Here is a 57,671-nt window from a genome sequence, read left to right on the forward strand (position 1 = left end):
ACTTTTAATCCACTAAATAGCAATTCTCAATATACCTAATATTAGCAAATGTGCCGGATAAAAAATGTAGAAGAACCACTTAGAAAAGGTTCGATGTTTTTCGGAGCGCTTTCCGTTGTAGAGATAGATGATGCAAAGTGCTGAGAGCGGAATTCCGGCGGTGGCGCCGAGGGACTGGATAACAGCCCTGGCAGGAGTGGTCTGCTCCATGTTTTCTACAAGGTTTAACAGACCAAAGAACAGCATTGCCTTTCTGAAAACCTTCCATAAAAGTTTTTTTCGTTCAGGATTCTGGCCGCCAGCCAGATGGCTTTTCTGATCAGCATTCCGGCCGCCGGCTGACAGCATTTTCCCCTGTGCATCCCGGAGGCCACAGCTTGCGAACCAATAGGTGAAGATAGGGGCAAGAAAGGCCCAGTCGCTGTAGGCGGAGGCAAATACCAGGCCCAAGATGCAGAGTGTCTGCCGGGTTCCTGAAGGGATTTTTTCCATTGCATAGAGAATCAGGAAGCACAGGAAAAGAGTGAATAGCATGTTCATGCTTACGAAACTGATGGTTCCTTCTTCTGTAAATGCAAGACAGAAGGGGATTTCGGAAATCAGGGCAAACAGCAGAAGCCGTTTGCCGTATTTCTCTTTGGAGCGGGTGTAGCCGTAGCCTTCTACCAGGAAGTAGCACATGGTAATAGCGGTAAAATACCCCACGTCCACCATCACCTCAAAAAGGAAGGTACCTGGTTCCAGGAAAACGTTTGCAATATGGTTTAATAGCATGGTAAACATGGCTACGTATTTGATCTGATCCCGGTTCATGCCTCAAAAATCCTCACCAACATATCTGCCATACCCACGGAGTATCCAGCTGCTGCAAAGATACCCTGGCATTGGCCCTCGGTAATGGTCATAAGCGGCAGCTTCCCGGAATCTACGTACATGCGGCGGGCGGTCATTTCCTTGTCCTTGCCGAAATCGTGGAAGTACACCTGAATTTCAGGGAGCAGTTCCAGACATTTCACCAGAGTAGCATTCTTTAAAGATTCTTCGCTGCGAAGGATAAATATAATCTGTTTTTGTATTTTTTCATATTTTTCTTTCAATTCCATTATTTCATTAAGAATGTGCACAGTAGGCTCACGGTCTTCTTCCAGCCAGAAGAGGATGCCTCGTTCAGCTATGCCATTCTCACATTTGGCAGCGTCTCCGCTTATTTTTCCCGTCAATTTGGACACCAGCACCTGATTTCCAGCCCGATCGGTCAGCTTGGAATCCGGAATGGAATGACGGTTGAACATTTCCTCCAGACAATACTCCCGAAGCTCCAGTTCCACCCGCTTCGTCTCATCTTTTTCAATATGAAAATCGTATCTTTTTCCCAGAATGTTTCCATTTGGCAGACGGTTTCCAGTCAGGATCCGGTAATCTCCCGGCATAATATCCAATTCCAGTTTTCCAGCTTCCCACTTGCGGTCGCTGAAATCCAGGGTAAGGTATCCTCTTCCGTCTGTCACCGCAATGGTCCAGTTCTGGAAATAATTCCAGTCCCCTTTTTCCCCGGCGAAGACTGTAAGATGGGATTCCTTCCGGCTCTCTTCCAATACTGCTACAAACCTCATTCCATCCCAATATTCAATAGCTCCATCAGCAGGATTCAGACGTGCCGGGATTCCCAGAGTTCTGGCGATTGCCACGAAAAGCACCTTGTGGGATTTCTCTCCGGCAATTCCAAGCTCCAGTGCTGCACCAGGAGTGGTGTATGCAGTCAGGCGCTCTTTGTCATTGCGGACTGAAATGTTCTCTTCGATCCAGGTCCAGATGCTCTTGGGATCTGCTTCAAAGGCATCCCTCTGCCCCTTGTCAAAATAGCCCAGGATCTTCTTTCTCCACCTGGTAAGAACCTCATTTTCCACGCGGGGATTCCATACATATGGAATGTAAATCTCATCTGGATTAAATTCGCGATAAACCGAGGCCTCCTGATAATGGCCCTCCAGCACTTCTGGAAAAGCATCCCTTCTGTCTTTCTCAGACAAAACAGCCATCATAGGCTCCACTTCCTTCATGGTATGTCCAAAAAGGCAGCGCTTCCACAGCGGCTGGAATTTCTCAATCTTACGTCGGCAGTGTTCTGCCTCAGCGGCAATCCGGCGATTATTCTCTTCTTCCTGTTCTTGGGTAATATTCCAGCTTATTCTGCCGGTATCCTCCGGTGCATTCATGTCAAAATCCACCCAAAGCTCATCTTCATATTCCTCACCAAGAGTACAGGTAAAATGGTCGTCCTCTCTTGTGTCGATTACCTTTTCCCCGTAAGCACCATCATAAACAGCACAGATCAGCAGGCTTCCAAAACCGGTTTCAAAGGAAATACAGCCATTTTTGTCTGCTTCCATTATTGCAATCGGGGAAAATTCCCCATAGTTCATTACCTCAGCCCGTACTTTTGCCCCAGCTGCCGGAGTTCCATCCAGATCTTCCACTGTAATAGTGATCCACCTGGTTTTGGCATATTTCCCAAGAAGATTGACGATCCGGTTCATTCCATCTTTTCCGATCACTTCTTCATCTGGCATAGCACGGTCATACCATCTGGAACCGATCATCATGGCCCTGGATGCTGCATTGGTAAACCAGCTCTTGTCCAGAACAGCTTCTGGCTCGCAAGCTCCCAGATAATGCCAGTCGCCATCGCACCAGACCTCTACCCAGGCGTGGTTGTCATCACAATGGGACCATCTTGGCACATACACCGGTCTTGCAGGGATTCCGGCGCTTCGCATTACATTTACCACAAAGACGGCTTCCTCACCACAGCGGCCTACACCGCTTCTGTAAATTTCCAGTGCGGAGCCGGTACGCATGTCCGTTCCCTGGTACATCACTTCTCCCGCACACCAGTGATTGATTTCCAGTGCAGCTTCCACCATGGTCTTCCCCTGGACCTTATCCTTTATTTTTTCCCAGAAATAGGTACGGCATGGTTTGATTTCTTCATCATTTGTCCGATGAAAAAGCACGTAATTCAGGAAATAAAGCTCTGGATAATTCTTTACATAAGGGGAATTTTCCCAGAGATAAATTCCCTGCTGCACATAATCCAGATAAGTGTCAAAGGTATAGTTTCCCACATCGCTGTAGGGCATATTGCTGTACAGATATTTCATTCCGATCACAATATCAGGACTTAGTGCTTCCATTCTCTTCTTTATTTCTTCCGCTTTTCCTGGCAGTTCCCTGGAAAAATCTTCAAAGTCTTTTTCTATCCGGTCTCTGTTTTTTTCAAGAAACATCTTATAATCTCCTCATCATTTTAAGCGTGATCACAATTTCACTCTAAACGGACATGCCGCCTGTCGGCGACATCTCCATATAGGAAAGCCAGCTGTTCCACGCCTATGGCGCTCCCACTTGGCAAAAATACTTTTGGGAGCAGACTTAATAAAATCGCAGTATTTCATATATCACAAGAGATTCTATTTTATATCAAGCATATTTATAATATTTCCATATCCTGCATCTTCTGCCAGCTGCTGGATCCCATCCCTTATTTCCTCCAGGGAATAGTTGTGCGCTTCCAGAAATTCATCCCCTTTGGATGCAGCATATTCGTAGAAAAACATAGCTTCTGCCAGAGCTTCTTTGTCAGCGTAATCGATCCGGTCAAGAAGTTCGTTCTCTGCCTCGTTGATCTCGCCTCTGTCCACCATGGTTTTCATATGGTAAAGCTTGTCTCCGGAAATCTGGTATTTGGATTCTACCGGCAATTCCACCTGGACATATTTTTTCCCAAGCATGACACTGGCAAGGACACGGGCAATCTCTTTGATCATACGCATAATGTAGTCTTTTTCGTCATCAGTGAACATAAATTTTCCTCCTGGATAAATGAGAGTTCGTGGCTTTAGGGTAGCACCTTCCCAACATCAGAACTATTTCTGACTACTCTTACTGACTACGGTCACAAAAACCACAAAGGTTCCGCCCTGACACCTGTATGCGTCCTGGCAGAACCTTTTGTCATTAAGCTTATTATTTCATTTTTGATATCCTTTTGTCAATATAGGATGAAAGAAATTCAACGCTTCCCTCCACGCCAAGAGTGCTGCTGTTCAGACTCAGATCATAGACGTGCGGCTCAGACCATTTGGTCTTGCAGTGGCTGTCATGATATTTCTTTCTCTTTCTGTCTTTCTCTTTGATGAAACGCTCAGCTTCTTTATCGGTTTTTCCGTAAAGACGGGCTACACGGGCAATTTTCTGATCCATATCTCCAATAATGAAGATGGAAATCAGGCCCTCATAATCCTTCAGGATTGTCTCAGAGCAACGTCCTACAACTACAAAGGATTCTCCTTTTTCAGCCTTTTCCCGAAGAAAATTGAACTGCATCATAGCTACATTGTCTGCCGGAGAACTGCTCATTCCTTTCACTGTACGGTAAAGAAATTTGTTGTGCTTCATCTCATCAAAGATTTCCAGTTCTTCTGGATTTACGTTATGGCTGTCTGCCACCTCGCGTAAAAGATTGTGATCGTATAAAGAAAGTCCATAGCGCTTGGCGATTCGCTCTGCAATTTCATGGCCTGCGCTTCCGAACTCTCGTCCGATGGAAATGATCACCTGTTTTTGTGTTTTCATGGTATCCTCCCTTCTAACCAGAGAAATCCGTCCTTGTTTCACGGATTTTTCCGGATAAAATGCCATTAAAAGCGGGCAAGACCAACTGTCATTTATTCATGGCATGCCAGATCCCTGGCACTGCCTTTTCTCCGATAATTGACAGTTCTGCATTCCCCCTTATGGCATTATAAATATCTTGCATAAATCATCAGCATGGAAACGAGGACAACCAGGATCGTGGCAGGTGCCATTGCCTTGCAGTATTTTCCCCATTTGATCATATGACCGCTCTTGGCTGCTGTTGCGATACCGACTACGTTTGCAGAAGCTCCAATTGGGGTTGCGCTTCCACCGATGTCAGTACCCATTGCAAGAGCCCATGCCAGAATGGAAATATCAATTCCCTGTGCGGCTGCCAGACTGTCAATAACCGGGATCATGGTAGCTGCAAACGGAATATTATCAATAAATGCACTTGCGACAGCAGATACCCAGATAATAATGGCGATCATTACCTTCAGGTTGCCACCGCTGACCTTGCCAATAAATCCGGCCAGGATGGTAAGGATTCCAGTCTGCTCCAGACCACCAACAACTACGAAAAGTCCTACGAAGAACAGCAGTGTCTTGTAATCAACCTTTTTCAGAAGATCCAAAGCATCTTTTCCGGAAGTGATCAGTGTCACTGCTGCGATAAATACACCGATACAGGATACGGTAAGTCCTGTCTGGGAATGTGTTACCAGAAGGACAACAGCGCAGAGGAAGATCACACAGCTGATGGTGAAGCCCTTCTTGCTTACAATTGCTTCTTCCGGATCCGGCAAGGTAGACGGATCAATTTTTCCCGCATTTTCAGTAAGCTCTTTGCGGAAAATAAAGTAGAAATAGATTACAACCAGTACCAGTGCGATCACCGCGATCAGACCTGTGTTTGTCACGAAATCTGCAAAGGAAAATCCAAGTGATGTTCCAATGATAATGTTCGGCGGATCTCCGCACATGGTTGCAGATCCACCAAGGTTGGCGCAGAAAATCTCTGCAAGGATCATTGGTACCGGATTAAATTTCAGCAGCTGTGACAGTTCTACGGTAACCGCTGCAAGGAACAGGATTACGGTGATACTATCGATAAACATAGCAAGTACAAAGGACAGGAGCATAAATGTGATAAAGATCGGGATGATCTGGTATTTAACCAATTTCGCGATCTTCATGCATAACCAGCGGAAAAATCCGGAGTTTGCCATGCCTTCTACCATGATCATCATACCAGCGATGAACACGATAGTTTCCCAGTTGATTCCAGCAGAAGCTTCGCTTGCTTCACCTGCTGTGTGCCAGAATCCCGGTGAAAAAATACTATGTATGTTCAGTGTTTCAATAATTGCTGAGGGGCTGTGCATACAGATTCCAAATACAAGAATCAATGTAAGGAGCGCACATCCCAGCGTAACAATATGTCTTTCCCATACTTCTGTGATGATCAGAATGAACATCGCCAGGAAAATTACTACTGCAAAAATCTGTGCTATCATTTCTTTCCTCCATGACTGTCAAACCATGCCATCCAGATACCGACAGCAATGGCTGCAACAATCATTACTCCTATAAAAATATTAAGTAACATATAGTGTCATACCTCCAATCATATACGTTTGTTTACATGGAAAATAATTGCTCTCCACTGCAATGCTTTGCTCATAATGAAAACAATTGCAGCAATCAGCAATATGAAACAATGGTATATGATCTTCAGTGTTTCTGTCCGTCCTGATGATGGATGTAACAGATGATAAATCGTCTGCCATCAGCATCATTTCTGGTCAGCAGACGTTTCTTTGCTTTATAAAATACGGTATTCGCCAGCAGAACTGCCAGCATGATGAGCACCTGGGTTTCCACGCCTGACCTGTGACGAAGACGCTGGTCCGCCTCCAGCCTTACAGACACCTGCCGAAGTCCTGTCAATTCTTCTGCACTTGTCTGGGTGCTTCTGGAAAGCTCTGGTGAAATCAAAGAAGCTGAGGCCGGTTTCAGATCGTAAACATGCATAATGCTCTTCGCTTCCATGCCTGCAAAAAGCACACACAAAACCGCAACTGCCACACTGAAAAACAGGCAGACAAACCGGTTCGCACATTCGTTTTTTTTCACTTGGCCTCACCTCGATACCTAAAAAATTCGTTTTTATAATAGCAGATTTTATAAGGTTTTTCAACTGTTTTTGCAGAGGGCTGCAGGTCACCCTTTTCCATAATTATGTGCTGTTCTATATATTGGACACTTCTTTTTTTTACAGGCAAAAATCGGACTGAAATGTATCTTTTCCAATGCATTTCAATCCGATTTATAATCACTCTCTTAATAAAATCCTGTTTAATTTTTACAGATTATTCAGCGTCTGTCTCCTCAGCTGCCTCGTCTGCTGTGTCAGCTTCTGCATCTGCGCTCTCGTCAGCATCTGCTGCTTCTGTGTCCTCAGCCTCTGCGTCATCGCTATCCTCGAATGGGATAACGGCTCCGTCATATTTCTCGTTGATGAAGTCTTTGATCTCGTCAGATTTTAATACATCTACAAGAGCTTTGATCTTGTCGCTGTTCTCGTTTCCTTCTTTTACTGCGATTACGTTTACATATGTTTTGGCAGCTTCGGAATCAGAGGTCTCATATGCAAGTGCATCTTTGGATACAGAATAACCAGCCTGAAGTGCATAGTTTCCGTTAAGGACAATGTAAGAAGTCTCTTCTGCAACACGTGCTACCTGCTCAGCTGCAAGCTCAACGATTTCTACGTTGTATGGGTTCTCCTCAATATCGTTTACAGTTGCCTCAAGGCCAGCACCGTCTTTCAGTTTGATAATTCCGTTGTCCTGGAGAAGAAGAAGTGCTCTTGCCTCGTTTGTGGTATCGTTCGGTACTGCGATTGTGTCGCCATCTGCGATATCATCAAGGCTGGACTTTGTTCCAGGATAAATTCCAAAGGGCTCGTAGTGGATTCCGCCTGCATTTACAAGGTGAGTTCCTTTTTCCTCGTTGAAGCTGTTCAGATATGGAATGTGCTGGAAGTAGTTTGCATCGAAATCGCCGCTCTCTACAACTTCGTTTGGCTGTACATAATCATCAAATACCGTTACCTCAAGGTCGTATCCCTCTTCCTCAAGGATCGGTTTTGCTGCTTCAAGGATCTCGGAATGTGGTGTCTCGGATGCTGCTACTGTAATGGTTTTGTCATCATCTGCTGCGAAAACAACGGATGTTCCAACGGTTCCAAGTACTAATGCTCCTGTGAGTGCTGCTGCGATTAATTTTTTCATAATAAAGTTCCTCCTCTTTTTTTAAAAATATATTTAGTTTCTACATTACAATCATTTTTTGATTTATTTTCTTTTATCCAGCTTGTTGGCGATCAACATACCAATAGTCTGGAAAATCTGTACCAGTACTACCAGAAGGATAACTGTCACCAGCATAATGTCTGTCTGCCAGCGGTTGTATCCGTAACGGACTGCAATGTCTCCAAGTCCGCCTCCTCCTACAGTTCCTGCCATTGCGGAGTAACCAAGGATAGTTCCTGTTACAATGGTAGCTCCTGAGATCAGGGATGTTCTTGCTTCTACCAGCATTACCCTAAATACGATCTGAAGGTTGCTTGCTCCCATGGATCTTGCAGCCTCGATAACTCCCGGGTCTACCTCATTTAAGGAAGACTCTACCATTCGTCCGATAAAAGGGATTGCCGCAATGGTAAGGGGTACGATGGTGGCTGTGGTTCCATAGCTTTTTCCTACCAGAAATCTGGTGAATGGAATGAGCAGGATCAACAGGATCAGGAATGGGATGCTTCGGAAAATATTTGCGATCACATCCAGGATCTTATATAGTACTGCATTTGGCCGCAAGCCTTCTTTGTCGGATACTTTCAGCAGGATTCCAAGGGGCATTCCAAATACATATCCGAAGAAGGTGGAAAACAGGGTCATGTATAATGTTTCCCCTACACCTGCGATTATCATATCGGTTACTTGTTTCGTCCACATAATCAGTTCGCCTCCCCTATCTCAAGTCCACGTTCTGTAAGGAATTTCTTCATCTCCGGTACATTGGTGCTGTCGCTCATGAACTGGAGGATCATTTCTCCTTTGGCTACACCGCCTACGTTTTTGGTGTTTGCCTTCAGAATGTTTACAGGTTCGTGGAAGGTTAATATAAGGTTTGCGATTACTGGTTCGAATGCGGAGTTCTCAGAGAATACGATTCGAACGATTTCGCCGTCCTGAATTTCGGACTGGGTAAGCTTTTTGCTTTCTACGTCGTTTCCAGAGTCCTTGCTGATCAGTTCTTTGGCAACCTGTGATTTCGGGTGGCTGAAGATTTCTTCTACAAGGCCTTGTTCTTTTACTTCACCGTCTTTCATAATTGCCACATGAGTACAAATCTCACGGACAACTGACATCTGGTGGGTAATGATCACGATGGTGATTCCAAATTTCTGGTTGATGTCCTGCAAAAGTTCAAGTATGGAGGATGTGGTCTGGGGATCCAGGGCGCTTGTGGCTTCGTCGCAAAGTAAGATCTGCGGATCGGAGGCCAGGGCTCTGGCGATTGCCACTCTTTGTTTCTGTCCACCGGAGAGCTGTGCGGGATAGGCTTTCGCTCTGTCTGCCAGTCCTACGATTTCCAGAAGCTCCAGGGCTTTTGCTCTTGCTTCGGCTTTTTTCTTCCCCTGAATGTACAGTGGGAAGCAGACGTTTTCCAGTACGTTTTTCTGCATGAGCAGGTTGAAATGCTGGAAAATCATTCCTATTTTCTCTCGCTCTTTGCGGAGTTCTTTGGGGGAAAATTCGCTGAGGGATTTTCCGTCTATCAAAACTTTTCCTTCGGATGGTACTTCAAGAAAGTTCATACATCGTACCAGGGTACTTTTTCCTGCACCGGACATTCCGATGATTCCGTAGATATCTCCGGTTTCAATGGAGAGACTTACGTGGTTCAGGGCTTGTACGGAACCGTCTTTGGTTTCGAAGGTTTTGCTCACATCTTGGATTAATATTGAAGACATGTCTTTCCTCTTTCCTTTAAGTGGTGTTTCATCGTCGATATGGTTACTATAACACAATTGGAGTAAAAGTGTTAATTCATAAAAGTTAGGGCTAGTTATAGGGTAAAGCTATAGCTAAAGTGGACGCCAGCGGGGGAGGGATAAATCACGCTCGCCGTCGCAACGTTCTGGTGAGCTAATGACTAACTGCGACTAATGCGCTCGGGAGAGCCCTCTCGCATAAGTCTCCGTAAGTCATGGATCTCACCGCCACTAAGGGCGCTCCTTAAATGGCTCGCTTAGATTTATCCCTCCCCCACTGGCTGTGTACTGGATGTTGGGCAGTTGAGCGCAGCGGACGTTTGGGCGGGAAGGCGCTGCGCTGTTTCCGCCCAAACTGAAAGTGGGGGGGGTGTAGTGGGTGGTTAGGTTCAGCTTTAGTTCCAAATGGAAGTTTATGTAAGTATGTGGATTATCGTAATGCTTTGTCTTTGTATTTGGCAATTTCTTCCAGGTACTTCTGTCCTAACTTACTGATCGTGGTGCCTTTTCTTGCAAGGTAGCCGATGGTCATGACCTCGTCGGAGTCAAGCTTCACGGCGCAGTAGTCGGAGCCGTTTAGTTCTTCGCAGATGATTCCGGAGCAGAGGGTGTAGCCATTGAGGCCTACCATCAGGTTCAGGAGGGTGGCGCGGTCGTTGGCTTTGATAAGGCGTTTGTATTCGTAGGTGCTCAGGACTTCTTCGGCGAAGTAGAAGGAGTTGTAGGTGCCTTGCTCGAAGGAGAGGCAGGGGTACTCGCGAAGGTCTTCCAGGGTGATCAGGTCGCGGTCGGCAAGGGGATGGCCTTTCCACATGTAGACATAGATGCTGCATTCCAGAATTGGGTGGAATTCCAAATTGAACTCGTGGAAAAGTTTCTCAAGGACTTTGTGGTTAAAGTCGTTCAGGTAAAGGATACCGATCTCGCTTTTGAAGTCTTTTACGTCGGTGATGATGTCGTAGGTGCGGGTTTCGTGGACGGCGAATTCGTATTCGTCCATTCCGAACTGCTTCACCATTTCCACGAAAGCATTTACTGCGAAGGTGTAGTGCTGCATGGAAACACTGAATTTCTTCTTGGTATGTTCCTTGGAAACGTATTTGGATTCGATCAGCTCGTACTGCTCTACCACCTGGCGGGCGTAGCCTAAGAATTCCTCGCCTTCAGGGGTTACGGAAATTCCACGGTTGGTCCTGCGAAAAAGCTCCACTCCGATTTCCTCCTCCAGTTCACGGATTGCTGAGGACAAACTGGGCTGTGATATAAAAAGATTCCGGGCAGCTTCATTCATAGAATTGGAATTCGCCACCGTAATCGCGTAACGAAGTTGTGCCAGAGTCATATGGATTCCTCTTTTCTGTATTGTTCTATTTTACAGGTATGCACCTGTGTTTTCTTATCATAATTAATTCCGACTAACAGCAAGTTTCCCTTGTATTCTTCCAGACTGCGACAGTATTCTTTCTCCTTAATTTGCTGGATTGCACCTTCTGCGTTTTTATCCCATTTTAATTCAACTACCAATGCTGGTTTATCTAAGAAGCGCTTTCTTGGAACATAAACAATATCTGCAAAGCCTTTTCCCCCTGAGAGTTCCTGGTGTACTGTGTAAAAATTACGTGCTGCATAAAGTGCAAGCGAAATGGTATAGCTAAGCGCATTTTCGTCATTATATTGGAGATGAGATGTTTCAAAGTGCGCCTGCCTAATGCCCTCTGCGACCTGCTCTTCTCTTCCCTGCCATATGGCTTGCAATGTATCTGCTGAATTTTTTAATGCTTTAGAAACTTCACCCCAATCAGACACAGCAATAGCGCTTACATATTCGGAACGAATCTCCTCATTTGGAATAAAAACTGTTTTATCTGCATAACGATACCCCAGATAGCCCAAGTGAATCAACAGTGTAAGTACATCATCCTCTGTTCTGAAAGTTGTCATATCATTTGTAAAGCTTCTGGTGTTCACTGGTACTGTTTCTCCGGCAATCATACTTAATATATCATCCCGGAGTCCTTCAAAATTCATATCAATATAAATCTGCAATGCCTCAAAAGTCTCTGTCTGATTCCAATAATTTCCCAGTTTTCCAAGGCGCATGCAGCTCACAACCGACTTCGGGCTGTATACAGATTCTACTTCTTCAAAAGAATAACCATCATACCAGTTTTTGATCTCATTAATATCCATCTGATACTTCTGGCAAAGTGCTTCTACTTCTTTTTCTGTAAAACCTACATATTCAGCCAAGGGGCCCGGATCAATCATTGAAAATTCATCGAACATATTCAGTGCACTGTGGGTTCCGTATTTCTTTATTGGCAAAATTCCCGTCATATAGGCAAGATAAATGTATTCTTTATCCTTAAGCAGATCACGCAGAAAATCAAGGTAAATCTCCTGCGCAGCCTTATCATGTTTGAACTCCCGGAAAATACAATCCCACTCGTCAATAATAACTATAAAAGGGCACTCACTTTCTGCAAAAATATCCTGCATAGTTTCCGCCAGATCATTTTCGTCATATAATTCCACATCAGGGTACTGTTTCTTCAATTCGCGGATTACTTTGCCTTCTACTCTCTCCAACAATTCCTTCACATTTGAACTTCTGCTCAAAAATTCCTGCATGTTCAGAAAAATGGTATCGTATTTATTCAAATGTTCCTCAAAGCTTTCATCCTTGGCAATTTCCAAACCGGAAAAGAGTTCTCTGGAATCACAGCCCTTACTGTAATAAGCCGTAAGCATATCTGCTGCCATAGACTTTCCAAAACGCCTTGGTCTGCTGACACATACACAGGACTGCAGCGTATCGACAATACTATTTGTATATTTTATTAATCCTGTTTTATCCACGTAAATATCCGAATTCACCGCTCTTTTGAATTTATTATTCCCCGGATTCAGGTAGATTCCCATAAGACAGCCGTCCTTTCTGCGATTTTGCGTTACCAATAAACAATAACAATTTTCTTCTATATTAACACAGCACTGCGATTTATTCCACTGAGGATTTTTGCCAGTCTTTAATACGAAAAAAGGGTGTATGACTAAAAAAGCCAAACACCACATTTCTATAGCCCGAGAATGGTACACAGCCTGACACCTTTTTGAAAAAAACTTTCAGCCGCATCCCTCCTCTTATTCTGTATAACTATTCCCATTCTCATCCGTCCAGGTTCCGTCGCCGTTGTCAATATAACCAGTACCATTATCATCCATATAGTAATAATCTCCATTAGTTGTTTCTGTAACTGTCACACCGTTTCCATTGGCATCTTGTAATACATGCTGTACTGGCTATGGTATTCCCTGCCGCGCCACCTGTAGTATTACCTGCTGTGCTATTTGCGGTATTACCTGCTGCACCACTTGCAGTATTACCTGCCGTACCAATGGAACTTACAGTATTTGATCCCTTCGTGGATGAAGAAGCCTTTTTATTTGAAGATACTATATTTGCAGCAGAATCAGAGGCAGAATTTCCGGTATTTTCTAAAGTTCCAGCTGAACAACCACTTAATGTCACCGCCGCCATAAGTGCTATCATTTTAACCAGTTTCATTTTCATAGTAAAATCCCCTTTCATTTTCTACTTTTGTAGAAGTTGGTTATATACTACATCTGTAGAAATTAAATGTCAATCACTTTTTCTACAATCGTAGAATTATTTAGGTTTTACTTCTGATATTCTTAATTCCAGATTACGCCCCAAAATCATTCCCACAATTTGCATGCCCCCATTATGAAACCCTCATCCAGGCAAAAACAGGAAGGATGCAACTCGCCAAGAATTGCATCCTTCCTGTTTTAAAACTATTTGTTTTACAACTATTTCTTTTACAACAAGCCTTTTATATTTCATATTCGGCAAAAAAATTTTATCACAACCAAGAATATTACTCAAACTCTTCCTCGGATTCCTCACTGCTCTCCCCGCCCATCCGCACACGGATTCCGTTGATCTCTACGTCTTCCATAGGAATCACCAGACACTTGCGGCCGTCAATGATCCTGGTCTCCACCAGTTCCACTTTATCTGGTTCAACATGGATCACTACATCCGGAGTTTTGATCTCGAATTTACGGGTATTGGTAATATTAGAGGCTACCATGGTGGCTTTTTCACCGGCTACAGCCTCATACTGGTTATCAAAAGTTTCCAGTTTCTCGTCTTCTACACCGCAGTCCTCAAAGAGACGTTTCACCTCAGACTGAGTGAGCACAACCGGGTCTGGGGAATCTTTCTGTGCTTCAATGATCTCGTTCAATTTCTCATGGATTCCAATAACGGTGTCATACTGGCAGTCGTCACCAAGGGTTTCCTCCACCAGCATGTTGAAAGAATCACGCTGTCCGCCTGCGGAAAGCGGTGCTGTACATCCAAACACTTCGTCCACGAAAATGTCATGAAGCTGCTCTGCATTCTTAGAATAGTAGAGCATGCCGTGGATGTCTGTGCTTCTGTCATTAAATAACGGGAAAAGGAAGCCGTTCTCTGGCATTTCCACGATCCAGTCACGGATACGGTCCTGGATCAAATTTGCCTCCGCATTGTAGCAAAGACCTGCTTTAGACAGCTTCACTGGACAGATACTGCAAAGAAGGTGCTCATAAATCTCTTCAGAAGCATCATCCATATCGATTCCATCTGAAGTTCTTCCCGGGATATCGTACACAGCGTGTACCAGGATTATGTAGTAATTTTCCGGATAATCGTAATTTTCAATAATTTTGTCATAAAAGCTCTCGATTAAAGCGTCATCCTTCAGTTTACTGGCGCGGAGCTTCATGAGAAATTCGTGTTTGCCGCCCTCTTTTTCCTCTGCCAGTGGGAATTCCATATTCATCAGGTTCTTTCCAAGAGTACCAGAAAGGGTTTTCTTGAATATTTCAAAATATTTGAACATTTCTTCCTCCGAAAGGGAAAGGAATGCTTCTTTCAGTTCTGTTTTTTTATTCTTTTCAGCATCCACATAGCATCCACAAATTCTGGTAATGTTGCAGTTGGCTGGTGTCAGCTGTTTCTTGATTTCAGAAATTTCTTTTTTGTTCATTTATATATGTCCTCCAGTATTCCAGAAAATATGTTTTCAAAACCGATATCCCATCTCTGATATGAATTTGAGTCTGTTGCCTTGCTCTCCATTCATAAAGATTCTCTGAAAGTATTATCAGCTCTATGATTTCAGCTTTTTTATTTTAGCTTAACACTCCAGAAAATTTCAAGACTTACTTACAGAAACAATAAATCATGATTAATGGTCGTATAAAATAACTCCTTAAACTTCTCCATATCCCGTGTCTGTCCCAGCGCCCACATCATTTTCGTCACAGACGCCTCCAGCGTCATATCATAAGACTCCAGCACCGGGAACCGTTCCTTGATGACTTTTCCAACCTGGTAAACTTCCATGTCACTTCCCTCATGGGTAACCTGGGTCGCCATACACACAGGCTTGCCAGCTTCAATCCAATGCGCGATCGCATCTATAAAATTATCATTTTCGTAATGAGGCAGACCGCCTACACCGAAGGATTCAATGATCAGTCCGGAATAAGATGGAAAAAGAGCATCCAATACTTTCCCGTCAATCCCTGGAATCAGTTTGAGCAGAAAAATCTTCTGATTCATCTCATGATAAAACACCAGTGGCTTGGTGGACTGGTCTTTGTCATCAATATAAAAAATGATCTTCTGATCGTGAATGGATGCAATATCCGGATAATTAATGCTGGAAAAGGCATTGTAGCTTTTGGAAAATTCCTTCTTTGCTCTGGTTCCTGCGATCACTTTTCCCCCAAACACAATGGAAATTCCATGAGCGCGGTCGTGAGAGGCAAAGCGGAGACTGTCCAGAAGATTGGAACGTGCATCTGTAATTGCCAGATCAATAGGTTTCTGTGCACCGGTAATCACGATAGGTCTGCGGTTATTTTGGATCAGATAAGACAAAGCAGCAGCCGTATATGCCATAGTGTCCGTTCCATGGCAAAGCACAAAGCCATCATAAAATTCATATTTGGATTCGATCAGTCTGGCCAGCTTCAGCCAATGGTCTGCGCACACATTGGTACTGTCCAGGGCAAAAGGCTGAACGGTATCAATGGTGCAGAATTCCCGGGCTTCAGGAATATATTCCAACAGCTCATCTGCAGAAATCTGCGGTGCCAGCCCCTCTGCTGTATATTTGGAAGCAATGGTCCCCCCGGTTGCAATAAGAAGTATCTTTTTCATGTTGTCCCCCTGTGTAATTGTTATCCACATGTTCAATCTGCTGTACCTGCATTTTCTCAAACCTTACTTTGTAGCGAAAAGCTTTTTTTCATAAGTATTTTACTTTGTATAGACAAAGGGCCCGCCCGAATCACCCCAGGCAGGCTCTTTTATCATTTTCTCCACTTTATATAATCTCAATTCTTTCAGAAAACATTTTGCAATACATACGATATAACAAGTTTCGGTCTTTATCTCACTTTTAGTTCTCCTCAGTTGTCTCTTCTGCAGTATCCTCTGCGTTCTCCTCAGAATCAGCGCTCTCGCTGCTGTCCTCGGCCTTGCTGTCTGCACTGTTCGCTTCTGCAGTCTCGTCTGTACTGTCAGCGCTGTCTGTAGTATCAGCTTCCTCTGCGCTGTCGCTCTTTGCAGCATCTGTCTCAGCAGTATCAGCATCATCGCTTTCATCTGCTGCCTCGGCATCCTCAGAAGCAGTATCCTCAGTAGCATCTGTTGTATCTGCTGCTGCATCTTCACTTGTATCCGCTGTAGTCTCTTTAATTGTGAAACTGTGCTCATCTGTAATTGTCAAAGTAGAAAGCACCTTATCATTTACAGTAATATCAGCATCATCCAGCCATTTCTGAGTTGTCTCGGAGTAGTATTCGCTGCGCTTGGTGTTCTCAAGGGACTCTTTCTTGGAAGCGGTTGCATCCTCGTCATTTACTTTGTCCATCCGAAGCACGTATACGCTGCTATCAGTCTCAACCAGCTCGCCGTAAACTTCGCCGTCCTTCAGAGTTCTCAGCGCTTCTACAACAGCGTCATCATAAGAATTGGAAATATCCTCATCATCACTGTCATTTGTGAAAATAGTTCCGGTCAGTCCGCTGTAAGTATCATCAACAGCCTTGGCTGTCTCGCCCATGTCTGCTGTCGGATCCTCTTTCATCTTATCCAGGATCTCCTGTGCCTGCTCCTTGCGGGTAGCAATATCATCATCGGTAAGGTCATCTCCACTGATGGAAATACTTACATAGCTGAAAGAAGACTGCTGTGCCTCCTCATCCGTTATGTTAACCTCAGCCTCATTGCGGATCGGATCGTAAATTCTCTGACGGTAAGTCTCAAGCTCCAGAAGAGTCTTAACCTGGTCTTCGGAAACAGCAAGCTCCTTCAGAGTGTCCTCGTCATTGTCCTGCATAAACTGTGCTGCTGCATCTGCAATAGCAGTCTCATCATCAGAAGTAACCTCAACACCGTAATCAGCTGCCTTCTCCTTCATGATGTACATCAGCTCAACCTGCTCCAGGAACTGTCCTACAGCCTGCTCACCGTATGTAGTACCAGCATCCTCATCTACTACCTGGCTCCAGATATTTCCTGCACTTCCCATAAAGCTCTTATACATAGCAACCGTCTGTGCCTGTGACTCACGTGCATACAGACTTACAACACCCATAGGAATGTCTGTGCCATCTACAGTTGCAACGGTCTTCTCTCCATCTATAGACTTACTTCCACATCCGGAAAGCATTCCAATTGCCATTACGCCACTTAATGCCACTACGGTTGTGTTCTTCACGATTTTCTTCATATTGATCACCAATTACCCTTTCACTGATGTGCCGCTTAGTCACCACGCACAGCCAGCATGATTTCCCAATGCGGACACGCTAATAAGAGTATAAAACTTTTTTCCCATGAGGGCAAGTAGAAAGGGGAAAATCTGATAGAATTCACACAATTTTCGCGAATTTCCATCGGATCTTCCCCACCCAGAGACTACTTTAAATCAAAATATCCGAAAGCATTCAACAGCCCAGCCGTCTACTACTTTTCGCTCTTTCCTTCCTCTTCCACCAATTCCATCAGTTCCTTTGCAAACACCGTCAGCGCCTGCACAATATCCCCCACTGGTGCAAACAGGAACTTCGGCTCTTTATCCGGTTTAAACTGCAGCTGTCTGCGGTACTTGGCAACCAGCGGCGGAATTCCTTCCGGGTTCAGATGTGCATTTTTGTAAAGGGTGATCCTGATCTCACGCTGCATCTGCTTGATTTCCGTAATGTAGCCCTGATGTGCCAGTGCTTTCAGTCTTGCAATAGCTAGCAGATTCAGCACTGCTTTCGGCGGCTCCCCAAACCGGTCGATCAGTTCTTCCAGCATATCATCATACTCCTGCTGGGACTCAATCCCTGCAATGCGCTTATAAATATCCAGCTTCTGGAATTCATTGCTGATGTAGGTATCCGGAATAAAAGCATCCATATTCAGATCAATGGTAGTCTCGAAGTCCTCCATAGTATGGATTCCCTTTGCTTCCTTGACCGCCTCACTGAGCATTTTGCAATAAAGGTCATAGCCCACTGCGTTCATATGACCATGCTGCTGTGCTCCCAGCAGATTTCCCGCGCCACGAAGCTCCAGGTCACGCATGGCGATCTTGAATCCACTTCCCAAATCTGTAAACTCACGGATAGCAGAAAGTCGTTTTTCCGCCACCTCCCGAAGCATGGTGTTCCTTCGGTACATCAGAAACGCATACGCCGTCCTGTTGGAACGTCCGATCCTGCCTCGCAGCTGATAAAGCTGGGAAAGTCCGTACTTGTCAGAATCATGGATGATCATGGTATTTACATTGGAAATATCCAGTCCTGTCTCGATAATAGTAGTGGAAACCAGCACATCAATGTCCCCATTGATAAAATCGTACATAACCCGTTCCAGTTCTCTCTCGCTCATCTGTCCATGGGCAAAATCCACCCTTGCGTCCGGCACCAGTTTGGAAATCCGCAGGGCAACCTCATCAATATCTGTAACCCGGTTATAAACATAATAAACCTGGCCGCCTCTTCGCAGCTCTCTTCCGATAGCTTCCCTGACAGTCTCCTCATCATACTCCATTACATAAGTCTGGATCGGCATACGATCCATAGGCGGCTCCTCCAGCACACTCATGTCACGGATTCCGATCATACTCATATGAAGGGTTCGTGGAATGGGAGTCGCAGTCAGAGTCAGAACATCAATATCCTTTTTCAGCTGCTTGATTTTCTCCTTATGGGTAACACCGAAACGCTGTTCCTCGTCAACGATCAGAAGCCCCAGATTCTTATACTCCACATCCTTAGAAAGAACTCTGTGAGTACCGATCACAACGTCTACCTGTCCTTTTTTCAGATCCTGCAAAGTCTTTTTCTGCTGGGCAGGTGTACGGAATCGGCAAAGCAGATCCACGCGCACCGGAAACTCCTTCATTCTCTGGACAAAGGTGTTGTACACCTGCTGCGCCAGAATGGTAGTTGGGGCAAGGTAAACAACCTGCCGGCTCTCCTGCACCTCTTTAAACGCTGCGCGAAGAGCAACCTCCGTCTTACCATATCCAACATCTCCGCACACCAGACGATCCATGATCTTGGTGCTCTCCATATCCCGCTTGGTATCCTCAATGGCGTTCAGCTGATCCTCTGTCTCCTCATATGGGAACATTTCCTCAAATTCCTTTTGCCACACTGTATCCGGGCCACACACATACCCCTCTTTTTCCTGACGCACAGCGTAAAGCTCCACCAGCTCTTTGGCGATATTTTTGACAGCGCCCTTTACCTTGGACTTCGTGCGATTCCACTCCTGGGTTCCCAGCTTGTTCAGCTTCGGTGCCCTGGCTGTATCTGCGCCGGAATATTTCTGCAGCGCATCCAGCTGCGTCGCCAGAATATACAGATTGCTTCCGTCACGGTATTCAATCTTGATATAGTCTTTTAAGACCTTATCTACTTCAACTTTTTCAATTCCACGGTAAATTCCCAGTCCATGCTTTTCATGGACCACATAATCCCCGATAGACAGCTCTGCAAAATCCTGGATCCGCTTGCCGTTGTAGACTTTTTTCTTTTTCTTTTTTTTCTGCTCCTGACCGAAAATATCGGACTCTGTGATCACCGCAAATTTGATCAGTGGATACTCAAAGCCTTTCCGGGCGTGTCCATAGAGGACCATAATTTCCCCTGGATTGATCACACGGTCATAATCTGAACCGTAAAAAGCATTCAGCTCATGCTCCTGCAAATCCTTCGCCAGACGCTCCGCCCTTGTCCTGGAACCGGAAAGCAAGGCAATCTGGTAGCCTTTTTTCTTATACTTTTTCAGATCCTCCACCAGAAGCTCAAAGCTGCTGTTATAAGAAGTTACACTCTGCACCGTCAGATTGTATTTCTCCGAGGCAAAATTCCACTCCACGCCTCTTGGCTCCAATGCCGACAACGACACTGCACGAAGTTTATTCAGTTCTTTCTGAACCTTGGAAAATTCACAAAGCCACTGAACCGGAAGGTTCTTTTCCCCTTTTTCTTCGCGATGTGTGCGGCTGGCGGCATACTCTTCCTCCACGCCCAGTCCGTTTTCCAGAATACGGTTGGGTTCATCCAGAAACAGAAGCATTTTTTCTTTGGGAAAATAATCCACAAAAGATACCATCTTTTTGCCATCATTCCACTCCACAGCCGGATAAATGGCAATCTCATCCAGATTTTCCAGAGAGCGCTGACTCTCTGCGTCAAAGCTTCGGATAGAATCCACTTCATCTCCCCACAGCTCAATTCTCCATGGATTATCTTCTGTAAGGGAATAAATATCTACTATACCACCGCGCACAGAAAACTGTCCCGGCATTTCCACCTGTCCTACGCGTTCATATCCAAGCTGCACAAGGGTATTTTTCAGTACATCCATGTTGATCACGCTGTCAGAATAGAAATGAAGCACCTTTTTCCCGATTTCTTCCAGGGGCATCAGATAGTCCATACAGCCGTCAATGCTGGTAACCACAGTCAGTTCCTTCTGCTCCAGAAGTGCCTTTACCACACACATTCTCTGGCGGATCAACAGATTTCCCTGAATATCTGCCTGGAAAAAGAGAAGATCCTTCGCCGGGTAAAACATGGTATTTTTGTCATAAAAGCGCAAGTCCTCGAAGATTTCCTTAGCCTGGCGCTCATCTCCTGCGATCACAAGGCGCATAGGTGTTTTGCCGGAAAGCCCATGGATCAGATGTGCCTTCTGGGATTCCAGGCAGCCTGTGATCTGCACAATGCCCTGATTTTTCTCAAGGCTTTTCTCTATTTCTTCAAATTCTGCCATCCCCTTCAGGGGCTGGGTAAATGAAAGCATGGCTTTCCTCCTTTTCTCAAAAGCCGCACCTCAGAGCCCACCCAAAACATGAAACCATTCCTGCAAGCTATCTGCACGTCATAATTTTCACAAAGCTTTTGGGGGACGCTCCAGGGGCAAAAGAAGCCCAGCTTGTTGCTGGACTTCCTTTGTTACTCAGTAACCCTCTTTCGGTTGTATTCATTCATCGCCGCATCCGGACCATCTGTTATGATTTTTTCTACAGCGTCTGCTGCAAACTCAATTGCTTCATCCACGAGCTTGCGGTCCCCGGATGAAAAACGGCCAAGCACATGGTCTGCCAGATCCCATCCTTTTGGTTTGGCTCCTACACCAATTTTTACACGCATGAATTTCTGTGTGCCAAGTCTGCCAATAATGTCCTTCAGACCATTATGGCCGCCTGCACTGCCCTGCTTCCGGATACGAAGCTGTCCCGGCTCCAGATCAATATCGTCCTGAATAATGATCAGCTCACTCTCCGGATCGATTTTGAAATAAGCAGCCATCTCCTGTACCGGACCACCGCTTAAATTCATAAAGGACAAAGGTTTCATAAAGATTACCTTCTCTCCTCCGATGAATCCGGAACCGTACATAGCATTAAATTTTACGCCGCCCTGCGGAATCTTATGACGTTCCACAAGCACGTCGATCGTATCAAAACCCATATTGTGGCGGGTCGCCTCATACTGCTTCCCGGGGTTTCCCAGTCCAACAACTAAATACATAATCTTATTTTCCTTATTCTACTACGAAAGTCCTCCACAGCAATTCCAAAGCTCTGGTCAGCCACAGCCCCGTAATCACTGCCGCAACCTGCTTAGCCAATAGCATAAAACAGATGACTTTCATTTATTATCGAATGATATGAGTGTCAAAAGGTCTTTTGACACTCATTTGATACCCGGATTGCTACGCAGCTACGCTGCTCCCGCAATCCTCCAAATATTCGAAATCCGCTGATTTACTGCGTAAATCGCTACTTTCTCATATTTGGCGTGTCCCAAGTTCAAAAGCCTTATCGTGCAAGCACGAACAGCTTTTTGACCTTTTGACACTGGTATCATCAAATTAGTTGAAATAAACCATCTCATCAGCCAGAGGTTCGCACGGGGTCACATTCTCTGCATAAAGAACAATTCCCTCGCCCTGGTACTCAGAACGGTTTTCAAAGGCAACCTTGGCAGTCACCTCAACCCACTCGCCGGGCTTCAGCTTCGGTGCATATGCACTCTTACAGATATATCCCAGGAATGAAGTATCATCTGCACAGCAGGTCATGGCAGTACGTCCCGGAATGAAGAACTTGCTGCCCATACCTCTCGGACGTCTTGCACGAGCCTTAAAGCGAAGAGTTTTTCCCACATAGCGATCCGGATGATCCATAGCATCTACAAACCAGATTCCGTAATCTTCAGGCGGAATATCTACAATCTCTGCATCCAGGTCAAATGGCATCTGATCTGCGAAAATATCCGTCATCTCGCCTTCTTCGTCCTCAAAAATAACCTCTGCACTTGGGTTTACAACCTTAATGCTTCTGCGGAAGTTTGCAAGAGGATATTCTTTCTTGCTGCGGTTAAACACAACCATATCCGCATTACGAACCATATCCATAAAAATGGATTTCATATTCTGCATATATACCTGGAATGTGCTTGCATCTACACAGGTAATGTGCTGTTCAATTCCCCAGCCTGCCGGGAGCTTCATCTCCTCAAATTTGCTTACCAGCCACATTCCATTATATTCCATAACCACACGCTCCGGCTGATGGATAATATCCAGTGCCTGAAGGCGCTCCGGTGTAAAATCTTCTTCTTTCTCAATAACCTCAACTACAACATTATCTTTTGCAAGAGCCTCTTCATCGTACTCTTCCTCTCCCTCTTCGCAGAGAATGAGAAGTGTCTTTCCCTCTGTACGGAAGTAATCCTGCTGGAGGGTAAAGCTAAGGAAAGAGGTCTTGCCGCTTTCCAGGAAGCCGGTTATGAGATAAATCGGTACTGTAATTTCATCCATTTACAGAAACCTCCCTGTATTTTTCTTAATTAAAAGCAGTACGTTCGCATATATCGCTTATAAACAGCAACAAATAAGCTTACCAAAAGTCTTTTATCCCGTTTATATGTCAATCATTAAGCTACGCCGAACAGCTTGACCAGTTTCTCTTCATTTAACTTGGAACCAATTACGCAAAGACGTCCGGTGTACTCCGGTGAACCTTCACGGATCTCAGTTTCTTCCGGAACCATATCGAAGTAGATCCATGTTCCGTCCTCTGCCGGAAGCATTCCCTTAGCACGAAGGATCACGCCATACTCTTCAGAAGCGGAAAGGCTCTCCAGCATTTTCTCAAGCCCTTCTCTTGTAAACTTCTTAATAGTCTCACGTCCCCAGCTGGTAAATACTTCGTCTGCGTGATGATGGTGATGATCATGATGATGTCCGCAGCCACATTCGTCATCATGGTCGTGATGATGATGCTCGTGATCGTGGTCATGTCCGCAACCGCACTCATCATCATGGGCATGATGATGATGCTCATGCTCCTCTTTCAGCAGCTCATCCGCCAGAGATACCGGATGCTCCATAACCTCCAGGATTTTCTTTCCATCCAGCTTCTCAATCGGAGTGGTAATAATAGCTGCCTTCTCATTGATAGAACGAAGAAGCTCCATAGACTCCATTGCTTTCTTCTCGTCTACAATATCGGTACGGCTCATGATAATCGCGCCTGCATACTGAACCTGATTGTCAAAGAACTCGCCGAAGTTTCTCATATACATTTTGCATTTCTTGGCATCAACAACTGTAGTGTAGCTGTTCAGCTGAATATCAACATCCTCTTCCACACCCTGTACAGCCTTGATAACGTCGGAAAGCTTACCAACACCTGATGGCTCGATCAGGATACGGTCCGGATGATACTTCTCTACAACTTCCTTCAGGGAAGCACCAAAATCTCCAACCAGAGAACAGCAGATACATCCGGAGTTCATCTCACGGATCTCGATTCCGGCATCTTTCAGGAATCCCCCGTCAATACCAATCTCACCGAACTCATTCTCGATCAAAACTACCTGCTCACCTTCAAATGCTTCTTTCAGCAGTTTCTTAATAAGAGTTGTCTTACCAGCTCCAAGGAAACCGGAGATAATGTCAATCTTTACCATTTTGTATTCCCCTTTCTATTATGCCAGAAAAAGGGGACATGACCAAGTCACATCCCCTAATATATTTATCCCAATTTCACAGTTTTATGCAAATCAGCCGTTGATCATGAAGTGCATAAGCTTATCAATGTCTTCTTTCTCATATGCAACGATCTCAAGCTCCGGAATCTCACCGTTAGAGAAGATGTTTGCAAGAGATACATACTGTGATAATTTAGATTTCAGGTTCAGTCTGTCACCTTCGCCAGTTACAAGCTCTACTTTACCAGCGCAGCTGTCTACTACATCAAAAAATTTCTGAATGTCTTTAATATTAGATACCTTCATGTCAATATTCTCCTTTCAACATGTACAACTTTTTCCATTTCTTTTTGTTCGGGCTCATTATATCTCAACTTTTTCCAAATAGCAACAGGTTTTTCACCTTCTGGGAAAAAATCCCCAACAGTCACAAACAAAACCCGAATTTGCCCCATTCTTTGGGTATTTTTAATACTAAATTATCACAGCAATCTGAAAATTGTCTGTGAGAATTGTTCCTTGCGGAATTTGGCAGCTTCTAATACTGGAACACAGCAACCCCGTAAGCTGGCAGCGGATAAGCAAAGGAGAACGGACGATTGTCACAATCCTGCTTTTCTGCCTTAAATACCTTCTTCGCAGTCTGTCCGTTTTCATCCAGAACCAGTGTGTATTGTTTCTTCTTCGGCACACCAACACGGTAATCCGGACGTTCTACAGGAGTGAAATTGCATACTACCAGAAGGTTATTTCTTTTTGTAGGGGATTTCCTTACGAAGCTGTAAATACTTCTGTCCCCGTCATCTGCATTGATCCACTCAAAGCCAGACGGATCCGTATCCGTTCCATAGAGCGCAGGATATTTGCGATACATCTTCAGCAATGTCTGCACAAAATCCTTCAAATCCCGATGCTTCTCTTCCCCAAGAAGGAACCAGTCGAGTTCTCTCTCCTCGCTCCACTCTCGAAGTTGACCGAATTCCTGCCCCATAAATAAAAGCTTCTTGCCCGGATGGCAGAACATAAATGTATAAGCAGCCTTCAGATTCTTAAACTTATCATCTAGCTCACCTGGCATTTTCTCCAGCATAGACTTCTTCAGATGAACCACCTCATCATGGGAGATTACTAACACATATTTCTCACTGTAAGCATATGTCATGGAGAAAGTCATCTTATTATGGTTAAACTTACGGAAATAGGGGTCCAGCTTCATATATTCCAGGAAGTCATTCATCCAGCCCATGTTCCATTTCAGGGAAAATCCAAGGCCGTCATCCTCTGCCTTACCTGTAACCTTCGGCCATGCGGTAGACTCCTCTGCAATCATCACAGTACCATGGTTTCTTCCAAGAACCACTGTATTCAGATGCTTAAAAAACTCAATTGCTTCCAGATTCTGATTTCCGCCATATTTATTGGCTACCCACTGACCATCATTCTTTCCATAATCCAGATACAGCATGGATGCAACGGCATCCACACGAAGACCGTCCACATGACACTCCTCGATCCAGAACAGAGCATTTGCGATCAGGAAGTTCTTTACCTCCGGTCTGCCATAATTGTAGATCTTGGTTCCCCAGTCCGGATGCTCTCCCTGTCTGGGATCTGCATGCTCATAAACTGCAGTTCCGTCAAAATTCGCCAGTCCATGGGCATCCTTGGGAAAATGTGCCGGCACCCAGTCCAGAATAACCCCGATTTTCTGTCTGTGAAGATAATCTACCAGATATTTGAAATCCTGGGGTGTTCCATAGCGGGAAGTAGGCGCATAATAACCGGTGACCTGATATCCCCAGGAACCGTCAAAGGGATGCTCTGCAATCCCCATCAGCTCCACATGTGTATAGCCCATATCCTTCACATACTGGGCAAGCTTCACCGCCAGTTCCCTGTAATTGAAAAAGCCTTTCTCATTCTCCTCTGTAGACGGATGCTTCATCCAGGAGCCAGGATGTACCTCATAGATCGCCATGGCATCCTTAGTCTCGTCAAATTTCTGACGATTCTTCATCCAGGTGGTATCTTTCCATTTGTAATCCCCGATATCCGTGATTCTGGATGCCGTTCCCGGTCTTAATTCTGCCTCATTTGCATAAGGGTCAGCTTTATAAATATGCTCCCCGTTCATTCCTACAATAAAAAACTTATACAGCTGTCCAATCTTCGCTCCAGGGACAAATGTCTCAAATACACCGATCGGACCTGCCTTTTTCATTGGAGCAGCCTGTTCATTCCAGTCATTAAACTCTCCAATTACAGAAACAGCTTGCGCATTAGGTGCCCATACTGCAAAATAAACACCTTCTTTTTTCCCTTGTTTCACAGGATGTGCGCCAAGCTTTCTGTAAACATCATAATGGGTTCCCTGACCAAAGAGATACTGGTCAAGCTCTGTAAACTGTAATTTCTCTCCCATCAGAAAGTTACCTCCCTAAACTTTCAAATTCTTATGCACATTATAGCATACTCTTTTCCTCCATGCCACCAAAACCTTGTCTATTATTCATAAAAAATCTACATCAAAATTCATTTTTACTGTAAAAAAATACGCCTGTACTTTGACATTTTTCTCATAAGTACAAGCGTATACTATCATTCACACTATACAGCATCTGCGATTTCCGGAAGTCCCGAAGCTTAACACATATGCCAGACAGGCTCTAGAACCTCTTATTTTCTCCGTTATTCGCCTGAGTCGCTGCTAAAATCCCCTTCGCTATCCTCACTGCCGTCTGTGTATCCGTCACTTTCACTGCCGTCGCTTCCATCACCGGAACCATCACTGAAGTCGCTCTCATCTCCATTACTGCTGTCATCTGAACTGCCATCAGAAGTTCCATCTGTGGAAGAGTCCTCAGAAGAGCCATTTCCATTATATCCAGGCACATAACCTGCATCAAGGGCGCTCTGCCAGAACTCTGCATATTTTGCCGTCTGAAGGGTAACATTCTTCGCCGCTGCCATCTCACTTACCGTTACCAGTTTATATCCCTGTGCAATAAGATCTGGAATCAGTCTGAGTGCCGCATCAACAGAAGGACCATGAATATCATGCATCAGAATAACGGCTCCGTCTCCCAGATTGCTGTCATTCATAATGCCATTGTAATCCAGATCTGCATCCAGATATTTCCAGTCCAGACTGTCAATAGACCACAAAATAAAAGGTTTCCCAACTGCCGAAATAATTTCGTCATTGCAGTCTCCATAAGGCGGACGAATCACCGTGGACTCCTGTCCACAGGCATCAATCAATGCCTGATCGGTATCGCCGAATTCCTTTATAACATCATCAATACTCAGATTCAGCATATCCTGATGATCCCAGGAATGGTTTCCGATCTCACAGCCAAGTTCCACCATTCTCTTCACTTCGTCCGGATACTGTCCAACCAGCTGTCCCAACATAAAGAAGGTAGCATGTGCATTGTTCTCCTCCAGACAGTCCAGAAGCTTGTCTGTATACTGTCCCGGACCATCATCAAAGGTAAGTGCGATCAAAGGGCGTTTCTTCTCAGCATTGTAAGAACCATCCTCATTAAAATAATAATCGTTTACCCCCTTGGTCACCCAGCCGGTCTGCATGTATCCATTGGAATCAAATGCATATTTCACTCCGTCAATCTCTGCAAAACCATTGGTATAATATGTACCATCTGCATTCTGATACCAGCGTCCGCTGGAATCCTCATGCCAGCCTGGAGTCAGTGAAGAAACCTTGGTCACATCGCTCTGTCCTTTCAGGGGCTGTCTCAGAGCATCTGTAGAATTGGAATCCGCATTCGAAGCAGCTCCGTCACCTGCATCCGCCTGCACGCTCTGTGATTTTCCAGTACTCTTTCCTCCCACACGACTTACGATTGGAAAAATCACTCCTCTTATTACAAAAATCACAGCCAGCACCATTGCCACAACATAGGTAACCAGCTTAATGATCTTCCTTCGTCTTATCTGGCGCTGTTTCCTGCGCATTCTTTCGCGCAAAACCCTTCTATCCATTCATATTCCCTCTTTATCTCTCGTTACATAGTGGAAAAAATTTTCCGCAAAAAAGTTCTGTCATAGCACTTCTCTCAGCTCCAGATCATCTGTTACAAGAAGAATATCCGCTTTCTTTCCAACAGAAAGGGAACCAACTTCATCATAAATACCAATACTCTTTGCCGGATTTCGTGTTGCTGCAAAAATCGCTTCTTCAAGGGGAACACCAAAAGAAACAGCCTTGCGCATACAATCATACAGGTTCGTAGCAGAACCGGCAATCGTACCGTCCTTCAAAGTTGCCTTACAGTCCTTCATCGTTACTTCCTGTCCACCCAGCTGGTAGGTTCCGTTCTCCATTCCAGTAGCCATCATAGAGTCACTGATCAGTACAATCCTCTCTGGTCCAAACATCTTAAATGTAGCGCGGATCACAGCGGGATGAATGTGAATGCCATCACAGATCATCTCTGCCATACACTGCCCATCATCACAGGCAGCTCCGATCAGTCCTGGTTCTCTGTGCGCCAGTGGCTGCATGGCATTATAAAGATGTGTCACATGGTGTGCACCTCTTCTCATGGCCTCCGCTGCTGTATCGTAATCAGCTGCTGTATGACCAAGGGAAATGCACACCTCATTATGTACCTCATCAATGAATTCCATAGCACCATCCACATTCGGTGCCAGAGTTACCAGCTTCACCATATTTCCGGAATATTCATTCAGTTCACGGAAAAATCCGGCATCCGGTTTGCGGATATAGCCCTCCACATGGGCGCCTTTTTTCTTCGCATCCAGAAACGGTCCTTCCATATTGATTCCCCGGACAGCAGCTCCGTCTTTCATTTCTCCCACGGTCTTAATAGTAGCAAAAATTTCCTTCAGTTCTTCTGCCGGCAATGTCATGGAAGTAGGACAATAGGAAGTAATTCCGTGGCTCTTTTCGTATTTCAGAATAATCTTAAGTCCCTCCGGATCAGCATCAGAAAAATCATGTCCAAATGCACCGTGACTGTGAATATCCACCAGTCCCGGGATTACCCTGAGCCCAGCCGCGTCTACAGTCGTCTTGTCCGTAACCTCATCCTCAGAAGCCACGATTCTATGATTCTCCACATACAGATCCTGTAATCTGAAGCTTCCATCCTCCTGAAAAACTTCTCCGTTTTTAATAATCATAACTCCATTCCCTCCTGAGATTCATTGGCTGCTGTTTCTATTATAAACAGCAACCGTCAATTCTCTGTACTGTCATCCTGTGTATCTGTTGAAGCATCCGCTGCTGTGCCTGTATCTGCGGTTGCACCAGTTTCCTGATCTTCTGCTGTATCCCCGCCATCCGTGCTCTGTCCGTCAGTTGTACTGCCATCTGCATGTTCTGCTGCTTCTGTTCCCTCAGCAGCCTGTGCGGCCTCACCTTCAGCAGATGTATCCGCTGCTGTCTGATCATAATTTGCATTTGCAATAATGAAATCCTGAACTCTCATAAGTCCGATACTCTCATCCACTGCAACCTGACCGTAAGTATCGATAAGAACTGCAAGATCGCCAGAAGCATACTGCTCTACCAGCTGATTCTGGATTGCAAGGCTTTCCTCATCCTCCAAAGTCATTCCCTCTGCGTCCATGATTCCCTGAATAAGCAGATTCTGTTTTACCTTGGCCTGGGCATACTGCTGGCACTGGGCTTCGAAATCATCCATGGAAACGCCCTGAGACTCTACGAAGTCTTCAAGCTCCATATTTCCCTGCTTCGCGTATGCTTCTGCCTGTTTCTTAAATGTCTTCACTGCCTCTTCTACGTCTTTCTCCGGATATTCCACAACCTCAGAATTGGTGTAAACAGTATTCCATGCAGTGCTGCGCAGACTGCTGTCGGCCTGATCCTGTGCCTCCTGCTCCAGCTGTGCGCGAACAGAAGCCTTATATTCATCAATTGTCTTGTAATCGGTATTCGCTGCAACCCAGTCATCGGTCAGTTCCGGTGGTCTCTTAAAGCTCTGCACGGTAATCTGGAATACTGCATCCTGTCCAGCCAGTTCACTGTTGCGGTAGCTCTCCGGGAAGGTTACCGGTACGTCTTTTGTCTCCCCCTTCTTCATTCCCACGATTCCTTCTTCAAATCCGGGAATCATTGTGCCGCTTCCGATCACAAGGTCATAATTATTACCAGTTCCACCTTCAAAAGCTTCCCCGTCTTTTGTACCTACGAAATTAATAGTAGCGGTATCACCATTCTGGATGACAGCGTTCTCATCTGTCACTTCCACTGAATTGTCTTTCAAATTCTCTGCGATACGATTCTCAATATCCTCATCTGTCACTTCTGGTACAGAATTATCAAGAGTTATCCCCTTATAGTCTGCAATTGTAACATATTTCTCCACATTATCCACTGAAACCAGGCGTGTCGCACCGGTAGAATCTGTATAAGGTTCCTGTACCTCTTCTTCCTCTGCCGAATCCTCTGCCTGCTGCTCTGTGGCAGTGCTCTCACTCTCTGTACTGGTAGTTTCTTTATCACTTCCGCAGCCATTTACAGCAAGTGCCATACACATTACTAACGCTGCCAAATATAGTTTTCTTTTCATTTCATACTCCCTTCAGTTACTCTTTTATAAAATTATCACATTTTCTATTAAAAAGGAAGCCCACTGAGGCAATCATTTTTATTTTATCTCCGCCGCGTTACTGTTCACTGGTAACGTTCCGCGAGGTGTTTTATGTGAACAAAGTTCACATAAAACCCGAGAATCTCAGCGCAAAATCATGCGAATCCATGCCCTCTTTGCAGCTGGTCTTATCAGCCCCCATTCATAGGCGGTACAGGAGTGGGTCTGGATGAGTCAAATACCTGGCTTACGTCAAACAGATCTGCCAGCATGTCCGGATTGTAATACATTCGGTATCCATCCACGTTTCTTCTTCCCATCCGGAAATATTCATCCGTCATCTGTACAAAATATTTGTTAGAGTCCACATTGCAATAATAATCATAGCCCTGGGATTTCAGATATTCAAATTTCTCATTGCCAGTGTACTCTCCGCCGTTATTAATATCTGCTCCGAAAGCAAAGATAATAATATCTGTTCCGCCAATAAGCGGGTCAATGTTCTCTTTGAAATTCTGTGTATCTGTTTCAAGGCGTTCCATGGAAACTGTGGACATGTTTTTATGTCCCCATGTATGGCTGGCAAAAGTCCAGCCCTCCGCCTTCATGGCATCTGCGACCTTTTTCGCTTCTGCCCGCTCTGTATCCAGATCAAAATCAGGATGCGCGTCAAGCCACGCCTTTTTATCATCATTCAGATCATCTGGTCTTGTCTGATAGCTGATATCTGTGCGGTAACCCAGGATTCCATTGTAGCCTGTAAGCGCTACAATTCCCTTATGTCCATGATATGCAAAATCAGGATGTTCCTCCACAAACCGGTCGATCAGCGGTACAACATCATAGTCACCTACAACTGTGCTTCCATCATCCTGTACATATTCGTTGCGAACCTTCCCCTCTTCGTCTATAACAAGCTTGGTGGCAATTCCATCTCCATCCTGGGAGTGATAATAACATACATCGTCCTGCGAAAGAACAAACGGTGTTTTTCCCTTAGGAAGATAAATCTGCTTTGCCTGCATTTTCCCATTTTCATCAACGTCTGCCAGATCATAAAGGTTTACCATTACATATCCCTCGTCATACATGATCTGGGTTATCTTATTAAACTCATCCATAGTGGTCATAACCTGATTATAACCATCTGTCTTGTAATCTCCATCAAACGCCTTGGAAGTATCCACGATCAGGGAATGGTAAAAAATGTGAGTTACCTGTTCTGGAGACCAGGCTACACATTTATCCTTTTTCTTCTGGAATTTCTCTGCAGCATTCTGAAAATGGACATTTCTCACATATGCATTGTCCTTCTGCAAAAGGCTGATTGCACCGTCATAATCATACTGGGCAGCTTTCTCCTTGGCTGTGGTCAGTACCTTCTTCTCGTGACGGATCTGCCTCCTGATGATACCTGTGCCGGCAGCTGCTGCCTGTGGCATAACCCCATTTAAATCTATGGCTGCTGCCTGGGCTGCATCCTGCTCTGGCTGATTTGCAGAATCTGAAGAATTATCTTCTGTTTTCTCTTCATCGGACATATTCCCGGATTCATCCTGTGCAGTATCCTCTGAATTGTCACCTGTATTTCCAGTTGTCTCATCACTGTCATCTGCCGTGCCTTCACCAGATTCCGGTTGTATATCTGTACTGTCTGAGCTGTCAGCAGCTTCCTCTGTATTAATATCGGAGTTTTCGATGCTTTCGGTGCTTTGGTCAGCCTTTGCCAGTTCTTCTGCTGCCTTGCTCTCTTTACCGGAATTCTTATCAGGAACCAAATCCCTTACCTTGGCTACCAGCGTTTCCATGCCGTCTTTTAACCCTGTCTGCTCTCTATAAAAGTATCCCACACCGCCCAACACTGCCAGAGCAGTAATAATAAGAGCCAGATTACGATTCCGTATCTGCCTCTTCTTTCTCTTCAGATTGCGCTCATGTCTCTCGCGCCGTCGTTCTTCGTAATATATCTCTTCCTGGTGTTCCTTCTCTGCCAGTTCCTGTAATTCTCTGTCAAGCTCCCGCTTGGACTGGCTGTCGGGAACTTTATTCTCTTCCAGACCAGGCTGTTCCTGTTCTGTATCCGATTTCTTCATAATGTATAACTCCTAACTATACTGTAAGCCCCCCTCAAAACACCTTCTTCCCGCAAGACCAGTTAATAAAGAAAACCTACAAAGCTTCCTATTAATCCTGAACGGAATCTGTAATCTGGCATTTATTATAACCATACCAGATAAATCTATCCATTCTGTAACCAGTAGATTTCTATTATACATGATATTCAAAATAATTACCACCTCTTCTCAGTAAATATCCTTGCATTCTATTGCCATATATTGTTAAAATAAAAAACACATGATAAAATATGTTTTAACCTCAAATATCAAAAATATTAAGCTCTATATCATTCACTCTAAAGGAGGAAAATATGAACAGATCAGATATTATGCGCATAAGCGCACTATTTGAAATAGCCCTGGGTTCTGCTTCTTTGATCGCAGCCCGCTTCTGGATCGGAACCACTAATATTGTGGGCAGACATGTAAGCCATGGTGATACTACAGAGGCTTTTGCACTTACTTATGCATTTACACTTCTTCAGATTGCAATTGGAATTATAGGCGTGATGAATGCAGAAAAAGGAAGAATGAGCACCGTTATCTTTGGAATTTTGGCCTTTATTCCCCAGATTGCCCACTTCTTTCATATTAAGGGAAGTATTATACTGGTTCTTATGAATCTTGCAGCATTTGCGGTACCGGTTTTATATACTTTCACGGCGTATAAGCTTTTTAAAGGAGATAACAAAACAATTGCCTTTTCCCAAAAATGATGCTAAAATGTAGTTTATGTGAAACAAGAATATAACTGTTCAGTTTCTTCACAGGTTACTGTTCACTGGTAACGTTCCGCGAGGTGTTTTTTGAACAAAGTTCACAGAAAACCTGAGAATTAAGTTTGCGCAGCAAACGCTACTTCCTGTGCTTGTCACAAGAAGGTTCGTCTTTCTGTGCATCGCGAAGCGTGTTACTGGTCACGGAGTGAACAGTAACACGCTTTGCAGAACAGTGCAGGCTGAATAGTTATTAAGAAACTTTATAATATAGTAGGAGGATAAGTATGCATCCAGTAACAATCGTCCTTCTGGTGATTCTCGTAATCCTCATCGGATTACTGGTTGGTTTATATTTCTTTGGCAAGAAGACCCAGAAGAAGCAGGAAGAACAGCAGGCACAGATCGAGGCAAGTAAACAGACCGTTTCCATGCTCGTTATTGATAAGAAGAGAATGCCACTTAAGGAATCAGGTCTCCCACAGATGGTCATCGACCAGACTCCGAAGCTTCTCCGCCGCTCCAAGATGCCGATCGTTAAGGCTAAAGTCGGACCGAAGATTTCCATTCTTATCGCAGACGAGAAAGTATTCGACCTTATCCCTGTGAAGAAAGAGATCAAAGCTGAAGTAAGTGGACTTTACATAGTAGGTGTAAAAGGCATCCGCGGTAACCTGGACGCTCCGGTTAAGAAGAAAAAAGGATTTTTCGCACGTTTTAAGAAATCTGCTGAGGAAGCTCAGGCAGCCCAGAATGAGACTAAGAAATCCAAAAAGAATAAAAAGAAATGATTATTTTAGCCCTGCCATTATGATGGCAGGGCTATTTTAATGCTCCTTTCCCCATATTGTAATGCCAGACATTATTTCCTGCGTGTTGCATTTTATCAAGAATCTTTCTCTCATTTCAAAAAGGATCCTGCATTTCTGCAAGATCCTCATTCTCAATCTTATTTCTCATTATCCATATAAAATTTTCTAAGAAAATACGTCGGCGTACAGCTCCATGCGTGACAGTAGCTGTTAACCATGCTGGAGCCATAAGGGGATTCCTCCCGGTTGTATGGATTGTACAGTTCCCAGAAGGTGTCGGCGCCGTCGCGGATCATCTCACCCCAGTAACGCTTCATTTCTTCCAGTGCAAGCTCTTTCTCATCACAGCGGATAAGCGCATCAATATAGTGATGATACATATATGGAGTTACCATGCGGATTCTTGGATTCACTTCCATTACATGATGGATCAATTTACAGTTTGTCTCTTTGTCAAAGACACGGGCCAGAATCATCCAGATCTGGGTTGCCCAGGAAGCCTGACGGTCCGGACCGCTTACGAACATTCCAAGCTCTTCATCCCAGAACTCTTTCACCGCTGCCTCTTTCAGCATGGCCTGCTTCTCTTCCAGCCAGCTGATATCCTCCTGTTTATCCAGAATCTTTGCAAGGCGGATTCCGTAACGGATACAGTAAATAAGAACTGCTGTAGCTCCGGCCTGCTTATTCAGACCATCTCCCCAGTCCAGGAAGCACCAGAATGCATCACCTAAATCCTCCACAACATTTTTCTCATTTAACTGTGTCATGGCAATGCGGATCTGATCAATTGCCACATCATAGAGATCCCTTAAGGTTTCCAGATCATCGGTTGCCTCATAATAATCCAGAAGCACAGATGAGAAAAACAATGCATAGTCCAGAAGGTAAGTATCATCTGGCTCCATCTCCGGTTCTGTGAATACACAGGCGCTTAGCTTTCCCTCATTAAAAAGCAGTCCTGCAAAAATATACATACAGCGTTTGGCAAGATCATAATTCTTAAAGGTGTAATAATTGGCTCTCGCCTGAAGTCTCAGATCTCCCAGCCACATTCTGCAGTCACGCTTTGGTCCATCCTCAAAAACATCCTGCATACATTCTTTCAGGGTTTTTCGGCTTACCAGATCAATCTGATTCAGAAGCGGATCTCCGAAATCCACAGGCTTTACAGACTCCATATCTACAGCAGAAACCGTATCACAGGAAATACCATCGATTTTCAGCTGGAACTTGGCAGAAGTATCAATTACACGAAGCTCCATATAACGGAAAGAATATCTTCTTGGCAGCTTCACCTTCGCCGGAAGTACATCCACATGAATATACTCCTCCTGAATCCAGCCACGGCTGAGCCAGCCGTCATAATCAGCAGTTTTGTCCGTCATTTCCTCCAGACGCTCACCGAATTTCAGGTAAAAATAAACCGGTGCATCCTGATGGCTTCCTGTTTTACTAAGCTCCAGAGTCACATAACCTACAGCATGATCTCCGAAATCTACAAATACTGTATCATCTCTTTTTAAAGATTTTGCATACAGATTTTCAATTGGGTGCTCTTCTGTAATAACTGTTCTCATCTGGCGGTCTTTTCCCACCATAATTTCCTTTTCAGCCTTAATTTCTTTATGCAAAAGCTCCGGCTTCAGGGCCTCTGCAATTTCCAGAAAACGATTATTTTTATGTACTTCGAAATTCTCAATTATACTATATGATGGCATTATTTTTCCTCCTAAAAATCGTCTAATGTTTCATCGGAATCAGTATCTTCAGCTCAAACCAGTTATTCGCCTTGCCCGCCATAACTGAACCGCCATACTTCTCTACAATTTTTTTCATACTCTTCATTCCATATCCATGGAACCGTTTGTCTTTCTTGGTGGTGATCGGGATTCCATCCTGGAACTGAACGTTCTCCTCGCAGTAATTCTCTGTGCGAATACGAATAAACTGTTTATCCTGAATCACATGCAGGGAAATCAGACGTTTCTGACGGTCTTTGATCTTCACCACACTTTCAATAGCATTATCCAGCATATTTCCGAAAAGAGCACTGATATCCATATCCTCCATAAAATTCAGCAGCTGCCCCTCACCCATAAATTTCAGCTCAATACCATGTCTCTGACAATGCATGCTTTTACTGGTAAGAATGGTATCAAGGACCTTATTTCCCGTTTTATTCTGTGTCTCATAAATCTTGATCTCACGCTCCATCTGTTCCAGGTATTCCCCTGCTTTTTCAGAATCTGCGCCGCTTTTTAAAAGATTGATCTGATGCTTCAGATCATGGTATTTCTGATTTACAATGTCGATACTCTCCTTGGAAAGCTTGTAATTTTTGTACTGCATATCCATAATATTCCGAAGCGTATCCTTCTCAAAACGCATCTGGATCTCTTTTACCTGAATGTGATAAGCATAAAGCACCGCCATACCGCTGAGATCCGCCAGTGTGCGGATAATAAACACATCCATAGCTGTTCCTGCACTGAAAATACTTTTTACATCCACATAGCTTACATTGCTGATACAATACACCATAATCAGCACAAAATATACAACCAGTAATTCTCTGCGGGTGATCTGCAATTCTTCAATATCCTTTTTCAGATAACGTTCGATCAGATAAATCAGAATGTATAATACTGCATAAATAACTACCATATGCAGCACTCTCCATAACATCAGCTCTGGTTTCCCCTTCTCCTGACCGCTGAAATCACCTGTATAAAAATAATGAATCTGCCAGCACAAAGAGGCTGCAAATTCTGCGTTGATAAATGCCTTCGCACAGAAAAATCCGGTTTCACGCCATGGAAGCTCTCCTGCCATCCTGATGTACAAAAGCATCAGCAAAAACACACAAACCATAAGAGGCATGAAAAACATCTGCTTTATTCCATCTGTAAAAAACATAACGGTAAAAATACTGATAAAGCTCAACACCCCATACACATATTTCCACACATCTTTTTTCCCGCATCCATGCACAAGAATCATTACCAGTGCAGAAAGCCAGTAGGAAATGGCATAATAATATCCGGGAGTGTTGACTACTGTGCCTCTCATTTTTCCACCTCATTCATATATTCATTCAGGGCATCCAGGAAGGGCTTCCGCCTGCTTCTGCTCACCTGGATCGTATCGCCGTTTACCATAATATCACTGCCCTGATAAGTCTCTACAAATTCCAGATTTACCAGATAACAGCGGTTACACCGAAAATATTTCTTCGGATCAAACTGATTATCTGTATCCCTCATAGTGCCCTTTGTCTCAAAATCCCCATCCAGAGTGTGGTAGATCAGCACATGGTCCTGAACCTCCACGTAACAAATCCGCGCCACATCCAGCTTCTTTTTACCTCCCTTCAGAACAATGGTAATGTACTCCTTCTCCGGTGTCTTCACCTTTGCCAGAGCCCTTACCATACTCTCTGAAAATGAAAAATAGGAAATTGGCTTCAAAATATAATCCAGCGCATTTACTTTATATCCCTGAATGGCATACTGAGGCATATTTGTAATAAAAATAATAATTACATTTGTATCAAGCTCGCGGATTTTTTCTGCTGCTTTCATTCCATTGAGAAACGCCATCTCAATATCCAGAATAATAAGGTCATAGCTGGCAGTGTAATCGGTCACAATATCCTCTCCGTCCTGAAATTCTGTTACGGAAAATTTCATCTGGTTCTCTTTTTCATAACGATTCAGGCATTTCTTCAACGCCTCCCGGTCATGCCTGTCATCCTCTACAATTGCAATTCTTATCATAATTATTTCTCACCTATCCTATTCAATCAAACGGATACTCCAATCCGCTTTGCTGCCTTCTCATAATCGAATAGCTTCTTCGCAGCTTATTCGGCTAAAACGGCTCCCTGGCACAGTGACACTGCACCAGGGAGCCGGAATCACTTGCGTTAACTAAGAATAGTATAACAGGAAACAGGTTCTGAAACAATTAATTATTAGCTGCTTTCTTCTGATTTTCTTTTATCTTTTTCTGATCCTCTTCAATGTGTTTTTCCACATCCAGACGGCTCATGAGAATGATAACAACTGCATAGGTGATCACATCTGCCGCCAGAAATGCAAATGCAAGCACCTGCTCCACGCCGCCCATCTGACGGTAAACGATCTGCCCTGTATAGTTTGCCACATTTTCAATGATTTCCAGAGTCTGCGGATTGCAGGCAATGCCGGTATTGCTGTAGCCTGCAAAGGTAAGAAGACTGTTCAGCACACCGATACAGAGTCCGCTAAGACCTACCATAATGGAGCTATAAACAGACATTGTAAATCCATCGCTTCGGAAACCATTTTTCGCTTCCAGGTGATCCAGCACATCAGAAAGAAGCGCCATCGTCACATACATTGCCGGAATACTTCCGATTCCTTTCAGTACCATACTTGCAGCAACCATTCCGAAGCTGTGTACATTCAGGAAACAGACAAGGCCGCCTACAACGGAGAAGCAAAGTCCTGTAACAACAGCTCTCTTTTTGCCCAGCTTACGGGCAATTGGCCATGCCACTACCATACCAACGGCAGTAGGAATTCCACCAACCAAACCAAGTGTTGACATTAATGCACCGGAAGTCTGCTCCGGATTTGCAGAATTAATTACACTGTCAAACATCCATCTTACATAGAAGCTCATGGAACTGTTTTTGATCAGCTGGCCAAACTGGAAAATCAGGAAATAGAGAATGATGATCCACCAGTATTTGTTGTGGATACAGCCTTCCAGCTGTTTTTTCAGAGGAAGCTTCTCTTCCTTCACATTCAGATTGATGGTTTCCTCTGTAATACGCTCTCTGGTAAAATAATATTCCAGCATACAGCCAAATGCACTTACAAGGCAAAGAACTATGGAAATAATCCTCCAGTGTGAATAGCTTGCGTCCACATCGATTCCGCCGTCCTTTGTCACAAACAGAAAGCTCTGAAGAAGAATCGGCACTACAATGCTGGCTCCAACTCCTGCGGAAGCAACCATTGCTGCATTTGACAGTGTTGCAAGAAGCCCGCGGCTCTCAGAATTTCTGGTAGAAAGAGAAACCATGGAGCTATGCGCACAGTAAAAACATGGATATGCAAGTGCATAGTACAGGTTATAGGACACTGCGATCCAGATCATCTGCACTGCATTATTGCCCTTAGTTGGTGTCATAAACATAAGAATAATGGCTATGATCAGCATTGGTGCTGCAATGATCAGGTAAGGTCTTGCTTTTCCCTGTGTACTTCTGGTGTTGTCGATCCACTGCCCGATCATCAGATTTCCGAGAACTACGAAAATCACAGATACGATTGGCAGAAGTGTGGCAAATGCTCCGAATTTCGTCCAGCCAAGTACATCCACATAATAACGGTTCAGATAGGCACCGAAAATGGCATTGGCAAACATGGCGCAAAAGGGCGCCAGAAAATATCCAATGGCAATTTCCGGAAGCTTCACCTGATCGGATTTGATTCTTGTTTTAAAAACCGGCTTTTCTGCAAGTTTTTTTGCAAAATTAGTAATGTTCAAATATTTCGCCTCCTAGGTTTATTTGACTCTTAAGATAAACTCTTTTTCCCTTTATTTAAGCTCTGTCTTCCATTTGCAGGCAGAATATTTCCTGCACATTTAATGGAATCTTACTTCAGATCAAAAGACATAAAATTAAATGCGCCAGTTCCCTTGTAACTGAAGTACAGTGCCTCTTTCTCACCGAGTCCGTTTACATCAGCTGCAAAACCGTGCTGTTCCTTGCAAGGTTTTACCTGAATCTTTGCCACTGGCTTGCCGCCTTCCTCTGTGGATACATAAACAATTCCAGTTGCTTTTCCCTTAATATTAATACGAACCTTAGAGGTCTCACGCAGGTCAAAATATTTGAAGCCTGCAACTGCTCCGTCACACATATTGGCAATATACTGATCTGACCCCTGCTCACGATCCTTTCCTTCCTGAGTCAGATATGGATGACCGGACTTTGGATGTTTGATCATACTTAAGAAACGGGTTCCTTTTTTGCCATATACGTTGCAGGCAATGTAGGAAGGATAGTTTCCTTTTCCCTTAAGCGGTCCGTCATTCAGACCACAGGAGGTCATCTCTGCCTGATAGAATTTGCCATTCTCGAAGCGGATGCGCTCTGCACAGGCCTGACGGGAAGACTGCTTACGGTTACTGTGTCTGTGATAGAAAACATAATAGCTTCCATTAATCTCGATCAGGCTTCCGTGAGTGTTTCCGGTGCAGTTTCTTGCATTTTTTACATCTGTGATTCCAGGAAGGCCGATGTCCCCGTTGCTGACCAGAACACCGCCAAACTCAAAGCCCTCTGTAGGGTTATCGCTTGTTGCATAGCAAAGCTCATGGCTGTTCAGGGAACTGTAGATGAAGTAATAGGTTCCATTGAATTTACGCATGGAGCTTGCCTCCAGGAAGGGATGTCCCTCATAAGAACTTCCCGGTGCTTCTTTCTCACTGGCAATTCCAATGTATTTCGGTCCCATTTTTACAGTAAGCATATCTGCCGGGTCCAGCTCGAAGCACATTGCACCGTGCTCAGTCGGCTTGGATCCATCAAGCAGAAGGGGATTTCCCTGAAGGGCAAAGCCTGTATAAAGATACAGCTTTCCATCATCATCCATAAAAACGCCCGGGTCAAACTGCAGCGGCTCCTCTTTCTTTCCAATAGGAGTGCCGTCTGCATATTTTACATAACCATAGAATTCATATTTGCCTGCCGGCTTGTCACAGACAGCCACAGAGATCATCTTGGTGCCGCCCATGAAATAATAAAGATAAAATCTTCCGTCCGGTCCCTGGATCATATCCGGTGCTGCCAGACCATTTGTAAGACGGATCTTCGGTGCTGCCGGATCCTGCTCTCTTTTGAAAATAACACCCTCATAACGCCAGTTGCCCAGATCGTCTACCGGCGCTGACCAGCATACATAATCTCCCAGACAGAAATTCAAGCCGTTAAAAAGATCATGAGAACCATATATGTATACACGTCCATCCACAATATGCGGCTCCGCATCCGGCACGTATTCCCAGCTTGGCAGGTACGGATTTACAGCCTGCTTTGTTTTCATACCTTCATCCTCCATCGATTATTTTACATAATTCATAATATGGATTTATTATAACACCCTGCAATTTCTGTACCTGTTTTTTACGTAAAGTGTAAGAAATCCATCGCAAATAGCACATCTTCAAAATCCAGAAGTTGAATCTCAATGAAAAAAAGCCGTCTAGTCACAGACAGCTTTCTTCCTTTGCACCATTTCCTTACCTGATTCACTTTATTCCAAGACATCTGCCATTGGAAGCACTCCTAGGGAGATTCGAACTCTCGACACCGCGCTTCGTAGACGCGTGCTCTATCCAGCTGAGCTACAGGAGTATACTCGGCCATGAGGGAATCGAACCCACTCGTGTTATGATAACAGCGGATTTACAGTCCGCTCCGCCTCCTTAACGGGATAATGACCGATATGATTTCTTACATGTTTTATATTACCAGAAGAACTATATATTCTGCAATAAACCACTAGTTTAATATAACCAAGGAACTTAAGTAAAACTGCATTCTGACTTATAAAAAATCCCCATTATCATTTCTTAGTCCATCTTATATATCGTTTTTTTTATTGCATTTTCCCATTTATCTGGTATAATAATCATTCGGTAAACAATTCAATAACAAATTAGCTCTGGTATAAAATTGGAAACGACACAAGTGTACACTTGATAACGAACAACACATGTGTCTTTTTTGTACCCATTTTTAGAAAAAGGAGAACAATTTTATGCCAAAAACTAAGTTTCAAAATGTTATTTTCACTCTGATGATGGCTTTCCTTATGGTCTACGCCATGATCTGCTACAACATTTCCCTGAACATCGGTGGAATGAGCAACCAGGTATTTCTCATGGCTTTCGGCGAAATGAAGATTATGTGGCCGGTTGCATTTGTACTGGAGTTCTTTATTGTTGATAACCTTGCCCATAAGCTTGCTTTTCGTATTGTCACACCTAAAGACAGACCTTTCGCCATCACAGTTGCAATTTCTGTTATGATCATCTGCATTATGTGCCCGATCATGAGCTTAATTGCCACAATCTTGTTTAAAAATGCGGGTTCCCAGTTCGTTGCCGTATGGCTCCAGACCACTTTCATGAACTTCCCGGTAGCCTTCTTCTGGCAGCTTATGTACTGTGGACCGCTGATCCGTTTTCTCTTCGGGAAAATGTTTCCGGAGAAACAAGATGCATAAGCGTACCTGTTAGCAGTTTTCATATAAATTTGAAGGATTTTAAAAGGCATTGCAGGATATAGCCTCTCCCTAACGTTTGACTCCAAAATCAAATCGTTTACAGACGCCATATAATTCCTTGCAATGCCTTTTCTCGTTAAACTTTCTCAGCTACTATTCTGTAATTTCTAATCCAAATCAAGAAGTATGTACTGCCATTGTTGTATTCTCGATAAACCCTTCACACATTTTCTGTACTTTTTTAAGCGGCAGCTCGGAAATTGCCGCAATTTCTTTCTGTGAATACCCCCGAGAAAACATGTTAAAAACGGTCCTGCGATCTTTTTCTCTGGCCTGTCTTCTCATTTCTTTTTTCATCTCTTTCTTCATTTCTTTCCGCGTTGCTGCTCTCGCTTCATCTGCATACATTTGCATTGCGCCATCCCATGCCTTACACATATCCTTCACCTCCACAACCTCTTCATCAACAAATTCATATTGCTCCAGTAATATCGCCAGAAGCCATCTGGTTTCTTGACTTAGCTTTCGTATTTCTTCGGTACTCTCTTCTACGTATTTTCTCAATTCGTCTTTTTTACGGCTGTGCTTCATAAGCTGGAAAATATCTTTCCATTCCGTGTGAAACAACTCAGGATTCTGTTCATGAATATCTATCATACAAATATCATAATCAGGAAGCCTGTCTGAAAAACTCATCACATTTTCCGGGATGTCCATCATTTCCTGTAATTTTAACTTACTCTTCCACCTTTTCTCTCCCAGGTATAATACCTGATGAAATACCGGAAGCAATGGACGACGGATTCGGCGCCGTTTTTTCCCACGTTTTCCTCTTCCCCAAAACATTTGCTGGGATTTTCTTTTCCACTCTTTTAGCTGATCTGTATATTCTATGCTGTCATATGTAAAACATCTCACAGGCATCTCATAATTTGCCCCAGATTCAACTTCACATGCCAACAAAAATCTACAGCCTGGCTTATCGTGGAGACGAAGGAAATCGCGCTCTCTTTCCAGATACATGAGCTTCGCGCTGTCATCCCCGAATTCTCCCTCTTCAAAAACACCTTTTTCCCTGGCAATTTCCTCTTCGCCGTATTTTTCAGAACTGTTTTTCTTTTGTATATTTTTTGCCATAATCGACTGTTTATATGATACTCTCTTCTTCCTTTGTACTTCCTTAAGATAACATGGATCCACAATCTGCTTTCCTGCAAATAAGGTACCATTCACAAAATCTGCAAAGCGTTCGTTATCTTTCAGATACTCCTGTAGTCCCTGGTCTTTTACACCCAAGTTTCACCACCTTCTTTATTACGCTTATTTCACAGGAATACTTCACCGAATGGCAATGAATAGACTGCTGTTCATGAGCTGAACCGCCTACGAATAGTACATAGAGTTCCTGAGATGTGAATTCAGCGTAACATAAAATATAATGTACTGCAAGGAGTTTATATTTTTTTAAGAATCATTCCTCGTTAATATTATACCATTTGTATTTATTTTATACAATATTATTTTTATAAAATATATACTTAAATAAAAAAAGGCATTGTAGAACATACCGCCCAAAAGTCAGACATTAAAATCTAACTTTTAGTACGCGGTATAATATCCTTGCAATGCCTTTAATTCATAACGATCTATAAATACGCCCTACATGTTTTTTTCACTTTTTGGTTTCCTAAACCTTTATTCTTCCTCTTTCAAATGCACATCCAAAAATTCCAATCCAACTGTCTCCGCATAGTCTCTTCCCTCTTCAAAGTTCATCTCGAAACCATGGATAGCCTTCTTTCCATAAATTGGAACCAGAACGGAACCTTCCCCTGTATATGCTTTCTCAATTGCCTTTTCAGAGTAGCTGTATGGCACCAGGCTGTCATTGATTCCGTGAATGATCATCACGTCTCCGTCATATGCGCTGATAGTGCCATAAACATCCAGATCATAAACTGTTTTCACATACTCAGAACCCACAGTTCCTACCGGCATCTCAGCTCTGTCTTCCGGAATATCATATGCGGAATCATACATTTCCCGGGCATTATCCGCAATACAAAACGCCGGATAAATCAGAATCATAGCAGCCACATCATCTTTTCTGTCTGCAGCAGTCAGAGCACTTACAAGTCCTCCCTGGCTCTGTCCCAGAAGGAAAAGATGATCCTGATCCACATAATCCTTTGTTTTCACAAAGTCCATAACAGCACTTAAATCTTCTTTCTCAGTCATCACTGTCATATCCATGAAATCTACGTCACTGTTTCCGTTAAGGGAACCGCCGCAGAAGTCAAATGTATAAACCACATATCCATCCTGAGCCGCCTTTTCCGGCCATTTTGCACGCTCTACCATCTGGGAAGTAGAACCGATTCCGTGGCTCATAATGATTACTGGATAAGTCTTTGTTTCGTCAAAATCTTCCGGATAATAGAACTGTCCGTAAATATTATTGTCTCCATTTTTGCACCAGGAAACCACCTTTGTGCAGCCTTCTAGTTCTGTAGTGTATCCCTCTTCAATCTCCGGATTGTCAGACTCTTCTAAATCAGCATCTTCCTCTCCTTCAGAATTAGAACTGTCCTCTGCTTCCTCTGTCTGCTCTTCTGCGTTTTCCTCAGCCCAGACAGTCACACTTACACAGCTCACACTCAATACTGCTGCCACCCCTAAAGCAATTAACATCTTTTTCTTTAACATCTTTATTGCTCCACTTACTTTTTTCTCAATCAATCACATCATTCTGAAATCTGGACAAATGCTCATAAGGCAGAATCAATCTGCCTCGGAACAATCCACAGCCATCGTTGATCAGACTGTTATTTACCGCAGAAAACATATTCACGTCAAGATCTGCTAATTCCAGGGAAAGCAGCTTCATCCCCCGCTCATAAGCCTCATCAAAGTAAACACAGTCCCCTTCCGGGATCACATCTCTTCTGGCTCGCTCGTCCTGCTGGCGTTTCTCATAGCCCAGATGATTGGCCGGTCCGATTTCCGCAGTATCATCCATTTTCTGGGTGCGGAGCTGTACCTCCATGTAGGATCTGGAGCTGTTATCATAGAACGTAATATGTAAAGACTGATACCCATATTCACTGGTACCACAAATATAATCTCTGTAATAAGGCTTTACATCATCATTTAGTTGATCAGAAGTACTCAATTTCACTCCCTGAGCCGATTCTGCTGTAAAGCCTCTCTCTTCCAGAAATCCTGGCAGCACATTTGCAATCTCATAAAGATAGCGGATAGACGCCTGCTCCTGGTCTTCCCCTGGCTTCAAATGACATCTTGGCATACAGACCACGATCCTGTAAGCAATAAAATCACGGAAGCAGCTCAGCTTGTTTTTCAACTCTGCAACCGACGGATAGGTACCATTTTCCCTGTAATAATCATAAATATATTCCACTACATATCCATTAAATTTCTCTTCTGCCCGGATCAGGGACTTGATCCTGCCTTTAAATGTAAAGGCAAGAAACGGATATTCATGGGCCATATATTTGTAAAATTCCCGGATCTTCTGGGACTGGGCCGTAAGGAAATCATTATGCTCCAGAAGTTCCGTGATCTGGAGCAGAAAGTTGCTGTGCACCAAATCGACTTCGTTATGGTTCTTCTTCGCTTCCTTACGCAGATCCTCTGTATATTTCTGTAAAATTTTTAAAACCGTATCTCCGGAATATAAATAATCATTCAGTGTAATCATAGCGGTCACCTCGTTTGTGAACGTTCTTTCTGACTGTGTTTGTTACAACTATTCTAGCAAACTTTTACGATTTAGCAAGAAAAAGTTTTATTAACATTTTCCCATTTTAAAAGGGACCTCCGAAGAAGTCCCTTTATTGTATTCCTATTCTTTTGAATATTTTATATTAATAGCTTTATTTCTTTTTCTTCCGGCATTACTCTCAGTGCGCCTTTTCTTGTTGTGATAATTGAGGCAGCTGCATTGGCAAACGTTAACATTTCAGCCAGATTTTCCTCTTTTAGTCCATTAATTCCATGTTCACAGACATAGTGCAATACACAGCCGCAGAAGGTATCTCCTGCTCCGGTTGTCTCGATGGTATTATCCTGTAAAAACGGCTTTACTTCCACCATCATTTCATTATAATAAGCACGACTTCCTTCTCTTCCCATAGACACAAGGATCAGTGGAATCTGATAACGTTCTCTAATCCAGTTTACGCCATCACTATAATCTTCTTCTCCTGTCAGCCACTGAATTTCATTATCTGAAATTTTCAGTATCTGACAATGACCAAGACCATATAATACCTGCTTTCTCGCCTCTTCCATAGACTCCCAGAGCGGTGGACGTAAGTTGGGATCAAATGAAATAATAGCGCCAGCTTCTTCTGCAATATGAATTGCTTCTTTCGTTGCCTCCCGCACCCCTTCATGTGTCATAGACAATGTACCAAAATGAAAAATTTTCGTATTTTTGAGAATATCTTCACAAATTTCAGCTTTATTCAGCATCATGTCTGCACCCGGATTACGGTAAAAAGAGAAATCCCTGTCTCCATCTGGATATGTATGTACCATAGCAAGGGTTGTATGGATCTTTTCGTCTGTACATAATCCAGTGTCATCAATTCCAACTTCTTTTATTGCAGCCCTCAACTGTTCTCCGAAGAAATCATTTCCTACCTTTCCGATAAATGCCGTGTTATGCCCTAACTTTGCTAACATTGCAAGCACATTACAAGGTGCTCCTCCGGGATTTGCTTCAAAAAGTGGATTTCCCTGACTGCTTTTTCCGTTTTCAGTAAAATCAATCAATAATTCGCCTAGTGCCGTTACATCATATTTTTTCATATGCATCTCCTGATTCATATATTTGGCATTCAGCCCAGTCAGACGCAACGCCATGAACTGAACTCACTGCTGTAAACAATACCTATTCATAACCGCCTTATACGACTTTTATGCCAGATCATATTTCACTACATCAATTCTGGCAGCACCATTCACAGCAAAAGAAATTCCCTTTGCATCCTGCTCTGTAAGAATCACAGCAGACATAACCTGCTCGCCGTCATTGATAAATATTTCCGCGCTGAATCTGTCCAGAATTACTCGTAATTTCAATTCATTACAGTCACCATTTACCAGACATTCTCTCTGATGAACCACTGCACGTTCGCTTCCGGAGAAGCTTCTGTCGATTTTCAAAACTGATTCATCTGGACGGAATCGTAAAGTGGAATGATATTTTTCATTCTCTGCAAAACAGAGTTCGAATTTTTTATAAAGCTTATCTTTATCTACCGGTCGTATTACAAGCTCCAGATCTACGGTACGTCCTTCAATCTGGTCAAGTGTGATTCTGGTGTCTTTAATCACAACATCCCTGTACTCGACTTTATTTGCACGCATGGAATCCAGTTCTCTGACCGGAACCTGATACAATCTTCCGTTTTTCACAGACAATTCTCTCGGAAGGCTCATTTGTGCAAACCATTTAGATTCATTTCTGCGATAAGCAAGAGTATCCCAGTTCTGCATCCAGGCAATCATAATTCTTCTTCCATCTGGAGCAAGCAATGTCTGCATTGCATAACAGTCAATTCCATAATCCACACTCTGATAAGACTGTTCCTTCAAAGTATGTGTCTCAGAATCCAGATCTCCTATGATACATAATGTTCCATTTCCATTATGATATTCCATTCCTTCCGGAATCATGTCCTGTGGGCTTGTCAGAAGCACATATTTGCCGTCCAGTTCAAAGAAATCCGGACATTCCCACATCTTTCCATAGCGGTTTTTATTCTCTGCCAAAGTACTTACAAATTCCCATTCAAAACCATTTTTACTTCTGTAAAGAAGAATTTGTCCACTTCCATCAGCAGGACGGCTGCCTATGACACAATAAAAGTTTCCATCTTTTTCTTTCCAGATTTTTGGGTCACGGAAATCTACTCTGCTTGCACCTTCCGGCAGATTTTTAAAGGTCAGGACCGGATTTTTGTCATACTTCACGTAATCTTTTCCATCTCCCACAGCCACCGCCTGTGTCTGAACATCCCTTGCGGTTCCGTCCTCCAGTATTTCCCGGTCCACAGCTGTATACATAAGCAGCTGTCTGCCGTCCTCCAGCTCTATGGCACTTCCGGAAAAGCAGCCCACTTTATCGTAATCCTGGTCTGGTGCCAATGCTGCCGGGAGATAGTCCCAATGCAGCAGATCCTTACTTACCACATGCCCCCAGTGCATGCTGTCCCAATGTGTGTTATATGGATTGTACTGATAAAACAAATGGTATTCTCCCTTATAGCAGGAAAATCCATTGGGATCATTCATCCATCCAACATAAGGAGTTATATGAAAAGCCGGTCTGTCTTCCGCTTTAATCTGCTGTCCCTGTGTAAATTCATATTTTCTTGCCTTTTCTAACATTTCGCTCATGAAAAATCTCCTGTCAAAGTCGTTGTTCAGTTCTTACATCTTTTGTTACTTTTCCGCGCTTAAGGATTCCTGATACTGATCAAAATATTTCTGTTTGATTGAAAGATAATCAGAAAGTCCGTACTTCTCCATTTTTTCCAGGTAGGAATCCCATTCTTCCTCTATTCCTCCATTCAGGATCCAGTCTGCCTTCTTCTGCTCTGCGTATTTCTTAATATCGGTATCATACTGTGATACTTTATTCGTATCATCAATACTCATAAATACATTCGGATAAACATATTTGCTGTTCATATCCTGTAAATATGTCTCATGCATATTATCCAGACGCCATTTCGCATCTTCCGGCTGTGTCACATATACATCATAATATTCATTCAGCACAGCCAGAGGGCCATTTACAGATTGCGCCTCACGCACTTCCACTGGAGACTGCTCTCCCAAATCCATATGTTTTAACATTTCGCCGCCGTCTTTGTTTGTAGACAGTTCAAAAATGTTAAAGGAATCCTCTTCGCCATAAGTACCCCAGTTATTCTGCGGAGACTGGAGAGGTGCATACATCTGATCAATCCATGCAGCAGCAAGTGCTGTATTACGACAACTGGATGTAAGAACACATCTTCCACGGTCAAATCCACTGGTTTCACTGTTGTTCTGTCTGGTAATATTTCTCATGCCATCTGGCCCGGTCAGTGCCGGAAGCATCACATAATCTGTATTGTTATCTATATTCGCAATATCCCATGTGAAGCAGAGTCCATAACGGTGATTCTTTCCTTTTGCAACATAAGTAGACCACTCCTGTGTAAAGGCTTCCGGATCTACAAGGTCTTCTGTCACCAGTTTATGAAGCCATTCAATTCCTTCCTTGTAGCCTTCCTGAACAGTTGTATAAATTACTTTTCCTTCATCCGTTACCGCGAAATGATCTCCTGTGTCTCCGTAACCCTCTCCAAATCCGTTTATTAAAATCGCCGGATCCTGATCTCCGTTATTGATAATAAAGGACATTGGAATTACATCACCTTCAATGGAAAATTCTTTCTCCAGTTCTTCTGCATGATCGCGGAACTGAATCAGTACCTGTTCCAGTTCGTCTGTTGTTGTAGGAATCTCAAGTCCAAGGTAGTCAAGCCATTTTTTATTAATATATGGAATATCTCCAATCGCCTGAATTGCTTCTTTTCCTGCACCAAGCTGTTCAATCCACGGGAAAGAATAGATATGTCCATCCGGTGCTGTGCACATAGTCCTGTACTCTGGGTATTTTTCAAACACAGCCTGAAGATTCGGCATATATTTGTCAATCAGATTTTCCAGTGGAATGATAATTCCCTGCTTGGCATAACGCAGCAGGTCATAATCACTCATACCTGCATTAAACAGACCATCCGGCAGATTTCCAAACTGAGCCAATGCCAGATTCTTTTTATCTGAAAACTGATCTGATACAAAACAGGTCCAGTCAATATGAACATTTGTCTGTTCTTCCAGTCGCTGGAAAATCACTCTTTCATTGGGATCCTGTGTGGAAGTAGCCGGTGCACTTGTAATAAAAGAAAGCTCCTCTGTTTCCTTTAATGGAAACTGTACCTCAGATACTGGTGTGTCCGGGTTGATCTCCGCATTAAGCTGCTGCTCTTTTCCACACCCTGCCGTACTTATCATCATCGTCAAAGAAAGTCCAAGTGCAAGTAAACCTTTTACTCTGTTTTTCTTCATATCTGTATCGTTCCTTTCTTATCAGCCTTTTACTGATCCGACCATAATTCCCTGATCAAAATACTTCTGGAAGAATGGGTACATTACTAAAAGCGGTAAGCTTGATACTACAATGGTTGCATATTTCAGCTGTTCCGCTACCTTTGCCATTTCAGCAGTACTCTGAATATCTGCAATCATACCTGGCTGCGGAGTATTCTGTACCAGAATGGAACGAAGTACTAACTGCAGAGGCTGAAGATTTGCATCATTCAGATAAATCATTGCATCAAAATAGCTGTTCCACATTCCTACGAATGACCACAGTGCAAGTACTGCAATGATCGGCTTACATACCGGCATCATGATTTTGAAGAAATGCTGGATCTCATTGGCTCCGTCAATTGCGGAAGCTTCTCTTAATTCTGCCGGGATTGACTGGTAGTATGTTCTTGCAAGGATCATATTCCAGACATTAAATGCTCCAGGAATTAAAACTGCCCAGACTGTATTTACCATATGCAGCTGATTGATTAAAATAAAAGTCGGGATCATTCCACCGCCAAAGAACATTGTGATCAGAAAAATAAGATTAAAAAGTTTTCTTCCCACAAATTCCTTCTTGGACAATGGATACGCTGCCAGCAATGTTATAAAAACAGAAATAGCTGTAAATGCAAGTGAATACAGAAAAGAATTCAGAAATCCACGCCAGATCATCTCATTTTCCAGTACTCTGCGATATGCATCCAAAGTCCAGTCCTTAATATGAAAACTCAGTCCCTGATTATTCAAAACTGTAGGATCCATAAAAGAGGCAAGCACTACATACACGATTGGAATTGCAATAGAAAGTACAAACAGTCCAAGAATCAGGAATCCAATTCCAAGGATAAGACAGTCTGTCTTCGAATATTTTTTCTTTATTTTCTCCATCTTCGCTTCCTCCTATAATCCTTCTCCGTCGTTCAGCTTCTTTACCACCCAGTTTACAAAAACTAACAGAATTACATTTACTACTGAATTAAACAGACCAACAGCCGTCGAATAACCATAATCGCCGTTCAAAAGACCAATACGGTATACATATGTTGATAAAATTTCTGATGCCGGCAGGTTCATATCTGTCTGTAATGCATAGGCTTTCTCGAATCCAATACTCATAATATTTCCAGCCTGCAGAATAAACTGAATTACAATAATATTCTTGATTGCAGGAAGCTCCACATACCAGATCTGCTGCAGAAGATTTGCGCCATCCATAATAGCTGCTTCTTCCAGTTCTTTGCTTGCATTGGATAAAGCAGCCGTGTACATAATAGAGGCCCAGCCTGCTGTCTGCCAGATTCCACTTGCTATGTAAATGGTGCGGAAAGCAGATGGCATTGTCATCCAGTTTGTACTGATTCCTAACAGTTTATTCAGAGGTCCGACTGGAGAAAGCAGCATTCGTACCATACCGCAAAGTACAATTACAGATATAAAGTTCGGCATATAGACCAAAAGCTGTACTTTCTTCTTAACTCCGGTTCTGCGGATACGATTTAAAAGCAATGCCAGAATGATCGGAACCGGAAAGCCCCACAACAGTCCATAAATACTCAGTTTTAACGTATTCAACAGGTAGTTCATAAAATCCGGTGAAGATAAAAACCGCCTGAAATATTCAAGTCCGACCCATGGACTTCCAAGCACTCCCTTGATTACGTTGTAATCCTCAAATGCAATCAGAAGTCCCCCCATAGGAAGATACTTAAAAATGATTGTCAGTAAAAGTCCTGGCATTAAGAAAAAAAGATATAACTGCCAGTTTTTCTTCACATATGTAGCCTTATCTCTCCACGTTTGCTTTTTCACGGGCATTGTTTGGTTCTGCATTCTTTTCATGCACTTCTCCTCCATTCCTTTCCCTTTTCGTTCTCGGAACCGGTTAAGTAACCGGTTACTTTATAGCTCGATGTTACTACATCCAAGTTCATATGTCAACACTTTTTCAAGCTAAAATAACCGGTTACGTAATCGGTTATTTTAGCATTGCCTTTTTTTTAAATAATTGCTATACTAAAAAAATAATATAATCCCAGTAATTAAAAGATTCCCCAATATTATTCTCATTTATTTATAAGGAGATTAAATTTTTATGGCAAAAAAACAGGTGACATTTGCAGATATTGCAGAATATACTCATTTTTCAAAAACTACAATATCACGGTATTTCAATCATCCCGATTCTCTTACGCTTGAAAATCAGGAAAAGATTTCACAGGCCCTTGATACCCTTGGCTATAAAAAAAATAAACTTGCAAAAGTTCTGGCAAATGGTAAAAGTGAGTTTATCGGAATTATTGTTCCAAATCTCTACTTGCATTACTACTCTGAAATGCTGACACAGCTTCTTTCAAGCTATAGTAACTACCATTACAAATTTCTTGTTTTTTCCAGTGAACACGGTGCCGAAGAGGAACAACAGTATATTGAAGAGCTTCTTTCCTATCAGATTGAGGGGCTTATTGTTTTAAGCCATACACTGTCATCCCAAAAACTGGCTTCCTATCAGATTCCTGTCATTGCCATTGAGCGAGAGGCAGAATATATCAGCAGCATTACCACTGACAATTATATGGGTTCCCTTCAGGCTACCTCCCTGTTAATTCGTGATAAATGTGATATATTGATTCATATCAATGTCAATGTTGAAAAAACAGTCCCGGCTTATGATCGTATACGTGCATTTGAGGAAACATGTAAAGAATATCAGGTTCCTTATGACATTGATCTAAGCGTAAGCGGCAATTCTTATCAAGAGATTTTAAATGTGATAAGACGTATCTTTACAAGAATTGAAGAAAAGTATCCGAATCAAAAAAAAGGTATCTTTCTTGCGAATGATACCTATGCCAATATGTTTCTCAATTTAATTTTCCAGAAATATGGTAAATTACCACCTACTTACGAAATTATAGGTTTTGATAATTCTCCAATTGCCAGTGAATCAATCCTTCCGATCACAACTGTCGGTCAGCAAATTGACGTTATTGCACAGACTGCCATGGAGCTTCTGGTGCAGCAGATGGAAGAGCAAAAAAAGCGAGCGCCTAAGCCACTGGAAAAGCCAATTCACAAACAGATCGCTCCGGTGCTGATTCGCCGGAATACTACCAGTTAACTTATTGCTTTCGTATATTAGTAAAGCGGACATTCCAGGTCCGTTTCGCTACTTGCTTATGAACGCAGTCGCTTTGCGATCTGTCAGTAGGAGCTGAAGGCTCCCACTGACAGAAGCATCCCCCCTCACCTACCGCTTAGTGCTCCGCGCACTTGAAGCGGGGGAATGCATATCTGCGTTCAAAAAAAGGCACCTCCCCAGTTTGAAAAAGGCTCTAATCTAGAACTGGAAAAATAATATCTACACTAAAAATCTTTTCTTCCAAATTCGCCACAAGATTTCCGCCATATTTTTCCACCACATATTGAATACTTTTCATGCCAAAGCCATGATAATTATCATCTCCTTTGGTACTCACCGGAAGCCCATTACGAAATTCCAGTTCATCCTCGCAATAATTCTCAATATGAATCCCCATCACATCTTGTCTCGCATATCCGATGAGGCTGATAATTCTTTTTTCAACTGGCAGCTCCGCTGCACATTCAATAGCGTTATCTAAAGCATTTCCAAATATGGCAGCGATATCTCCCGATTTAATACCAGTAAGCTTCTCTCCATCAATCATATATGAAAACTTAATTTGATATTTTTCACAAAGAAGATTCTTTTCTGAAAGAATAATATCCAATGGCTGGCAGCCTGTTTTCGCAAGCCCGTCATAAATATCTACTGCTTTACGTATTTCTTCCAGCTGGCCATAATCTGCATTTCCGGCTTGTTCCAATTCCAGAATCCGGTGCTTAAGATCATGACATTTCATGTTAATGATTTCAACTGTTTTCTTTGACAACTCATACTGTTTTGCATTTTCCTTTATTAACTGCTCAAGAGCCAGATTTTCTTCATTAAGCCGGGACTGTTCCAGAAGCCCAAACTGCATAAAAAGAGATAAAATACAGCAGAATACAAATGGAACACGGCACGCCATAACCATATCCAGCTTTTCACTGATCAGCCAGCTTTGAAGGAGCCAGCAGACACATAAGGAAATAATGGCTACCCAAAGTACACGGACTCTGTTCTGGCTGATATTCGGAAAATTTTTTATTTTTGCTGCACAAGTGAGATAACAAATAATATATACAATGGTAAATCCAATGACCATTTCCGTGGAAAGCATCTTGAAAGAAGTTTTGGTCACGATACAAATCAGCACCTGAATATTGCTTCCAAGATTCTGTACAGTAAAAGCTCCAATTGTACAAAATAAAATATCCAAAAAAGAACGCCTGAAGCAAAACCACATGTAAAGCTGCATAAAAACAAGCACAATAAAGGTTCGAATTCCGCTTATATATTGACCAATTATAATTGGAAGGGTAACTCCCAAAAGCAGACAGGCAGTTCCCCCTACAAGCAGGCGTAACCAGAAGCGTTTTCTTTTTTTTAGATGGAAAAAGAACATAGCTTCCGCTATAAAAAGCTGGATGATAAAACAGGTAATTCCCTGTATTTCACTTGTAGATGAAGCTAATATTTCATAAATTGCCACGTCAGTTTCCTCCCCGGTTAATGTACATTGTCATTTGATCTATAAAAGTTTTTTTATAAGAACGGGAAATCGATAATTCCTTTCCATTTACAAACACGCTGTTTCCCTGATAGCGGGAAATCCATTCCAGATTTACACAAAAGGATTTGCTGCAACAGGAGAAGCGACCTGTCGGAAGCTGTGCTATAAAATCTCCCATTGTGCTTCGCAGGCGAAAGGTCTCTTTCGAAGTATGAAGATAAAGATAATGCTTTGCACTTTCAATATAAATCAGATCTGCAATATCAATTTTAACAGTTCCCTGTTCAGAAGGAACATATATCTGATAACCATGAAGCTTTTTACAGATTCGGATCGCTTTGTCCAGTTTCAGCGAAAAGTTGAAATATTCAATAGGCTTTACCATAAAATCAAGAGCCTGCACTTCATATCCGTTAATGGCATATTGCGCCATATTGGTAATAAAAATAAGAGGAATCTGGCTATCAAATTCCCGCAGTTTTCTGGCGGTGTCAAGACCATTCATATGAGGCATTTCAATATCCATAAGAGCAATGTCGCAGCTGGCTTTATAATCGCTGATAAAATTTAATCCGTTTTCAAAGCATTCTACAGCTAACGGTTCCTGTTTTTCTTCTGAATAGCGTAATATATAGTCTTGAAGAATTTTTGCACTTTTCTTATCATCTTCCACAATAGCAATGGTAATCATAGTTATCCTCCATGGTATACGGCAAAAGCCGGAGTCCTTTTGGGCATTCCGGCTTTTTCATTATACCATGTAAATATTAATTTGTGCCATATTTTACAGCAGATAAATCAAGCTTTTGTCTCATCCTTACAAGTACATTTCTGAAATCCAGAATAAGAGGAAACAATATATGCAATCATGGAAAGTGCCATAAGTACGGCTGAAATTATGAATTTTTTTATGGTTGCAAACTCATAAAGTCCTGATACCACATATCCAATAAAATCAACTTGTGTATAAAAACTGTTAACAAGTGCTGCTGCAGTCAGAATTGCATTTGCAGTAAGCAGAAGGCTTGTCCACTTAAAATCAGGTGCCACCTTCAAAACGATCATCGCAAGAATCTGCAGAACCACTGTTACAAGCAGCAGAACCTCAATATAAGCTTCTGTATGTCCTGCCTGGCGGTACATTACAAAGCCGATCAGCGCAAGGATTGCAGCCACAAAACTTAAGTAAAAACCAAATGTTTTATTTTTCAGATATCCCATATTACTTGTCCTCCTTCACGTAAACTGTCTTTTTGCGAAGTGAATTTCGAAGGTACATAACTGCAAACAAAAGTGTCAGAAGTCCAAATACCACCTCTGCTGCCATAAAGGCAATCTGCCACCATGTAAGAACGTGAATATATTTAGTGGAGGTTGTAATTGTATTCATATCATTACTTGCAACTGTATTATATACGAAATATTTAATTGTTTCTTTCATCTTTTTCTGGAAAGCAGAGTCCTTTGCAATCAGCTTTAGGTTCTCGGTTGAAGTCATGGAACCAATATTAGCGCTTTCATATGCGGAAGTTGTAAGACATCCGCCACCGCCGCCAAATACAATATCTCTCCAGTTCATGTAATCAGCACCGTTGATCATATCTGTTACGATCCAGCCTTCAAATCCCCACTCGTTACGTGCAACCTGCACCTGTGAAGCTTCGGAAGCTCCTGAATATACAGTTCCAAGACGGTTGAAGCCTGTCATGATTCCCTGCGCATAGTTATTTTCCATAGCTCCCTGGAATGCACGGAGTTCATTTTCCCTTGCAGCCTGCTCTGTGAAAAATGTGGAAACACCGGAACGGTTTAACTCCTGATGATTCATGATATAGTGTTTCGGCATCATCATAAGACCTTTGGATTTTCCGCCTTTGCAGACAGCCTGTCCCAACAGGTTGGTAAGCATGGCATCTTCTGAATAATATTCATGATTTCTGGAGCAGTAAGGTGCACGGTGAATGTTAAGACCAGGTGCTGCAATGGAGTTGGCATTGGACCACAATCCGTCTTCACCAAAGAGCTCGCC

General features: G+C 43.2%; 46 protein-coding genes and 2 tRNA genes (1 of these 48 running past the window's edge). 4 read left to right on the forward strand and 44 right to left on the reverse strand.

Features of this window, described 5'->3' with window-relative positions:
• Nucleotides 1–12 precede the first annotated feature (12 nt).
• From PGQ38_RS00005 to PGQ38_RS19450, 25 genes are all read right to left on the reverse strand, one after another.
• Entirely contained in the window at nucleotides 13–813 is an 801-nt protein-coding gene (locus tag PGQ38_RS00005) for a TraX family protein (RefSeq protein WP_270430451.1), read from the reverse strand.
• Nucleotides 810–3,287: a transglutaminase family protein gene (locus tag PGQ38_RS00010; RefSeq protein WP_270430453.1), complete on the reverse strand. Its 2,478-nt coding sequence runs from the start codon at nucleotides 3,285–3,287 to the stop codon at nucleotides 810–812. Before PGQ38_RS00010 ends, PGQ38_RS00005 begins: the two co-directional genes overlap by 4 nt.
• 183 nt (nucleotides 3,288–3,470) lie before the next feature.
• On the reverse strand, nucleotides 3,471–3,863 hold the full coding sequence (locus tag PGQ38_RS00015) for a DUF6483 family protein (RefSeq protein WP_118583724.1): 393 nt from the start codon (nucleotides 3,861–3,863) through the stop codon (nucleotides 3,471–3,473).
• A gap of 163 nt (nucleotides 3,864–4,026) precedes the next feature.
• Nucleotides 4,027–4,635, reverse strand: coding sequence for a cytidylate kinase-like family protein (locus PGQ38_RS00020; RefSeq protein ID WP_195477275.1), 609 nt, complete (start codon nucleotides 4,633–4,635; stop codon nucleotides 4,027–4,029).
• Between the two features lie 167 nt (nucleotides 4,636–4,802).
• Complete coding sequence (locus tag PGQ38_RS00025; RefSeq protein WP_187565172.1) at nucleotides 4,803–6,155, reverse strand: ArsB/NhaD family transporter; 1,353 nt, start codon at nucleotides 6,153–6,155, stop codon at nucleotides 4,803–4,805.
• Between the two features lie 217 nt (nucleotides 6,156–6,372).
• Entirely contained in the window at nucleotides 6,373–6,774 is a 402-nt protein-coding gene (locus PGQ38_RS00030) for a hypothetical protein (protein ID WP_195477273.1), read from the reverse strand.
• 236 nt (nucleotides 6,775–7,010) lie between these two features.
• Nucleotides 7,011–7,934: a MetQ/NlpA family ABC transporter substrate-binding protein gene (locus PGQ38_RS00035; protein WP_187565173.1), complete on the reverse strand. Its 924-nt coding sequence runs from the start codon at nucleotides 7,932–7,934 to the stop codon at nucleotides 7,011–7,013.
• 63 nt (nucleotides 7,935–7,997) lie between these two features.
• Entirely contained in the window at nucleotides 7,998–8,657 is a 660-nt protein-coding gene (locus PGQ38_RS00040; protein ID WP_173715778.1) for a methionine ABC transporter permease, read from the reverse strand.
• Between the two features lie 2 nt (nucleotides 8,658–8,659).
• Nucleotides 8,660–9,679, reverse strand: a complete 1,020-nt coding sequence (locus tag PGQ38_RS00045; protein WP_117849364.1) for a methionine ABC transporter ATP-binding protein — start codon at nucleotides 9,677–9,679, stop codon at nucleotides 8,660–8,662.
• A gap of 451 nt (nucleotides 9,680–10,130) precedes the next feature.
• Nucleotides 10,131–11,042 carry a LysR family transcriptional regulator gene (locus PGQ38_RS00050; RefSeq protein WP_118583712.1) on the reverse strand — a complete coding sequence of 304 codons (912 nt, stop codon included), beginning with the start codon at nucleotides 11,040–11,042 and terminating at the stop codon, nucleotides 10,131–10,133.
• A complete protein-coding gene (locus PGQ38_RS00055) occupies nucleotides 11,039–12,622 on the reverse strand; it encodes an AAA family ATPase (RefSeq protein ID WP_270430456.1) in 1,584 nt (527 codons plus the stop codon). The genes PGQ38_RS00050 and PGQ38_RS00055 overlap by 4 nt, the downstream gene beginning before the upstream one ends.
• Before the next feature lie 319 nt (nucleotides 12,623–12,941).
• Nucleotides 12,942–13,274, reverse strand: a complete 333-nt coding sequence (locus tag PGQ38_RS00060) for a hypothetical protein (protein ID WP_270430458.1) — start codon at nucleotides 13,272–13,274, stop codon at nucleotides 12,942–12,944.
• Nucleotides 13,275–13,602: 328 nt separating this feature from the next.
• The gene (locus tag PGQ38_RS00065) at nucleotides 13,603–14,760 is read right to left on the reverse strand and encodes a DUF4317 domain-containing protein (protein WP_118583706.1); all 1,158 of its coding nucleotides are present in this window, start codon (nucleotides 14,758–14,760) and stop codon (nucleotides 13,603–13,605) included.
• Nucleotides 14,761–14,939: 179 nt separating this feature from the next.
• Nucleotides 14,940–15,941: an asparaginase gene (locus PGQ38_RS00070; protein WP_118583704.1), complete on the reverse strand. Its 1,002-nt coding sequence runs from the start codon at nucleotides 15,939–15,941 to the stop codon at nucleotides 14,940–14,942.
• 241 nt (nucleotides 15,942–16,182) lie between these two features.
• Complete coding sequence (locus tag PGQ38_RS00075; RefSeq protein ID WP_270430460.1) at nucleotides 16,183–17,517, reverse strand: FKBP-type peptidylprolyl isomerase; 1,335 nt, start codon at nucleotides 17,515–17,517, stop codon at nucleotides 16,183–16,185.
• Between the two features lie 236 nt (nucleotides 17,518–17,753).
• Nucleotides 17,754–21,092 (reverse strand): transcription-repair coupling factor, encoded by a 3,339-nt coding sequence (mfd, locus tag PGQ38_RS00080; RefSeq protein ID WP_270430462.1) that lies wholly within the window; start codon nucleotides 21,090–21,092, stop codon nucleotides 17,754–17,756.
• Nucleotides 21,093–21,244: 152 nt separating this feature from the next.
• Nucleotides 21,245–21,823 carry an aminoacyl-tRNA hydrolase gene (gene pth, locus PGQ38_RS00085; protein ID WP_118583700.1) on the reverse strand — a complete coding sequence of 193 codons (579 nt, stop codon included), beginning with the start codon at nucleotides 21,821–21,823 and terminating at the stop codon, nucleotides 21,245–21,247.
• A gap of 343 nt (nucleotides 21,824–22,166) precedes the next feature.
• Nucleotides 22,167–23,117 carry a TIGR03943 family putative permease subunit gene (locus PGQ38_RS00090; RefSeq protein WP_148461569.1) on the reverse strand — a complete coding sequence of 317 codons (951 nt, stop codon included), beginning with the start codon at nucleotides 23,115–23,117 and terminating at the stop codon, nucleotides 22,167–22,169.
• Between the two features lie 116 nt (nucleotides 23,118–23,233).
• Nucleotides 23,234–24,271 (reverse strand): CobW family GTP-binding protein, encoded by a 1,038-nt coding sequence (locus PGQ38_RS00095; protein WP_270430463.1) that lies wholly within the window; start codon nucleotides 24,269–24,271, stop codon nucleotides 23,234–23,236.
• Nucleotides 24,272–24,364: 93 nt separating this feature from the next.
• Nucleotides 24,365–24,598: a polya polymerase gene (locus PGQ38_RS00100; protein WP_118577545.1), complete on the reverse strand. Its 234-nt coding sequence runs from the start codon at nucleotides 24,596–24,598 to the stop codon at nucleotides 24,365–24,367.
• A 232-nt stretch (nucleotides 24,599–24,830) separates the two neighbouring features.
• Nucleotides 24,831–26,714: a 1,4-alpha-glucan branching protein GlgB gene (glgB, locus tag PGQ38_RS00105; RefSeq protein WP_204452436.1), complete on the reverse strand. Its 1,884-nt coding sequence runs from the start codon at nucleotides 26,712–26,714 to the stop codon at nucleotides 24,831–24,833.
• 266 nt (nucleotides 26,715–26,980) lie between these two features.
• Complete coding sequence (locus PGQ38_RS00110; RefSeq protein WP_204452438.1) at nucleotides 26,981–28,297, reverse strand: polysaccharide deacetylase family protein; 1,317 nt, start codon at nucleotides 28,295–28,297, stop codon at nucleotides 26,981–26,983.
• 60 nt (nucleotides 28,298–28,357) lie between these two features.
• Entirely contained in the window at nucleotides 28,358–29,461 is a 1,104-nt protein-coding gene (gene nagA / locus PGQ38_RS00115) for an N-acetylglucosamine-6-phosphate deacetylase (RefSeq protein WP_204452440.1), read from the reverse strand.
• Nucleotides 29,462–29,517: 56 nt separating this feature from the next.
• Nucleotides 29,518–30,873 carry a trigger factor gene (gene tig, locus PGQ38_RS00120; RefSeq protein WP_204452442.1) on the reverse strand — a complete coding sequence of 452 codons (1,356 nt, stop codon included), beginning with the start codon at nucleotides 30,871–30,873 and terminating at the stop codon, nucleotides 29,518–29,520.
• A 212-nt stretch (nucleotides 30,874–31,085) separates the two neighbouring features.
• On the reverse strand, nucleotides 31,086–32,987 hold the full coding sequence (locus tag PGQ38_RS19450) for a polysaccharide deacetylase family protein (RefSeq protein ID WP_330674415.1): 1,902 nt from the start codon (nucleotides 32,985–32,987) through the stop codon (nucleotides 31,086–31,088).
• Between the two features lie 335 nt (nucleotides 32,988–33,322).
• Here PGQ38_RS19450 and PGQ38_RS00130 point away from each other — a divergent pair, with 335 nt between their 5' ends.
• Together PGQ38_RS00130 and PGQ38_RS00135 are read left to right on the forward strand one after the other, a co-directional pair.
• Complete coding sequence (locus PGQ38_RS00130) at nucleotides 33,323–33,727, forward strand: hypothetical protein (protein WP_204452444.1); 405 nt, start codon at nucleotides 33,323–33,325, stop codon at nucleotides 33,725–33,727.
• Between the two features lie 287 nt (nucleotides 33,728–34,014).
• Complete coding sequence (locus PGQ38_RS00135) at nucleotides 34,015–34,518, forward strand: hypothetical protein (RefSeq protein WP_118577551.1); 504 nt, start codon at nucleotides 34,015–34,017, stop codon at nucleotides 34,516–34,518.
• Between the two features lie 158 nt (nucleotides 34,519–34,676).
• Here PGQ38_RS00135 and PGQ38_RS00140 read toward each other — a convergent pair whose 3' ends face one another.
• The 7 genes from PGQ38_RS00140 to PGQ38_RS00170 form a co-directional block, all read right to left on the reverse strand.
• Nucleotides 34,677–36,260: an alpha-L-rhamnosidase-related protein gene (locus tag PGQ38_RS00140; protein WP_270430464.1), complete on the reverse strand. Its 1,584-nt coding sequence runs from the start codon at nucleotides 36,258–36,260 to the stop codon at nucleotides 34,677–34,679.
• Nucleotides 36,261–36,282: 22 nt separating this feature from the next.
• Nucleotides 36,283–37,611, reverse strand: coding sequence for an ATP-binding protein (locus PGQ38_RS00145; RefSeq protein WP_270430465.1), 1,329 nt, complete (start codon nucleotides 37,609–37,611; stop codon nucleotides 36,283–36,285).
• Complete coding sequence (locus PGQ38_RS00150) at nucleotides 37,608–38,318, reverse strand: LytR/AlgR family response regulator transcription factor (RefSeq protein ID WP_173769723.1); 711 nt, start codon at nucleotides 38,316–38,318, stop codon at nucleotides 37,608–37,610. Before PGQ38_RS00150 ends, PGQ38_RS00145 begins: the two co-directional genes overlap by 4 nt.
• 190 nt (nucleotides 38,319–38,508) lie before the next feature.
• The gene (locus PGQ38_RS00155; RefSeq protein ID WP_179988271.1) at nucleotides 38,509–40,080 is read right to left on the reverse strand and encodes an MFS transporter; all 1,572 of its coding nucleotides are present in this window, start codon (nucleotides 40,078–40,080) and stop codon (nucleotides 38,509–38,511) included.
• Between the two features lie 110 nt (nucleotides 40,081–40,190).
• On the reverse strand, nucleotides 40,191–41,642 hold the full coding sequence (locus PGQ38_RS00160; protein ID WP_173769724.1) for a family 43 glycosylhydrolase: 1,452 nt from the start codon (nucleotides 41,640–41,642) through the stop codon (nucleotides 40,191–40,193).
• A gap of 237 nt (nucleotides 41,643–41,879) precedes the next feature.
• Nucleotides 41,880–41,953 (reverse strand) — tRNA-Arg (locus tag PGQ38_RS00165).
• A 4-nt stretch (nucleotides 41,954–41,957) separates the two neighbouring features.
• Nucleotides 41,958–42,042 (reverse strand) — tRNA-Tyr (locus PGQ38_RS00170).
• 317 nt (nucleotides 42,043–42,359) lie between these two features.
• On the opposite strand from PGQ38_RS00170, the gene PGQ38_RS00175 reads away from it, so the two are divergent.
• Nucleotides 42,360–42,827, forward strand: coding sequence for a DUF2798 domain-containing protein (locus tag PGQ38_RS00175; protein ID WP_118577555.1), 468 nt, complete (start codon nucleotides 42,360–42,362; stop codon nucleotides 42,825–42,827).
• A gap of 177 nt (nucleotides 42,828–43,004) precedes the next feature.
• On the opposite strand, the gene PGQ38_RS00180 is transcribed toward PGQ38_RS00175, so the two are convergent.
• The 8 genes from PGQ38_RS00180 to PGQ38_RS00215 all read right to left on the reverse strand — a co-directional run bounded on the left by PGQ38_RS00180 (nucleotide 43,005) and on the right by PGQ38_RS00215 (nucleotide 52,847).
• The gene (locus PGQ38_RS00180) at nucleotides 43,005–44,123 is read right to left on the reverse strand and encodes a hypothetical protein (protein ID WP_118577556.1); all 1,119 of its coding nucleotides are present in this window, start codon (nucleotides 44,121–44,123) and stop codon (nucleotides 43,005–43,007) included.
• Nucleotides 44,124–44,522: 399 nt separating this feature from the next.
• Nucleotides 44,523–45,533, reverse strand: coding sequence for an alpha/beta hydrolase family protein (locus PGQ38_RS00185; RefSeq protein WP_204452448.1), 1,011 nt, complete (start codon nucleotides 45,531–45,533; stop codon nucleotides 44,523–44,525).
• A 25-nt stretch (nucleotides 45,534–45,558) separates the two neighbouring features.
• A complete protein-coding gene (locus PGQ38_RS00190; RefSeq protein ID WP_187565183.1) occupies nucleotides 45,559–46,548 on the reverse strand; it encodes a nucleotidyltransferase family protein in 990 nt (329 codons plus the stop codon).
• 161 nt (nucleotides 46,549–46,709) lie between these two features.
• Nucleotides 46,710–47,663, reverse strand: coding sequence for a carbohydrate kinase family protein (locus PGQ38_RS00195; RefSeq protein WP_187565184.1), 954 nt, complete (start codon nucleotides 47,661–47,663; stop codon nucleotides 46,710–46,712).
• A gap of 108 nt (nucleotides 47,664–47,771) precedes the next feature.
• Nucleotides 47,772–49,256, reverse strand: a complete 1,485-nt coding sequence (locus PGQ38_RS00200; protein ID WP_204452450.1) for a glycoside hydrolase family 32 protein — start codon at nucleotides 49,254–49,256, stop codon at nucleotides 47,772–47,774.
• A gap of 45 nt (nucleotides 49,257–49,301) precedes the next feature.
• Entirely contained in the window at nucleotides 49,302–50,981 is a 1,680-nt protein-coding gene (locus PGQ38_RS00205; RefSeq protein ID WP_173718077.1) for a type 2 periplasmic-binding domain-containing protein, read from the reverse strand.
• 21 nt (nucleotides 50,982–51,002) lie between these two features.
• Nucleotides 51,003–51,896 carry a carbohydrate ABC transporter permease gene (locus PGQ38_RS00210; RefSeq protein ID WP_148461557.1) on the reverse strand — a complete coding sequence of 298 codons (894 nt, stop codon included), beginning with the start codon at nucleotides 51,894–51,896 and terminating at the stop codon, nucleotides 51,003–51,005.
• 12 nt (nucleotides 51,897–51,908) lie between these two features.
• Complete coding sequence (locus PGQ38_RS00215; RefSeq protein ID WP_118577563.1) at nucleotides 51,909–52,847, reverse strand: ABC transporter permease; 939 nt, start codon at nucleotides 52,845–52,847, stop codon at nucleotides 51,909–51,911.
• Between the two features lie 253 nt (nucleotides 52,848–53,100).
• Between PGQ38_RS00215 and PGQ38_RS00220 the strand changes: the two genes are divergently transcribed.
• A complete protein-coding gene (locus PGQ38_RS00220) occupies nucleotides 53,101–54,126 on the forward strand; it encodes a LacI family DNA-binding transcriptional regulator (protein ID WP_195699783.1) in 1,026 nt (341 codons plus the stop codon).
• A gap of 214 nt (nucleotides 54,127–54,340) precedes the next feature.
• Here the strand turns inward: PGQ38_RS00220 and PGQ38_RS00225 are convergent, their stop codons facing one another.
• From PGQ38_RS00225 to PGQ38_RS00240, 4 genes are all read right to left on the reverse strand, one after another.
• Nucleotides 54,341–55,621 carry an ATP-binding protein gene (locus PGQ38_RS00225; RefSeq protein WP_204452452.1) on the reverse strand — a complete coding sequence of 427 codons (1,281 nt, stop codon included), beginning with the start codon at nucleotides 55,619–55,621 and terminating at the stop codon, nucleotides 54,341–54,343.
• 1 nt (nucleotide 55,622) lies between these two features.
• Nucleotides 55,623–56,333 (reverse strand): LytR/AlgR family response regulator transcription factor, encoded by a 711-nt coding sequence (locus PGQ38_RS00230; protein ID WP_118577566.1) that lies wholly within the window; start codon nucleotides 56,331–56,333, stop codon nucleotides 55,623–55,625.
• A 107-nt stretch (nucleotides 56,334–56,440) separates the two neighbouring features.
• Complete coding sequence (locus tag PGQ38_RS00235) at nucleotides 56,441–56,863, reverse strand: hypothetical protein (protein WP_118577567.1); 423 nt, start codon at nucleotides 56,861–56,863, stop codon at nucleotides 56,441–56,443.
• 1 nt (nucleotide 56,864) lies between these two features.
• Nucleotides 56,865–57,671: the end of a glycoside hydrolase family 3 C-terminal domain-containing protein gene (locus PGQ38_RS00240; protein WP_195991280.1), read on the reverse strand. Its footprint extends 2,322 nt past the window's final position; the window shows 807 of its 3,129 coding nt (coding positions 2,323–3,129); the start codon falls outside the window, past its right edge; it ends in the stop codon at nucleotides 56,865–56,867.

Origin of the sequence: Blautia faecis (genome assembly GCF_027662325.1) — a bacterium.
In the GTDB taxonomy this organism is placed as follows: Bacteria; Bacillota; Clostridia; order Lachnospirales; family Lachnospiraceae; genus Blautia_A; species Blautia_A faecis.

Bases quoted from the DNA above. Each gene is read 5' to 3' on its own strand.
- PGQ38_RS00175 (WP_118577555.1), top strand. From the start codon at position 42,360: ATGCCAAAAACTAAGTTTCAAAATGTTATTTTCACTCTGATGATGGCT.
- PGQ38_RS00015 (WP_118583724.1), bottom strand. From the start codon at position 3,863: ATGTTCACTGATGACGAAAAAGACTACATTATGCGTATGATCAAAGAG.
- PGQ38_RS00060 (WP_270430458.1), bottom strand. From the start codon at position 13,274: ATGAAAATGAAACTGGTTAAAATGATAGCACTTATGGCGGCGGTGACA.
- PGQ38_RS00145 (WP_270430465.1), bottom strand. From the start codon at position 37,611: ATGAGAGGCACAGTAGTCAACACTCCCGGATATTATTATGCCATTTCC.
- PGQ38_RS00135 (WP_118577551.1), top strand. From the start codon at position 34,015: ATGCATCCAGTAACAATCGTCCTTCTGGTGATTCTCGTAATCCTCATC.
- PGQ38_RS00150 (WP_173769723.1), bottom strand. From the start codon at position 38,318: ATGATAAGAATTGCAATTGTAGAGGATGACAGGCATGACCGGGAGGCG.
- PGQ38_RS00040 (WP_173715778.1), bottom strand. From the start codon at position 8,657: ATGTGGACGAAACAAGTAACCGATATGATAATCGCAGGTGTAGGGGAA.
- PGQ38_RS00070 (WP_118583704.1), bottom strand. From the start codon at position 15,941: ATGAAAAAGATACTTCTTATTGCAACCGGGGGGACCATTGCTTCCAAA.
- PGQ38_RS00220 (WP_195699783.1), top strand. From the start codon at position 53,101: ATGGCAAAAAAACAGGTGACATTTGCAGATATTGCAGAATATACTCAT.
- PGQ38_RS00210 (WP_148461557.1), bottom strand. From the start codon at position 51,896: ATGGAGAAAATAAAGAAAAAATATTCGAAGACAGACTGTCTTATCCTT.
- PGQ38_RS00215 (WP_118577563.1), bottom strand. From the start codon at position 52,847: ATGAAAAGAATGCAGAACCAAACAATGCCCGTGAAAAAGCAAACGTGG.
- tig (WP_204452442.1), bottom strand. From the start codon at position 30,873: ATGAAAAGAAAACTATATTTGGCAGCGTTAGTAATGTGTATGGCACTT.
- PGQ38_RS00190 (WP_187565183.1), bottom strand. From the start codon at position 46,548: ATGATTACACTGAATGATTATTTATATTCCGGAGATACGGTTTTAAAA.
- PGQ38_RS00110 (WP_204452438.1), bottom strand. From the start codon at position 28,297: ATGGATAGAAGGGTTTTGCGCGAAAGAATGCGCAGGAAACAGCGCCAG.
- PGQ38_RS00025 (WP_187565172.1), bottom strand. From the start codon at position 6,155: ATGATAGCACAGATTTTTGCAGTAGTAATTTTCCTGGCGATGTTCATT.
- PGQ38_RS00045 (WP_117849364.1), bottom strand. From the start codon at position 9,679: ATGTCTTCAATATTAATCCAAGATGTGAGCAAAACCTTCGAAACCAAA.
- nagA (WP_204452440.1), bottom strand. From the start codon at position 29,461: ATGATTATTAAAAACGGAGAAGTTTTTCAGGAGGATGGAAGCTTCAGA.
- PGQ38_RS00230 (WP_118577566.1), bottom strand. From the start codon at position 56,333: ATGATTACCATTGCTATTGTGGAAGATGATAAGAAAAGTGCAAAAATT.
- PGQ38_RS00065 (WP_118583706.1), bottom strand. From the start codon at position 14,760: ATGAACAAAAAAGAAATTTCTGAAATCAAGAAACAGCTGACACCAGCC.
- PGQ38_RS00185 (WP_204452448.1), bottom strand. From the start codon at position 45,533: ATGTTAAAGAAAAAGATGTTAATTGCTTTAGGGGTGGCAGCAGTATTG.
- PGQ38_RS00140 (WP_270430464.1), bottom strand. From the start codon at position 36,260: ATGCCATCATATAGTATAATTGAGAATTTCGAAGTACATAAAAATAAT.
- mfd (WP_270430462.1), bottom strand. From the start codon at position 21,092: ATGCTTTCATTTACCCAGCCCCTGAAGGGGATGGCAGAATTTGAAGAA.
- PGQ38_RS00235 (WP_118577567.1), bottom strand. From the start codon at position 56,863: ATGGGATATCTGAAAAATAAAACATTTGGTTTTTACTTAAGTTTTGTG.
- PGQ38_RS00100 (WP_118577545.1), bottom strand. From the start codon at position 24,598: ATGAAGGTATCTAATATTAAAGACATTCAGAAATTTTTTGATGTAGTA.
- PGQ38_RS00055 (WP_270430456.1), bottom strand. From the start codon at position 12,622: ATGGGAATCTACCTGAATCCGGGGAATAATAAATTCAAAAGAGCGGTG.
- PGQ38_RS00035 (WP_187565173.1), bottom strand. From the start codon at position 7,934: ATGAAAAAATTAATCGCAGCAGCACTCACAGGAGCATTAGTACTTGGA.
- PGQ38_RS00075 (WP_270430460.1), bottom strand. From the start codon at position 17,517: ATGAAGAAAATCGTGAAGAACACAACCGTAGTGGCATTAAGTGGCGTA.
- PGQ38_RS00160 (WP_173769724.1), bottom strand. From the start codon at position 41,642: ATGAAAACAAAGCAGGCTGTAAATCCGTACCTGCCAAGCTGGGAATAC.
- PGQ38_RS00050 (WP_118583712.1), bottom strand. From the start codon at position 11,042: ATGACTCTGGCACAACTTCGTTACGCGATTACGGTGGCGAATTCCAAT.
- PGQ38_RS00005 (WP_270430451.1), bottom strand. From the start codon at position 813: ATGAACCGGGATCAGATCAAATACGTAGCCATGTTTACCATGCTATTA.
- PGQ38_RS00130 (WP_204452444.1), top strand. From the start codon at position 33,323: ATGAACAGATCAGATATTATGCGCATAAGCGCACTATTTGAAATAGCC.
- PGQ38_RS00090 (WP_148461569.1), bottom strand. From the start codon at position 23,117: ATGGATGAAATTACAGTACCGATTTATCTCATAACCGGCTTCCTGGAA.
- pth (WP_118583700.1), bottom strand. From the start codon at position 21,823: ATGTATTTAGTTGTTGGACTGGGAAACCCCGGGAAGCAGTATGAGGCG.
- PGQ38_RS00205 (WP_173718077.1), bottom strand. From the start codon at position 50,981: ATGAAGAAAAACAGAGTAAAAGGTTTACTTGCACTTGGACTTTCTTTG.
- PGQ38_RS00200 (WP_204452450.1), bottom strand. From the start codon at position 49,256: ATGAGCGAAATGTTAGAAAAGGCAAGAAAATATGAATTTACACAGGGA.
- PGQ38_RS00010 (WP_270430453.1), bottom strand. From the start codon at position 3,287: ATGTTTCTTGAAAAAAACAGAGACCGGATAGAAAAAGACTTTGAAGAT.
- glgB (WP_204452436.1), bottom strand. From the start codon at position 26,714: ATGGGAGAGAAATTACAGTTTACAGAGCTTGACCAGTATCTCTTTGGT.
- PGQ38_RS19450 (WP_330674415.1), bottom strand. From the start codon at position 32,987: ATGAAGAAATCGGATACAGAACAGGAACAGCCTGGTCTGGAAGAGAAT.
- PGQ38_RS00095 (WP_270430463.1), bottom strand. From the start codon at position 24,271: ATGGTAAAGATTGACATTATCTCCGGTTTCCTTGGAGCTGGTAAGACA.
- PGQ38_RS00195 (WP_187565184.1), bottom strand. From the start codon at position 47,663: ATGAAAAAATATGATGTAACGGCACTAGGCGAATTATTGATTGATTTT.
- PGQ38_RS00020 (WP_195477275.1), bottom strand. From the start codon at position 4,635: ATGAAAACACAAAAACAGGTGATCATTTCCATCGGACGAGAGTTCGGA.